The sequence below is a fragment of the Paenibacillus sp. AN1007 genome, assembly GCF_040702995.1.
Classification (GTDB): Bacteria; Bacillota; Bacilli; order Paenibacillales; family Paenibacillaceae; genus Paenibacillus.
In genome coordinates, this window is record NZ_CP159992.1 from 1,745,589 (window position 1) to 1,803,259 (window position 57,671).

Genomic DNA, 57,671 nt, shown 5'->3' on the forward strand with positions numbered 1-57,671 from the left:
TGCGGTTGATGCCGCTTGGGCATGAATTGTTATTTAACCTACTGCGTGGACGCGAAGATCGATATGTACCCATATCGCTTCGAATACGTCAAGAGCCGGAACTTCACCAGCCTGTAATGGCTGCAATGAGCCAGCATAACATATGGACTTCCCGCTTCAGATCAGAAGTTGAAGAGCTGGTGGGTTTTACGTGGTCTGAGGAAATCAGGGAGGATCGATGATGCAGGAAGTAGTTACATTTTTACCCATGAACAAATCTGTCAAAGTGCAGTCAGGAACGACCATTCTGCAAGCTGCACGGCGGGCCGGGATTCGAATACCTACCCGATGTGATGGTAAGGCAGCATGTCTGATGTGCAAAGTGAACGTGGGGCAGGACGAGATGCATGCACTGCTCCCTCCTTCAGAACCTGAAAAGAGAAAGCTGGGACATCTGATTGAAGCGGGAACAAGACTATCGTGTCAGGCTAAAGTGCGTGGAGAGTTAAAGGTACATATTCCGGAAGATCCGCTTAAAGCGGCCATTCGGAAACAGCTTGAGCGTCAGCAGCAGGATGAAGACGACTGGTTTTCATAATGTCCGGGAGCTGACCGGGGCCTCTAATTCATGTTTGTTCATTTCAAGGAGGACGCGAATGATTAACAAGATTAGAAAAAAGGTTGAATTAAAACTCCGAACACGTTTGATGCACCGGGTGCAGTGCGTGATTATAATGCTGCTGTTGAGCATTACAACAAGCGGCTGTCTGTACCCCGATCAGGGCGGTACCAATCCCAAAACGGCCTATCGCGAAAGTGTGAACCGAATACAGAGTGCGATGGAAGCATTCCAAAAGGATGAAGGTATTCTGCCTATTCTGAATGCAGACGCAGATACGCCGAAGTATGAAAAGTTCAGAATTGATCTTCCTAAATTGAAGCAGCGGGGGTATCTCGATGAAATACCGGGAACCGCTTTTGAAAGTGGTGGGAGCGCTTACTTCCTCGTGCAAAATGAAGAAATTAAGCCAACCGTGAAAGTAATGGATCTCCCGACTGTACAGAAGGTAAATGACGTGCAACGCATGGTTAATCAATACAAGTCCGCACATAATCAGAAGCTTCCTGCAGGCGAAGAGCTGTACCCTGGACTATATGCAGTGGATATGAATTTGGCTGCGCAGGCCGGTTCTCCACCGATTACCCTGAACAGTGTCTATTCAGGCCAGGAGCTGCCTTTTATGATGGATGCACAGGGAACCGTTTATGTAGATTATGCTTTTGATATTATGCAGGCACTGGAAAAAACCGATGGCTCATCGGATGCACAGACTGTACAAGATGAACAAGATCGCGGAGATTTACGCAGCCATTTGGCTGCACAGTCGTATTTTGTGCCTGTCAAATCGGTGCCTTATAGGTTGGAGAATAATACACCCACTGCCCAAGCTGTTCAGAACTAAATTATGCAGATGAGACATTCCGTGATCCGCGGGATGTCCTTTTTATGTTGAAGAAGAAAAAGGAGTAAGAGAATGAAGAGGATAAGGAAAGTAGAGAGTGTGTGTCATAAACAGAGGATCGTGCACATAAAGTAGAATGAAATAAAGACGCGCAGTCCGGGATCGGGGGATGCACCTAATGTCACCATCATGAGATAAAAAAACAAAAAAACACGTCATATTGCCGCATACGGATACATAAGATGATACTAGTCCAATTGCATGTACGAGTTAACGCCGCTCTCGCCGGTTTCATCAGAATGCAACGTTCGGCGGCGGACGACTTCCGGGCACTCACAAAGGCGGCTCTACCGTTGCAGGGATTTCAGTCTTCTGATTGAAAAAACGAAGCGGATGCTCTTTAGCATTTTTCCTTCGGAGTAATTTAAGGAGGGGATTTCATTGGAGAAAGTGGACATTTTTAAGGACATAGCTGAGCGGACCGGAGGGGATATCTATCTCGGGGTTGTCGGCGCAGTCCGGACGGGGAAATCAACATTTATTAAACGATTCATGGAAACGATCGTACTTCCGAACATCACCAGCGAAGCAGATCGTGCCCGTGCAGTGGATGAACTTCCACAGAGTGCAGCAGGTAAAACGATCATGACAACCGAGCCCAAATTCGTACCGAACAACGCAGTCCAGATCAAAGTGGCTGAAGGGCTGGATGTTAATGTTCGTTTGGTCGATTGTGTAGGTTACGCGGTGGAAGGTGCCAAGGGATACGAGGATGAAAATGGTCCGCGTATGATCTCCACACCTTGGTTCGAAGAGCCGATTCCTTTTCAGGAAGCGGCCGAGATTGGTACACGCAAAGTGATACAGGAGCATTCCACGCTTGGCGTTGTCGTTACAACAGACGGCACAATCGCCGAGATCGCCCGCAGTTCCTATGTAGAGTCCGAAGAGCGAGTAATTGCAGAGTTGAAAGAAGTGGGCAAACCGTTTGTCCTCGTAATCAACTCTACACGCCCTCGCAGTGAAGAAGCACTGCAGCTTCGGAGTGAACTCGCAGCCAAATACGACATCCCGGTAATGACTCTCAGTGCGGCCACGATGACCGAAGATGATGTCACAGGTGTACTTCGTGAGGTATTGTATGAGTTCCCTGTACATGAAGTGAATGTGAACCTGCCGAGCTGGGTTATGGTGCTGAATGATACGCACTGGCTTCGCAGCAACTATGAAAATTCGGTGCGGGACACGGTAAAAGATATTCGCAGACTGCGCGACGTGGATCGTGTCGTGTCACAATTCATGGAATATGAATTCATAGATCGCGCGGGTCTGAGCGGCATGAATATGGGCCAGGGTGTAGCGGAGATTGATCTCTATGCACCGGATGAGCTGTATGACCAGATTCTCGTGGAAGTTGTCGGCATCGAAATCAGGGGCAAGGATCATCTGCTGCAGCTTATGCAGGAGTTCTCACATGCGAAGAGAGAGTATGACCGCTTTGCCGAGGCGCTGGAGATGGTCAAAACGACGGGATACGGCATAGCTGCACCATCCCTTGCCGAGATGGCACTCGATGAACCGGAACTGATTCGTCAAGGCACGAAATTCGGTGTCCGCCTGAAAGCGACCGCACCGTCCATCCACATGATTCGTGTCGATGTGGAGTCGGAATTTGCGCCGATTATCGGTACGGAGAAGCAGAGCGAGGAACTGGTCAGATATCTGATGCAGGACTTCGAGAACGATCCAATCAAGGTATGGGATTCAGATATGTTTGGCCGCTCGTTACACTCCATTGTGCGTGAAGGTATTCAAGGTAAAATTGCCATGATGCCGGACAATGCCAGGTATAAACTGCAGGAGACGCTGGGACGAATTATCAACGAAGGATCAGGCGGTTTAATCGCCATCATACTTTAATCTTTCAAAAGACCGTGAGACATGATCTCATGGTCTTTTTCTTTGCCGTTATTGCTTGAATATGGATGAAATGGATGGAGAGATGAAATGTTTTTAAGAAATGTAGTGTGTTTCAGCTTTAAATCACTAAAACCTATTTACATACTTGGGATTAGCCGTTATATTAATATTCAACTATTGTGATTGAACTCACAGCGAGGGAAGCAGGGGGAGAATGAGATGAAGAAAACAAGTTCAAAATGGGTGTGGATGAGCGTATTACTGATACTTACACTGGCACTGTCAGCCTGCGGAATTAAAAAAGAACCCGCTCCATCAGCTGCTTCAGGATCTGTAGGTGAAACTCCGAAGACGGAGGCGGTCACAGGGCCTTTGAGTGGTAAACGGGTTGCACTGATTATGGAATTCAATACAGGAACCTTTTCCCAGCAGTATGTACAGGGGGTAAAAGAGGAGATTGCCAAATTCGGCGGTGAACTTACTACCTTTGTTGCGGATAATGATAAAGCGAAAATGGTCTCTCTGCTCGACAGTGCCATTAACCAGAAATTTGATGTGATTCTGACCGACCACGGTGACTCGCTTCTGGAGCCTGGAGTGAAAAAAGCGGTTGAGCAGAAGATTCCAGTGGTTGTATTTGATGCAGCCATCAGTGTGCCCGGAGCTACAGTGCTGTCGCAAGACGACCAGAAAATGGCCGAGCTGACGCTTGAACAAATGAAAAAAGATATTAATGGCAAAGGAAATATTGTGAAAGTGTGGGTCGCGGGATTTGCCCCGATGGAGCGTCGTCAGATTGCATATGGTGCATTCCTGAAAGCCAATCCGGATATTAAGGAAATTGCTTCATTCGGTTCTGCTCAGAATCCAGCGCTGGACACGCAGGCGAAAATGGAGGCGATTCTTAAACAATATCCGAAAGGTGAAATTACTGCGGTCTGGGCTGCATGGGACGAGTTTGCCAAAGGTGCAGCGCGTGCGATTCAGCAAGCCGGGCGTGATGAGATCAAGGTATATGGTATCGATATGAGTGACGAAGATCTGCAAATGATTCAGGACCCGAACAATCCTTGGACAGCTTCCGCGGCTGTTGATCCAACAGATATTGGTCGTGTTCAAGTACGATATGCATACCAGAAACTGAACGGAGATCAAACCGAAGACGCGGTTGTCCTTGAGCCTGTATATGTGCAGCGTGAGGCGCTGCCAGACAAACAAATCTCTACGTCAGAGCTGTCCGAGTATGTCCAGGGGTGGGGAGGCAGTACACAGGGGATTAAAGACTGGATGAGCGCATACGGAATTACGGCAAAGTAAGCAGCGCTGCAGGCACGCCGCAAGGCGTGCTTTTTTATAAGAAAGCAGGCAGTACAGCTGATTGGAGGCAACCCTATGAAGGACCCGATTACACTGGATATGGAGCATATTCATAAACAGTTCTCAGGCATAGCCGCTCTGAAGGACGTACATTTTTCAGTAAAAGGTGGAGAGATCCATGCGCTCCTTGGGGCTAACGGAGCTGGTAAAAGTACATTGATGAAAATCTTATCAGGCGCATATCAGCTGGATAAAGGTACCGTTCAACTCAATGGTTACAAGCTCAACCTTAGTTCTCCCAGAGAAGCAAAGGAAAGCGGTATCCATTGTGTATATCAGGAGGTGGATGCTGCACTTGTACCGCAGCTTACAGCTGCCGAGAATATTATGCTTGATCAGTTAGCATCATCTGACGGCGGGTGGTGGAAAAGTCCAAAAGCGCTGCAGCAGCGTGCGAAGGAAGCCTTAGCACAGCTGGGGGCGGACAGCATTTCAGTTCACCGTAAAGTCGCCGATCTGACACTGGCAGAGAAGCAGATGATTCTGCTTGCACGTATCCTGATTCAGGATGCCAAAGTGATTATATTTGATGAGCCGACGGCACCTTTGAGCCAGGAGGAGACAGACGCGTTCTTTCGAATCGTACATCTTCTTAAGGAGCGCGGAGCTGCCTGTATTTTCATTACCCATCGTCTTGCAGAAGTGACAAGTCACTGTGACAGGGTTACGGTCATGAGAGACGGCCGTCATGTGTTTACAGGTGAAACAAGTGGACTTTCACTGAATGATCTGGTTACACAGATGCTGGGCAAACCGTTTGAAGAAGAGTTTCCGAAGATTGAAGCCTCCGTGGGTGACCTGCTGCTGGAGGCACGAGGCCTTCGACGAGGAGTTAAGGTAAAGGGTATTGATCTTGAAGTTCACCGCGGTGAGGTGCTTGCAGTGGTAGGACTGGTAGGTGCTGGGAAAACGGAATGTTCCCGCCTTCTGATTGGTGCTGACCCTATGGAGGCAGGCGAAATTCGGCTGCACGGCCGTCATATCCGTCTAAACCAGCCTGCCGATGCAGCGGTTTTGGGTATCGTTTCTGTGCCAGAGGAGCGGCGTAAACAAGGGATTTTTATTCATGAAAATGTCGAACGTAATTTGAGTTTGCCCCTGCTCTCGCGTCTTAGTAGATTTGGATTTGTTAACCGTAAGCGTGAGCGGCAGCATGCAGATTCACTCGTAAAGCAGCTGGGCATCAAAACCTCGTCTGTGAAGCAGGAAGTGAAATATTTGAGCGGCGGAAACCAGCAGAAAGTTGCGATTGGCAAATGGCTGGACACTGGAGCGGATGTATTTATTTTTGACGAGCCTACGAAAGGTGTAGATATCGGGGCGAAAAGTGACATTTTCCGCATCATCAATGAGCTGGCACTGGCAGGTAAAGCGGTCATCTATTTCACTTGTGAGCTGGATGAAGGGATGGGGATCGGAGACCGGATTGCGGTCATGTGTGAAGGAGTTATTGCAAAAGAATTCAAGCGAGGCGAGACGAACCAAGAACAGCTGCTTTACTATGCAAGCGGTGGACGAGAGGTGGAAGCATGAAGGATAAATCACTGGATTTTGCGTTCCGCTACGGAGCCATTATTGTCATCATAGGTGTTATAGCTTTTTTCGGTATAAGACTGCCCTATTTTTTCACGTACAGCAATTTGACTGATATTTTAGGTTCAATCTCGATTGTAACATTCGTAGCGATCGGTGTTACGTTATCTCTCATAGTGGATGGGTTTGATCTTTCAGTAGGTGCAACCGTCTCCCTGACAACCGTGGTTACGGCATCGCTTATGATCTGGTATCAGCAGCCTTTGGCCGTCGTGATCATTGTGCCGTTAATTATCGGGGCTGTCATTGGTTTGCTGAATGCCCTTCTCATCGTTAAACTACGTATCCCTGATCTGCTGGCTACGCTTGCAACGATGTACATCATCGGAGGCATTCATAAAACCTATGCTCAGGGCTATACGATATACAACCATATGCAGTTTCCGGACGGGAGCAAGGCTGCTGGTGAGATGGACCCGACTTTTTTGCAGCTGGGACAGGGGAAGTGGCTTGGCATGCCGATCTCGGTAATTCTGCTGCTTGCTGCTGTCATTGGTGTTCATATCTTTTTGACATACACGAAATATGGACGGCAGATGTATATTACAGGGGGAAATGAAGAAGCTGCCCGGCTTTCCGGAATCAAGGTGAAAAAGGTACGTACGCTTGCTTATGTGGCAGCGGGAGTGTTCGCAGCGATCGGAGGAATCATCTATGCTTCCAAAGTTGGATCTGGACAGATCGATGCTGGATCTCCGTTGTTAATGGAGTCAGTAGCCGCAGTATTTGTGGGTTTCTCCGTCTTTGGTGCGGGAAAACCGAATGTCATCGGTACCTTTATTGGTTCTGTGCTGATCGGTGTACTGGTCAATGGTTTGACCATGATGAATGTCCAGTATTTTACACATGATATAGTCAAAGGTGGAGTGCTTGTGCTGGCTTTGGCGGTCACATTTTATGTTTTAAACCGCAACCGCACTTGAAATTGTGTGCTGTCTGTATTAGTATAAAATTTGTTCGGCGTCAGAAACACCCGTGGTTTCTGGCGGTATTTGCCGGAAATGACTGTTAACCGCGGATGGAGATGGATGTTCATCGCTCAAAATGTTCAACGTTTTTTTGTGTATGAACGTATATTTCCTTATAAAACGGAAACACAGTATAACATTCAGGACATTGATTCAGGAGGTGAAAACAAATGAACAAATCAGACTTGATTACTCACGTATCCGAAGCTACTGAATTGTCCAAAAAGGATGTAACGAAAGCGGTTGATGCCGTATTCGAAGCAATCTCTGAGGCTCTTCAAAACGGAGACAAAGTGCAATTGGTTGGTTTTGGGAACTTCGAAGTTCGCGAGCGCTCTGCACGTAAAGGACGCAACCCGCAAACAGGTGAAGAAATCGAAATTCCTGCGAGCAAAATTCCTGCGTTCAAACCAGGTAAAGCGCTCAAAGACGGAATTAAATAAGATTTCTACATATTCCATATGTCAACAAAAAGACCGTGACTTGTTCACGGCCTTTTCTTTTGCATACAAACAGGTAATGCTTCGCTTTAATGCTCAGATTCAGGCTCTCCATTTCTTCCCGATCGTTCCGACTGTTCACTGTAGGCAATCAAGATTAGTTCTTTGCCTGTAACGTCAGACAGATGCTGTTCAATCTTCTGCAACTGGTAAATATGCTCGTCTGTGAGTGCAGCGGGGAGGTATTTCATGCAGGTGCTCCTTTCCTTGGTCTGTCCTGTTCTAGTATGACCTGTGAATCCTCTTTTCTTGCGGTCTGCTGCCTGCTGGACGCTGGTTGACAAATAGGACAATCTTGATCATCATTAATGCTAAGCAATCTAGAAAAGGGGACGTGCGCGATGGATCAATCAACGGGCAGTGACTATATCGTAATTAAAGCAGAAGAAAATGGTGTTCAGGTGATCGGTTTAACCCGAGGACAGGACACTCGCTTTCACCATACCGAAAAGCTCGATAAAGGCGAGGTGATGATTGCCCAGTTTACAACACACACCTCTGCCATTAAAATTCGTGGGAAAGCAACACTGATCACGAAGCATGGAGAGATTGAATCGGACTAGTCCAAGATCGGTGAATCAAGTATTAATGCAGGTAAACGGTAAATGAAAGAGCTTGACTAGGTATAGTCAAGCCTGGGAACGGAGTAAATAAAAATTGCAGGCATAGCCTGCTTTTTTTCATTGTACAATGAGGTATGAGCCTTTACCGGACAGACTACACTAACAGGTAAAGGCAGGGAGGCGCATATGAAACCCGGAATGATTGTGACTGCATCGATGCTGACAACGATTGCGGCAGTGGTCCTGCTTGTGGTTTTTCAGAGCTTGCATACACGTACATGGGGCGGAGATCGTGCAGAGCCGGTCACGGCTTCCCATCAGCCAATTCAGTTGACAAACGATAATCTGGTTGATGTGCTGAGTTCTCTTCATATGTCAACGCCGATCGCCAGAGTAGAATGGAAACAGTCCATCTTGACACTGGACCTCAAAGTAAAAGGAACGAATACCAGCTACACTGAAATATATGAAAATATGGCTGCTGTCGTTGATCTCAGTTTTCGGAGTGTAGACAATGTGGAACAGGTGCTGCTTCGAGTCATGGCTGAAGATGAATGGATGCATAAGCGTCATCTGCTTCTTGCAGCAGATATTCGGCGAGGTGAGTGGCCCATGTATGCTGTCGACATGCTCCGCACCTGGAAAAGCGCTGCTTTTTCAGAGGAATTAAAGGACTGGTTTCATCTGATGCAGACGGAACTGTGGAAGAAGCAGTTCGAAATGACAAGTTAGGGGTAATCAAATAGCAGGATTCAGTGCGTGTCCGGGAAACATATGCTATAATATATAAGATTGTAGTGCAGGAAATGGTTTAACAAAGCAAAGCCTCGGAGGATGAGAATGAATTCATATCGCGTACCCCAACTAGCAAAGAAATATACGGATTACGACATGATTCGACAACATACGGAAATCCCGTCATTTCCGGATAGCCGGGCGCGTCTGTTACAGGTATTTGTGGGCCGTACAGACGAAAAGGGGCATCAGGAGCTGTACGCTTTAGCGACCTCGCTCGTTCAGTTGGCTATGGATACGCATGATCGAATCGATACGATATCCGGTGATCGGGGAGAACAAGAGATGCGCTCACGCCAGTTGAATGTTCTCGCTGGAGATTATCTGAGCAGCCGCTTCTACCAATTGCTCGCTCACGCAGGCAAAATTGAGATGATCGGCAAGCTCAGCGGTGCTGTTTCTGAAGTGAACGCACGCAAGATGACGCTGTATGAACGGATGAAAAAGCTTCTCGTTTCGGCTGATGAATATTTGCGTGAAACGGTACAGCTGAGAATGCAGCTGTTTCTTTCATTTACAGACATGATCCCTGATAAGGATAAGCCGCTGTGGAACAGTTTGTTGACCGAATTCAGCACTTGCGAAACGATCGCAGCAGAGTTGAATCGAATGCGTGACGAGCAGCAGCTCCTTCACAGCTATGCGTTCTGGCATATTTATGAGTACGGCAATGATGAGGAACGCAGTCACCTGCATCAAATGAAGATTGAATTGCGTGCGTGGAATGCTGTGGTGCTGAAGTACAGTGTGAACGAAGTGCTGCTGGACAAGCTGCGCGAGAGTATACACCGCATTCAGCTTATGCTGCATGAGGGAGGTCATCAAGACGTGCAGGAGATGGATGCAATTCTTGAGCCTTACCTGACCTATGTGCAGCCTTCACATGCGGTAGTAAGGGAAGATTGAGGGGGAGACAGACGAATGGGTAGCGGAGAGACCAAACCGAAAGAAGAATTTGTCCATTCGGTTTTTCAGAGTATAGCCGGCAAGTATGACGTCATGAATGATATTCTGAGTTTCCGCAGGCATAAGGCATGGCGCAAATTCACGATGAAAAAGATGAATATGTCCAAGGGTGATACGGGACTGGATTTGTGCTGCGGCACATGTGACTGGACACTCGCTATGGCCGAAGCAAGTGAAACGGGGCACATGCACGGACTGGATTTCAGCAGCAATATGCTGGAAGTAGGTCAGAACAAAATTGATGCGGTGAATCGTTCAAAGCAGATTACTCTTGTTCAAGGCAACGCGATGTCACTGCCTTTCGAAGACAATTCGTTTGATTATGTCACGATTGGATTCGGATTACGCAATGTACCGGATCTCAGACAGGTATTATCTGAAATGAAACGTGTTGTGAAACCCGGCGGTATGGTGGTCTGCCTGGAATTATCGAAACCGACCTGGCAGCCGTTTAAAGGGATTTATTATTTTTATTTTGAGCATATGCTGCCGAATATGGCCAAATTGTTTGCCAAACGTTATGAGCAGTACAAGTGGCTGCCGGACTCTCTGGCACTTTTCCCGGGGAGAAAGGAACTGGCGGACATATTTGTTGAAACCGGATTGCAGCAGGTGCAGGCCTATCCTCTAACCGGAGGCATCGCGGCACTGCATATTGGAACCAAGGAGAATCAGAATGTTTAGGAAAATTCGCATCTTTTTAGAAATGATCAAGATTGAACATACGCTTTTCGCGTTACCTTTTGCATTTATGGGCGCTATTTTGGGGTCCATGGTGGTGAACAATACCTTCCCGAGCTGGATGCAGATTATGTGGGTGCTGCTTGCCATGGTTGGGGCACGAAGTGCAGCTTTTGGTCTGAACCGGATTATCGACCAAGCAATTGATGCTAAAAATCCGCGTACTGCCATGAGAGCTATTCCGGCAGGTTTGTTGAAGAATGGCGAGGTTATTATTTTCATCATCGTTTCGTTTATTTTACTATTCTGGGCATCATCCAATCTTAATGTATTATCGATGCAGCTGCTGCCGATTGCGGTCTTCATGCTGGTGCTTTATTCCTACACCAAACGTTTCACATGGCTCTGTCACGTCGTGCTGGGGATGACGATTGGTCTTGCTCCACTTGGAGGATGGGTAGCCGTAACCGGAACGATGGATTGGACAGCGATCGTGCTGTACGTTACGATTGTATTCTGGACAGCAGGTTTTGATATTATTTATGCTTGTCAGGATCTGGAGTTTGATCAGGGGGAGGGTCTGCACTCCATTCCATCCCGTTTCGGGCTTGTGAAGTCACTGCAGATCGCCAAGTTTTTCCACATCATCACCGCTGTTGGTTTTCTTGCATTGTTGTTAATGACGGATCTGAGCTGGTGGTACGGTGCCGGGATGCTCATTACGTACGGCATTTTGCTTTACGAACACTATATTGTATCTCCTAACGATATGAGCCGTGTACAGACGGCATTCTTTACGATGAACAGCGTTCTGAGTCTGGTCGTATTTACGTTTACACTTATTGATCTGGCGGTGAAATAAAGATGCAGCAGCCGGAAAATAAACGACTTGTTGTCGGAATTACCGGAGCGAGCGGCAGCATATACGGCATCCGATTGATTGAAACGCTGCTTGATCTGGAATACAGCGTTCATTTGGTTATCTCTAATGCAGGCTGGCGTGTGCTTAAAGAGGAAATGGACTGGGATGTGACAAATCGGGAGAGCATACTTCAAGAGAAATTTGGTCACCGCGCCGGCTCTTTAATTTATCATCCCGTTAGTGATATAGGTGCTTCAATTGCAAGCGGATCTTACTTGGCTGAAGGCATGATTATCATGCCGTGCTCCATGGGCACGCTTTCTTCCATTGCTAACGGATCTTCAGACAATCTGATGTCACGTGCGGCGGATGTCATGATGAAAGAGGGCAGGACGTTAATTCTCGTGCCGCGTGAGACGCCACTGCATGCGATTCATCTGGAAAACATGCTGAAGCTCTCGCGACTGGGTGTGCGAATGATTCCGGCCATGCCTGCTTTTTATTACAAACCTCAGAGTATGGAAGATTTAATTTTGTTTTTGGTAGGTAAAGTGCTGGATAGTTTGCGCATCCCGCACCAATTGTTTACAAGATGGGGAGAACCGGATCAACGGGGATAACGCCAAGCGTTATTCCCCGATTACCGGGGTGTCGGTGAGAACTGATGGCAGGCTAAGGCTGTCCACGGTCTTGACCCATGCTCCGGCAGCTTCTGTACTTTTTGATTCAGAACTGGTCGCAGCGTTTAAATCTCGAGTGTCGGCGCTGGCATTCGGAAGAATAATATGATGGACGCTGGAGAAGAACACAAGCAGGAACGGCAGGCCGGGGGCGAACGTTTTTGCCTGCAGGCTCGGGCTTGCTGGAGGGGAAGGTAAGCATGGGATTTAGGACTGACAATACGCTGACACGGGTGAACGAATGAAACTATTGGACATTTTCGGGTTGTTAAAAAAGGACATGGATTACATTGAAAAAGAACTGTATCGCAGTGTTCAAGGCGAACAAAAACTGCTGAGTGAAACTTCACTTCATCTGCTCAAGGCTGGGGGGAAACGACTGCGGCCTGTTTTTGTGCTTTTAGGCGGAAAATTTGGTACATACGATATTGAGCGGCTTAAACTTGTAGCTGTTCCTCTGGAACTTATTCATTCTGCATCGCTCGTTCATGATGATGTTATTGATAATGCCGAGACTCGCCGGGGCAAACCTACCGTCAAGTCAAAATGGGACAATCGGATCGCGATGTATACAGGAGACTACATTTACGGCAAAGCCTTGGAGATGACTTCCGGGTTGTCTGAACCGGCGATTCACCGTATTCTTGCCAAAGCGATGGTGCAGATGTCCATCGGAGAGATGGAGCAGATTCGGGACTTTTTTAATACAGGACAGAGTGTGCGCAATTATTTGCTGCGCATCAGGCGCAAAACTGCGCTTCTGATTGCGGTAAGCTGTCAGTTGGGAGCGCTGGCTACACGTGCGCCTGAGCATATCTCATCTCTGCTCTACACGTATGGATATAACGTTGGAATGGCTTTTCAGATTCAGGATGATGTGCTCGATTTGGTAGGTACCGAGAAACAGCTGGGCAAGCCTCCCGGCAGTGATATGAAACAGGGCAACATTACACTTCCTGTGCTGTACGCGCTTAGAGAAGAACATCTGCGTGAGCCGCTGCTCAAGGAAATTTCCCGTGTGCATCATGAAGAGGGACGGGCGAGTGCATCGGATGCGATTGGAATGATTCGCCAAAGTCAAGGAATTGCTAAAGCGGAAGCCCTGGCTGACCGATATATGAAGAAAGCGCTCGATGCTCTCGATCAGCTGCCAAACATCAAGACAACCAAAAATCTGCGAGACATTGCCCATTTTGTCGTTAAACGTACCCATTAGAGGCGCGGTTTGACGTTCACAACTTAGCTGAACAGTAAAATTTGCTGTCCGACTAAGCTCATGGCTCTATCTCTCTGATGTGAGATACGGATGTGAAAATCCTCATTGGGAGGATTTGGACTTGTATGTTACAATCAAAGGGATTGCGTTTACATAGTGACTAACTTTGAACCGTGAGTGAGGAGTGAACTGGTAATGGATCGTACATTTTTGATGGTGAAACCGGATGGTGTGCAGCGTGGTTTGATCGGCCGTATTATCAGCCGTCTGGAGGACAAAGGATTTAAGCTGGTGGCAGGGAAATTGGTGCAGATGTCACAAGAACAGGCCAAACGCCATTATGCCGAACATGAGGGCAAGCCTTTCTTTGATGAACTCGTTCGTTTTATCACATCTGGACCGGTATTTGCTATGGTGTGGGAAGGTGACGATATTGTAACGCTTGCACGTATGGTCATTGGCAAAACAAATGTGAAGGAAGCAGCTCCGGGAACCATTCGCGGAGACTTCGCCAGCCATACGCCGCATAATCTCATTCACGGGGCGGATTCGCCGGAAAGCGCGGCTCGTGAAGCAGCCAATTTCTTTAGTCCTGACGAACTGGTAAGTTACGAGAAGAGCATCGCAGCCTGGTTGTAATTATTAGCCAAAGGGTGATATACGATGCTGGAGCAAGAACAACTAGACCCGGACTATGCCGGATTCATTCGTAAAATTAAAGAGAGCACAGGCATTGATCTTGCTCAGTACAAGGAAGGCCAGATGAAAAGAAGGCTGACCACGCTTCGTAACAAAAACGGGTTTAATACGTTTTCCATTTTTTTCGATGCTATGCAGAAGGACAAGGCTTTATTTTACGAGTTTCTTGACCGCATGACGATTAACGTATCTGAATTTTGGCGTAATCCGAATCGCTGGGAAGTGCTGCGCGATCAGATTCTGCCTGAATTGGTGGGTTCCAAGCGCCGTGCGAAAGTGTGGAGTGCTGCCTGTTCGACAGGCGAGGAGCCATACACCATTGCGATGATTCTGGATACAATGGGCATTCTGAAAGAAAGTTCCATTACGGCAAGCGACCTGGATGAAGGCGCGCTCGCCAAAGCCAAGGAAGGCCGTTATATGGAACGATCTCTGAAGGATGTACCACCGGAAACGGCAAGCCGATACTTTAAGCAGGATGGCCTGATGTATCGTATCGATGACAAATTAAAAAGTGCAATAAGCTTTAAGAAACAGAACTTGCTGGTAGACCGTTTTGATGACGGGTATGATTTGATCGTCTGCCGCAATGTTATGATTTATTTTACCGAGGATGCGAAGAATCTGTTGTATCACAAATTCGCCGCCAGCCTGCGTCCTGGTGGGATGCTGTTTGTAGGCAGCACAGAGCAGATTTTCTCCCCTGGACAATACGGGCTGGAGACAGCAGAGACATTTTTCTATCGGAAAAAATAAATCAGTATAAGGTCAACCGCCTGAGGCGCATGAAGATGTGCTCAGGCGGTTGTTTGCATAAGAAAAAGCGGATTTCTTGTCAAAGCGGATCAGCTATACTATAATAAGCAAAGAAATTATGGGATTTTAGCAATGTGAAGTTTAACAGTTTAAAGGGGGAACGTATTATGAGTTTACGTTATTTAACTGCAGGGGAAACGCACGGACCCCAATTGACCGCAATTATCGAAGGACTGCCAAGTAATCTGAATATTGATTTTGAAGAATTGAATTTCCAGCTTCATCGCCGCCAGAAAGGATATGGCCGTGGTCGCCGGATGCAGATTGAGAAGGATCAAGCCAATTTTGTTGGCGGAATTCGTCACGGGTATACGACAGGTGCTCCAGTAGCACTGGTTGTTCAAAATAATGACTGGAAGCATTGGCAGAATATTATGAATATTGAGCCGATTGAAGGCAGTGACGAGGAGAAACGCCGGATGCATCGTCCGCGTCCTGGACATGCCGACCTGAACGGCGGTTTGAAATACAATCTCAAAGACCTGCGCAACGTTCTGGAACGGTCCAGTGCTCGTGAGACAACGGTACGTGTAGCTTGCGGTGCGATTGCTCGTCAATTCTTGGCTGAGTTTGGCATTAAGGTGGCTGGGCGTGTTATCCGGATCGGAGAGATTGAAGCCCCGTATCAGGAGCTTCCAATTGACGAACTGATTGCGGTAACCGAAGCTTCATCGGTTCGTGTGACCGATGCTGAAACGGAGAAAAAGATGGAAGCGTACATCGATCAGATCAAGCAGGAAGGTGACTCTATCGGTGGAATCGTGGAATGCATCGTTGAAGGGGTTCCTGTCGGTCTGGGAAGCCACGTTCAGTACGATCGTAAGCTGGATGCGCGCATTGCTCAAGGTGTAATGTCCATCAATGCATTCAAAGGCGTGGAGATCGGCATTGGGTTTGAAGCAGGAACGATTCGCGGCTCACAGGTTCACGATGAGATTCTGTATAACGAAGAGCTCGGTTATCACCGTGCATCGAACCGTCTGGGCGGATTCGAGGGTGGTATGACGAACGGTATGCCGGTTGTTGTACGCGGTGTAATGAAGCCTATTCCAACGCTGTACAAACCGCTGCAAAGCGTAGATATTGATACAAAGGAAGCCTTTACAGCACAGGTTGAACGTTCTGATGCATGTGCAGTTCCGGCAGCCAGCGTGGTGATGGAACATGTCGTTGCATGGGAAATAGCCAAGGCTTTCCTGGAGAAGTTCGGCGGGGATTCCATGGAGGAGATCCGGGCGAACTATGCAAGCTACCAGGCGCAGCTGGAGAACTACTAATATGCGGCAGTTGACAGTGCAGCTCGGGGAACGTTCTTATCCCATCTTGATCGGCAGCGGTCTGCTTGCTCAGGCTCCGCAGTATTTTGAACAGGCGGGTTTGACCAAAAAAAGCCCGCTTCTGATCATTACAGATGATCATGTGGCTCCGAAATACCTGCCAGGACTGGAGCAGACACTGCGTGCGGCTGGATATTCTGTCGTATCTGCAGTGGTGCCTTCAGGTGAGACTTCTAAATCCCTTGCCGTATATCAGGACATGATGACAGCAGCCATTGAAGGCAAATTGGACCGAAGCTCGGCAATCCTCGCTCTCGGGGGAGGAGTTGTCGGCGATCTGGCTGGATTCGTAGCTGCTACCTATATGCGGGGCATCAAGTTTGTACAGATACCGACAACTATTCTTGCTCATGACAGCAGCGTTGGTGGTAAAGTGGCGGTCAACCATCCGCTGGCGAAAAATATGATTGGTGCTTTTCATCAGCCAGAGCTTGTGCTCTATGATGTGGATACGCTGCAGTCCCTGCCGCCGAGAGATGTGTCAGCTGGTCTATCCGAAATGCTGAAGCATGGGCTGATCCGTGATGAAGCATTCGCCCGTTGGTGTGAAGAACATGCTGAGGCGCTGCTTGCTCTTGATCCCGATAAACTCGGACACGGTCTGGAACGCGGGTGCAGTATCAAAGCCGAGATTGTCTCTAACGATGAGCGTGAAAATGGAGAACGTGCACTCCTGAACCTGGGGCATACGATTGGTCATGCCATCGAAGCTATTGCCGGATACGGCGAGTATCTGCATGGAGAAGCGATTTCAATCGGCATGGCGGGTTCAGCACTGCTCGGTGAGAAGCTTGGAGCGCCGGCAGGACTGTACGACGACACGGTGCGTATGCTTCGTTCGCTTCGACTTCCGGTAACGCTGCCTGCACATCTTAGTACGGATGCTTTAATAGAAGCGATGATGCACGACAAGAAATTCCGTGAAGGTCATATGGTCTTTATTGTTCCTGATCGGATTGGAGCTGCCAGAATCGTGAAGGATGTGCCGGTGTCGGCTGTTCGCGAAGTTATCGAGCTGCTCAGGAAGGGAGAATGACAGAAATGGTTACACGGGGAATCCGCGGGGCAACCACAGTCACGCAGAACAATGAAGAAGAGATTTTGAAAGAAACAGCGGTGCTGCTTCAAGAGATTGTTGACCGGAACAAGATTGTCCCGGAGGATATCTGCAGCGTGTGGATTACGATGACTGGGGATCTGGATGCAGCATTTCCTGCGAAGGTTATCCGCCAATTGGATGGCTGGGAGCTTGTGCCCCTGATGTGTGCACTGGAGGTGCCTGTAAAGGGAGCTTTGGCCAACTGCATACGTTTCATGGTGCATGTGAATACAACCAAAGCGCAAGATGAAATCCATCATGTGTACCTTAACGGCGCACAGGCATTACGTCCCGATCTGGCTGGACGTTAAGTTTCTTGAACTGTGATGGTTGTCAAATCAATGATTATCATGTATAGTGAGAAACAGTTGAGTAGAGCTTGAGATTGAGCTGAGAGCAGCTGAGTATAGTCTAGTATATAGCAGAGTCCAGTGTTAGGTAGCCGATGCGTCTGAAATCGGTCAACGCTTTCACGGTACGTCATGCTAAGGAACACTACAGGAAGAGAGAGTAGACATGTCAGAGGACATCGTTTATTCGCATATCACAGAAGGAGCATTTCACATTTTTAACTTGGGAGTTTATTGGATCATTGCCAAGTGACAAGATGCTGCAAACGAGATGTTTCCAAGTATATGATCTCTCTGAATACAACTGATACCATGAGTAATCATGGCACAGGAACCTGTAATTTTCCGACAGCATATGTATAGGGACTTGTTATTTATGAAGCAGCATGCCTGAATACAGCTTATAACCAAACCTCTACCTGATGGTAGAGGTTTTTTGTCGTCATAACCTTCTTCAACCTATATCTGAAAGGACGTGATCTGATGATAACGCCAAATGTTAACCAAGTACTGAAAATGTCAAGTGAGTATAATCTGATTCCGGTTGTCAAACGAATTCTAGCTGACATGGAGACGCCGATTCGTATCTTCCGTCGTTATGCGGATAATGACCGTGCATTCCTGCTCGAAAGTGTAGAGGGCGGCATTCAATGGGCGAGATACTCCTTCATTGGTACCGATCCGTTCTTGATGATTTCAGCGAAGAAAGGCCGCATTGTCGTGGAGGAAGCCGGGAAGACTCGTGAACTGCCCGGTAAACCGATTGAAGAACTTAAAGCACTGCTTCGCAAATACCGAAGCCCGAAGCTGGATGAACTTCCTCCGTTCACGGGTGGGGCGATCGGATTTTTCGGATATGACCTGCTGCAGTATTATGAGAAGCTTCCAGCTCATGCGCTGGATGATCTGAATATGGATGACATTCGGTTTATGTTCTGTGATCAGATCGTCGTGTTTGACCATGTAAAGCAGCATATGCTGCTTGTCGGTAATGTACATGTCAAGGAGGGTGCGACGGACGAAGAGATTCGACAGGCGTATGCAGCCACATCCGAGAAGCTGGAACAAGCGGCTGAGCGTTTGCAGCAGCAGGGACCGGGCGAGAACCTGAACCCGCGTTCGATTCCGGGGGATGTGGATCTGGGAGATGTTCGTTCGAACCTGACGAAAGAACAATTCATTGGCAATGTGGAGCAGGCTAAAGAGTACATTCGTTCAGGGGATATTTTCCAGGTGGTGCTGTCCCAGCGTTTTCATATTAATACGGAAGTTTCACCCCTTCATGTGTACCGCGTACTGCGGACACTGAATCCGTCGCCATATATGTACTATCTGAAAATGGACGATGAAATCATCGTAGGAACCTCGCCTGAAGCACTGGTTAAGGTTGACGGCAATCGCGTAGAAACGCGCCCGATTGCAGGCACACGTCCCAGAGGAGCAACGGAAGCAGAGGATCGCGCACTTGCGGCGGATTTGCTTCAGGACGAGAAGGAGCGCGCTGAACATCTGATGCTGGTGGATCTGGGAAGAAATGATTTGGGCCGTGTATCTACGTTCGGCAGTGTGAAGTGTGACATGTTTATGGAGATCGAACGATACTCCCACGTGATGCATATGGTGTCGAACGTTACGGGCGAGCTGAGAGAGGATAAAGATTTCTTCGATGCTTTCCTTTCATGTTTACCTGCTGGAACGGTATCCGGTGCTCCGAAACTGCGTGCGATGGAGATTATTGCAGAATTGGAAAAGGAAGCGCGAGGTGCCTACGCCGGAGCGATTGGTTATCTCGGATTCTCCGGAAACATGGATGCATGTATTACCATCCGCACGATTATTTTCAAAAAAGGAAAAGCATATGTGCAGGCCGGGGCCGGTATTGTATGGGATTCAGTACCTGAGAAGGAATATGAAGAGACTGTGAACAAAGCGAAGGCATTATTAAAGGCGATTCGAACAGCGGAAGCGATGTTTCCTGTAAAAGCTGAAGATCGCAAATTAAATCTGGCTAACGCGGATTATTTTGTTACACCAACTTCGGCAGCGAACTGAGAGAGGAGAGACTCGTAATGAACTTAAACCCAATCATGGATGACAGCCGGGTGCTGTCAAAAGCAGCCGTTTCACAGGAAGAAGGAGTGAAGCAGGTGCTCGCAAAAATTTTGGATGGCTGCCATCTGGAACAGCACGAGGCTCGTGAGCTGATGAACTGCATCATGAAAGGTGAAGCCACTCCCGCTCAAATCGGCGGACTGCTGATGGCGCTTCGCATGAAGGGGGAAACAGTGGATGAGATCACTGGTTTTGCTCAAGCCATGCGGGGACAGGGTGGACGCATTCTGACAGACGGTAGAGGACTGCTGGACACATGCGGCACAGGCGGATCGGGTATTCATAAATTCAATATTTCTACAGCCTCAGCGATTATCGCTTCTGCAGTATCGGTTCGCGTAGCCAAACACGGCAATCGTTCTGCCTCTGGCAAAGCAGGAAGCGCGGATGTACTAGAGGCACTCGGTGTTAATATTCATCTTAACGGAGAGCAGGCCAGACAGTGCCTGGATGAGATCGGAATCTGCTTCTGTTTTGCACAGGTGTACCATCCATCCATGCGCCATGCAGCGGCCCCGAGGAAAGAGCTGGGTGTGCGGACCATTTTCAACATGCTGGGGCCTTTAACGAATCCTGCTGGAGCTGATCGACAACTGCTCGGTCTGTATGATCGATCCCGAACGCCGATGATTGCTGAAGTTCTTAACCGCCTTGGTTTGAAAAGAGCGCTGGTTGTTGCCAGTCATGATGGACTGGATGAAATTAGTATCTCTGCGCCTACGCAGGTATCAGAACTGCGTAATGGGGAAGTGCACACCTATGACATCGATCCACGTGATATGGGGCTGTCCATGCACCCGCTTGACGCGGTGCTTGGAGGAGATGCGGCACAGAACGCCGAAATTATACATCGGATCTTCCAGGGTGAACGCAGTGCTTACCGGGATGTTGTGCTGCTGAACGCAGGAGCGTGTATTTATGTATCTGGCCTTGCGGACAGTATTGCAGACGGGGTTAAAATCGCTGCAGAGGCAGTGGATTCGGGTAAAGCGGCCAGTAAGCTGGGACAGTTAATTCATACAACGGAGGCGTACAATCATGTATCTTGATCGAATTGTTGCGACAAAACATAAAGAAGTGCAGGCACTTGCACAGACTTTTAACATGGATGAGGCGATGCAGAAGATTGAGCAGCTGCCTGCTGCACGCGGATTTGAACAGGCGCTTTCAAGCAACCGCAACCGCAAGCTGGGACTTATTGCCGAAGTGAAGAAGGCCTCGCCATCCAAAGGTTTGATCCGTCCGGATTTTCATCCGGTAGACATTGCTTCTGCCTATGAACGCGCGGGGGCTGATTGCATCTCTGTGCTGACGGACGTTTCCTATTTCCAAGGCAGTAACGAGTACCTGCAGGCAATCCACCGAGCAGTGAACATTCCGCTGTTACGCAAGGACTTTATTATTGACGAGAAACAGATTGCTGAAGCTAGACTTCTTGGAGCAGATGCCATTTTGCTAATTGCAAGCATCCTCACACCCCAGCAGATTCGTCAATATTTGACGTTTGCGAAAAGTCTCGGACTGGACGCTTTGATTGAAGTTCATGACCGGGCAGAGCTGGAGACGGTGTTAGAGATTCCTGAGGCAACACTTGTCGGCATAAATAACCGGAATCTGAAAACATTCGAAACCAGTTTAAACACTACGCTGGAGTTGATGGAATTAATTCCACCCGGTGTGACGCTGATTAGCGAAAGCGGGATCGACGGTGCGGAATCAACGAAACCCCTGATCGAAGCTGGCGTGCATGGTATACTGGTTGGAGAGCATCTCATGCGCAAAGAGAATGTTGAAGCCGCTGTTTACGATCTGATGGGACCAAAATGATGGATAACTCGACAGATAACCTTAGAGGCAGCAGTTCTCCCGAACAAGGACACTCGCTGTCAACGGCCGTAAAAATATGTGGACTTCAGGACGTTGAAGTGCTAAAATCGATGATAAACTTGCCTGTGGATTATATCGGCGTTGTGTTTGCCAAGTCCCGCCGCCAAATTACTCCTGAACAGGCAGCAGTGTTGAGAACGGTTTTGAATGAGTGGTCCGTAACTGAGCGTCCGCGGCTTGCAGGTGTTTTTGTGAATCCAACGCTTCAAGAACTGGAACATGTGATGCAGACCGTGTCTCTGGATGTGATCCAGCTGCATGGACAGGAAAGTGCTGCATTTTGCAAACAAGTGAAGGAGCACTGGAATGTGCAGGTGTTCAAGGCAATTTCTTTTTCCGAAGATGATACAGGACAGAACGCGGACCACACGGCGATGCAGAAGTTACATGCCTATGTGGAGTATATAGATGCAGTACTGCTTGATACCTTTGACCCTTTATATGGCGGGGGCTCCGGCAAAACATTTGCCTGGGAGCGTATACCTGCATATGCGGATTGGGCTGCTGAACATCGGATCGCCATGTTTGCTGCAGGTGGGCTTCATGCGGACAACGTGCAGCAATTAATTTTAATGTACAGACCTGATGGCGTAGACGTATCAAGCGGTGTGGAGACGGAAGGTCTTAAAGATATAACTAAAATCAAAGCATTTGTAGAAAGGGTGAAGCAGGCATGACGCATCAATTGCCGGATGAGCATGGGCGTTTCGGTCTCTTCGGAGGCCGTTTCGTACCCGAGACACTAATGAACGCACTAATTGAACTTGAGGAAGCATACAGCCGCTTCTCTGAAGATGAAGAGTTTAACAAAGAACTGAACTATCTGCTGAGTGAATACTCCGGGCGGGAGACACCGCTGTATCACGCGGAGCAGTTGTCCCGTCATCTGGGCGGACCAAAAATTTATCTTAAGCGTGAAGACTTGAATCATACAGGTGCACATAAAATCAACAATGCGATTGGACAAGGACTGCTTGCCAAACGTATGGGCAAAAAGAAAGTTATTGCCGAAACCGGCGCGGGCCAGCATGGCGTTGCAACAGCAACTGTCGCTGCACTGCTCGGACTGGAGTGTAAAGTATTCATGGGTGAGGAAGATACGCAGCGCCAGCAGCTTAACGTATTCCGCATGAAACTGCTCGGAGCAGAGGTGATCCCGGTGACATCGGGCACACGCACACTAAAGGATGCAGGGAACGAAGCGCTTCGTTATTGGGTCAGCAATGTGGAAGATACCTTCTATGTATTAGGTTCTGTTGTTGGGCCTCACCCGTATCCGATGATGGTTCGAAATTTCCAACGTGTAATCGGGGATGAGACACGTCGTCAGATTCAGGAGATTGAAGGACGCCTTCCGGACGTTATCGTAGCGGCTGTGGGCGGCGGGAGTAACGCGATTGGCATGTTCTATCCTTTTATCGGAGATCAGGATGTGAAATTGGTCGGTGTTGAAGCAGCAGGTAAAGGTGTGGATACCGAGTACCACGCGGCGACGATGAGTAAAGGTACACATGGTGTATTCCAAGGCTCGATGAGTTATCTGCTGCAGGATGAGTATGGACAGGTACAGCCTGCACACTCCATCTCAGCGGGTCTGGATTATCCGGGTGTTGGACCGGAGCACTCGTACTTAAAGGATATTGAACGGGCACAATATGTTCCGATTACGGATCAGGAAGCCCTGGATGCACTGCAGCTGTTAAGCCGTACAGAAGGTATTATTCCTGCGCTGGAGTCGGCCCACGCGGTTGCTCAGGTTGTAAAGCTGGCGCCTGAACGGACAGCTGATGATATCGTTGTTATCTGTTTGTCTGGTCGCGGAGATAAAGACGTAGAATCCATTATGAAGTATACGGGAGGTAACTTGTAATGAATCTGATGGATCAAACCTTCCAGCAATTAAAAGAACAAAATCGTACAGCACTTATCCCGTTTCTTACCGTTGGTGATCCTGATGTGAACACTACCATTGATATTATCAAAGAGCTGGAACACGCTGGAGCAGACATATTGGAACTTGGTGTGCCGTATTCCGACCCACTCGCAGACGGTCCTGTCATTCAGCGTGCTTCCGAGCGCGCATTGAAAAGCCAAATTACGATTCGTACGGTGATGGAAACTGCAGCCAAAGCTCGTGAAGCAGGCGTGAAGCTGCCATTCGTCCTGTTCACGTATTACAATCCAGTGCTGCAAACGGGGCTGGATGTATTTTTTGACGAGTTAATTAAACACGATATCAGCGGAATGATTATTCCGGACTTACCGATTGAGGAGGCAGAAGATATGCGCCGCCGTGCCGATCAGGCGGGTGTTCATCTGGTTCCACTTGTAGCTCCTACGTCGAATGCCCGAATTGAGCGAATTGTTACCGGGGCACGTGGGTTCATCTATTGTGTATCTTCCCTCGGCGTTACAGGTGAACGTGCATCCTTCTTCAATGGGGTAGAGAGTTTTATTGAAACAGTGAAGAGTTTAACGGACCTTCCTGTTGCCGTGGGCTTCGGAATCTCCAGTCATGAGCAGGTAGCTCACTTCTCTCGTATCTGTGACGGTGTCGTGGTTGGAAGTGCTATTGTGCGCCAGGTGGAAGAGGCGATTCCGCTGCTTGAAAAACCGGATACTCGTGAAGCAGGACTGTTGCAAATTCGCAGCTTTGTGGCACAATTAAAAGGATAACGATATGTGTTGAACGATTTATGTACACGTTACTCTAATTTTTTGAATAACAGGAGGCGGTCAAGTTGAAACCGAAATCCCAGATTGTCAATCTGCCTGTCTATAAGCCGGGCAAACCGATTGAAGAAGTCAAACGTGAGCTGGGGCTGGAGCAAGTCATTAAGCTGGCCTCCAATGAGAATCCGTATGGCAGCTCTCCCGCTGTACTGGATGCCATTACAAGAGAAATGGCTAACGTAAGCATCTATCCTGACGGCAGCTCTGCTGAACTGACCGAGGTGCTTGCCAAGCACCTCGGGGTGGAGCGAGATCATTTGATATTCGGATGTGGATCGGATGAAATCATTGCGCTGATCACGCGGGCGTTTTTTCTCCCTGGAGATGAAACGATTATGGCGGACCAGACCTTCTCCGTATATAAAAGCAATGCGGATATCGAAGGCGCCGTAACGATTGAAGTGCCTTTGAAGGATGGCACTCATGACCTGCCGGCAATGCTCGCCCGGATTAACGAGAAAACCAAAGCCGTGTGGGTGTGCAATCCAAATAATCCAACCGGCACGATTATTTCTGAACAAGAGCTCATCGGCTTTATGGATCAGGTACCGTCAAGTGTAATGGTTGTGCTGGATGAGGCTTATTATGAATTCGTAACCGATGAAGCTTATCCGCAAAGTATTCCGCTGATTGATCGTTATCCGAATCTGGTTGTCCTGCGGACCTTCTCCAAAATCTATGGCTTGGCATCGCTCCGTATAGGCTACGGGGTCGCACGTCCGGAGATCATCGATCTGATTAACCGTGTACGCGAACCGTTCAATACCTCCCGCTTTGGACAGGTCGCAGCAAAGGCTGCACTTCAGGATCAGAATTTTGTCCAAGAATGTGCGAAGCGCAATGCATCAGATCGGGCTTGGCTGCAAAATGAATTTTCTCGCCTTGGACTACCTTACTTCCCATCACAAGGGAATTTTATTTTGGTCGATGTGAACATGCCATCCGTTACAGCGTTTCAGTCTTTGTTAAAACAGGGCATTATCGTTCGTTCGGGCTTTCACGTCTATCCAACGTACATTCGTGTGTCTGTAGGAACAGCGGAGCAGAATCGTGCTTTTGTAACAGCGCTGGAGAACACACTGGCGGAGAACACGGCAGCACGCCCTTAATACTGGCGACGAAAAGAGTGAGGACCGATGACAATAAAAATTGCAATGATTGGTGTCGGGCTCATCGGTGGTTCACTAGCGCTTTGCTTCAAAGGCAAGCCGGGGATTACCGTGATGGGTTACGCACATTTAGAGGAATTAAAAGACAAGTACATAGCGAGCGGAGTAGTGGATGCTGCAACGCTCTCTCTGGAGGAAGCGGTGCAGGATGCCGACTTCATTTTTTTGTGTGTGCCTGTTGGCCTATTGGAAGCTTATTTTGAAGAACTATCCAGACTACCGCTGAAAAAGGGCTGCATCATTACAGATGTTGGCAGCACCAAAGCTTCCATCGCCGCTTGTGCAGAACATGTCCGATTGAAGGATGCGTACTTTATCGGGGGGCACCCGATGGCGGGTTCCGAACGAGCAGGCGTGGATGCGGCCTCAGCCGTATTATTCGAGAACGCCTATTATGTGCTGACTCCTTCCGTGCATGTGCCTGAGGAGGCGTACAGCCGTTTGTCCGAGCTGTTAGCGTATACCCGGGCCCAGATTGTTCGGGTAGAGCCGCTGCTGCATGATGATATTGTTGGGGCCATCAGTCATCTGCCTCATGTTATTGCTGTTGCCTTGGTCAATCAGGTGCGTGAGTACAATGAATCCAATCCATTGTATAAAATGCTGGCTGCAGGCGGTTTTAGGGATATTACACGGATTGCGTCCAGTGACGCCATTGTTTGGAGGGATATCCTGTTAAGCAATCGGGAGGTGCTGCTGGACCTGCTTAAGGATTGGAACAGTCAGATGACGGCTTTTACAACGATGCTGGAACAGCAGAACGGGGAAGGCATTGAAGATGCATTCCGTCAGGCACGTGAATTCCGCAGTGTACTGCCTGAGCGGCGCAAAGGCATGATCTCGCCTTTGTTTGATCTGTATACAGACGTACAGGATGCACCGGGGATGATCGGTAAAATTGCAACAGAGCTCGGGGCAAATGATATCAACTTGAGCAACCTTGAAATTATTGAAAACCGCGTGGATGTGCCGGGGATTATGCGGCTGTCTTTTCGCCAAGAAGAGGACATGGAAAAGGCGAAGGCATTGCTGGATTCTCTGGGATATCAGGTTTGGGTTTAGGCGGCAGAGGGAGGGCGAAAGCCCTCTTTTTTGTAATTGAAAGAGGATTTAGCATTTAAGGACAAAAAAAAGACCGCTTACATAAGCGGCCATTGCTCACGTGGAGCAATACAGTTATTGGATAGGAGTGGAGAGAAACCATACTGTACTTTTATTATATGTATACGTTTTCATTTTGTCAACACTTTGAACAAAAATATTTGTATAAAGTTAGATTTGGCGGAAATTTAGGGAAATGAATCTCTACTACAGCTGAATTCCGGAGATGAAGCAAGCAGCTGACGGCATAAACAATACAGTTAACAGCATCATAAAATTTTTTTGAAAAAAATATTTCATTTTTGTAACCTTTTTAGAACTTAACACGTCTATATTATGCAAGGCTTCCAAGAAGCCTTGAAACGAAGTCATGACGACGAATTAAGCGGCATATGAATGTCAAGTCGGGCTAAAGCGGAATCCAACGGATTTGCCAGGATGATGCAGACCGTTGTACAATGTTACTGTTATGTAGAAACGTTGGGGAAATTGCCATTACATAGGGGAATTTGGCGGAAGGGCCGTGAATGGCGCTTGACGCTTTTTTTATGCGGTTGAAACCGCAACTTTTTTACGCCTGTTCGGTAATACATGGATAGAGTCGAACGGGGAGAAGCACATGGATGGGCGAGGAGGGGTCGCACTCAAATGACGGATTCCCAGTTGATTCGAGAGATCAAGGAAGGTAACGTGGAGTTATATTCCGAGCTGATGAGTCGTTATCAGCGTAAAATACTGGCTTTCGTATATCATATGTTGAAAAGTTCCAATATGGAGCTGCTGGCGGAAGATCTCTGTTCTGAGACATTCTACAAGGCGTTCCGCAGTTTACACTCTTTCCGTGAGGTGGACGCTTCATTCTCCACCTGGCTGTATACCATTGCCAGAAATACGGTATTGAGTGAGCTTCGCAAACAGCGTAGTGGAAACGTTCCGCTCGAAGAGAGCGGTGTAGTTCCTGTTGCTCCGATGGAGAATGCTCCAGAGCATGCTGTGCTGCGCAGCGAGCGGGTTATGCTGGTTAGGGATGCGATTAACAATCTGCCAGAGAAGCAGCGCTCTGCGATTATACTTCGAGAGTATGATCAGCTGGACTACCAGGAAATTGCGGGTATTTTGGGACAGAGCGTCAGTTCTGTGAAATCGCTGCTGTTTAGGGCAAGATCAAGCGTAAAAACACAGTTGGAACCTTATTTCTTCGAGCCGATGTACGAGCCATATGAAGGGATGAAGAACCGATGAATTGCAATGAAGCCCAGGAACTGTTTGCACTGGTCTGGGACTTGCCGAAATCTCATCCACAGCGAATTGCATTTCAAGCACATCTCGCTGGTTGTGAAGAGTGTTCGGAGCAGTTTGAAGTCTGGGAGGAAGCCCAGATGCTCCTGCACAGTATTCCGGCACCCGTAACAGAGCAGCAGGCAGAGAGAGTTAACCGTAATGTTATGGACCGGATTTATGCGGAGTCTCCATGGCTGCTGCCGGAAGAGGCAAAGGTGAATCGTTTCTCTGCGGCGATCCGTAAACATATGTCTTTATGGATTGCAGCGTTCCTGGCTATTTTTTTATGCAGCTTCCCTGTACATGGCGATGTTTAAGCCAGCAGTATCAGAGGCTGAGAAGTCCAATGTTATCACTACAGGTATTCTTGAGACAGGAGTTGCCGGAAGTGCATCTTCATCCTCGGAATTATACCAGTACAGCATTCCGCAAGCGGATAAGGGGAGCATTATTGAACCTTTTGTTGTGAGTATGGGCCCTGCCTATCCACAGTACTGGATGGCGTTATCCCTGCTGGCAATCGGGATGGCTTTGTTTTCACTTGGGCGTATGCATCGATCGACGACTAAACGCAAACAAGGTGTGGGTGTGTAGGTAACCAACCTGGATGTCAACGGGTGAAGAAATGAGGGATGAGTGTGCGGATCGGACTTGTTCGTCATGGTCTCACAGATTGGAATGCAGCTGGCCGTATACAAGGACAGACAGATATTCCGTTGAACGAGGAAGGACGCAGGCAGGCAGAACGTCTCGGTAGACGTCTGCAGTCTGAAAAGTATCACTGGGATTATATTGTAACCAGCGGCTTATCAAGGGCGCAGGAGACAGGCGAAATCCTTTCACAAATGCTTCAGGTACCGATGCTTGAACCGGATGCACGATTGAAGGAAAGAGGTTTTGGCCAAGTGGAGGGCCTTACTTCGGATGAGAGAGTTGCGAGATGGGGAGAATCCTGGGATACACTTGACCTAGGACAAGAGAACATCGCGGATATTCAGGTACGTGCGGTGGCATTTCTAGAGGATTTATGGTCTTCTCACTCGCAGGAAAATGTATTGATTGTAACGCATGGTGCTTTCCTTGCCAACCTGTTAACAGCGTTATTTCAAGATAAATACAAAGAGCGAATTGGTAACTTGTCCCTGACCATTCTTGAAAAAGAACGTGAGGACTGGATTCCGCTTTTATACAATTGCACACAACATCTGTCGATGGACACTGCCGAACAATCTGAGTGATACAGCTCAGGTTGTTTTTTTTATCTATGTAATATTGATTTGAGAGAATGGATGGAAATACCGAGTGTACTCTATTGTTTTTCTTCTGATTGCACAATTTCAGGCATAAGATGGTGAAAAACAAAAAAAGTTTACAAAAAGAGGTTTAGATTATGGAGAATCCGTCAACCATGTTTACAAAACCACACTGTTTCAGGTCTTAATCAGCAGCCGAAAACAGTGAGCGGGCGAGGCGATGGACCCATGAATCTAGCAGATATGCTGACTTTTGCTGATATTGGCCAGCTTAATCGAATAGCAGATTACTATCAATGCGAATGCAAGCCCAATTCCAAACATGAACTCATCCAGAGCATCCTCTCGACATTGGGCAGCAAACCTTTCTTTGAGCAGCAGGTACGTCAATTGAATCAGGCTGACCAACGGTTTTTAAATAACCTGTTATTTGATCCCCGCCAGTATTATGGTATGGAAGAGCTCATCGCCATAGCCCGTCAATCGATGGACAAAAAGGAGAGTGAGGCAGGTTCGAGTCCCCGAGATCTTATCATTCGCTTTACCCAAAGCGGATGGCTCTTCAACGGGACTACGCAGCAGACCAGGTATCTCTATCAAGTGCCTCAAGATTTGAAACTCAGGTTCAGAGATGTGTTAGCTGCACATTTAAGAGCGGGTATCGTCAAGACATCCGAACCGTCTATGTATCGCGAGGAATACCATCTGATGGCAGAAGACCTGAAGCTTTTCCTAAAGTTTGTGAAGCAGCATGAGATCGCTGTTAATGCGGAAGGGATGATGTATCGCCGTTCACAGCAGCAGCTTATGGAGCATCTGCATATCTCTGAAGAACTGGTGGGCAGATCCGGATGGCGCTTCGGATACGGCCGTTCGTTCAAAGATTACCCTGACCGCTTCGCACTGGTGTATGATTACGCCTTTCATAACCGGTTGATCCGTGAAGAACATTGTGCTTTGAAACTGACAGTGGCTGGTGAAGAAAAGCTGGGGGCCGAGAACGCTGCGGAGATGATACAGCTGTTTCGGTTTTGGTTAAGACTTTATAAAGGTGCTGTTCCTAATCTGTCCTCAATTGTGTACTGGACAGGTGAATGTGCAGGTGATTGGTCTACGACGGAATCGCTTTTTAAGCAAATCGGACCCTTCATTCAGCCGTTCTATTACGATACTGCAGAAGACATATATGAAAAGAGAATCATCAGAATGATGCAGCACCTCGGGTTGATTCGCGCAGGTGTGCATGAACAGGGTAGAACAGTGCAGATGACTGCCTGGGGATCAAGACTTGCAGCCTCCTGCCGCTCAATCTCGGCTGATGTTAAGCAGATCGAGTTTGACAAGTGAAGGACAAGTTGCTACAATCACTCCCAAATTAAGGAGTGATACGAATGATAATTCCATACCAAGGTATACAACCACAGCTGCACCCTTCGATATACATGGCTGAAGGTTCGAAATTGATAGGTGATCTGCATATGGGAGAAGAATCTTCTGTGTGGTTTAATGCGGTCCTGCGGGCTGACTTGGCGCCTATCAAGATTGGAAAGCGCTGCAATATTCAAGATAATGCTGTCGGACATGTGAACACCAATCAGCCCCTAATTCTGGGGGATGATGTCTCTGTAGGACATGCTGCAATCATACATGGTTGTACCATTGGAACAGGGACATTGATTGGCATGGGGGCCATTGTGCTTAATGGTGCTGATATCGGTGAGTATTCGTTGATTGGAGCCGGTTCTGTGGTGACTGAGAATAGTAAAATTCCGCCCTATACTCTCGCTTTGGGCACGCCGGCCAGAGTGATTCGTGAATTGACCGAAGCTGATCTGCAGCGGATGTCGAAAACTTCACTGGGTTATGTGATCAAAGGAAGAGAATATAGGAGCTCTTAAATCCGTTTTGGAGGTGCATCCTATTGGATAAAATGAAAGTTACGTATGAAGTCATGTTGGGGCTGGCAGCTGAGATGGTCTGGGACGAGGCGCTTCGCAAACAGCGGAGTGAGAAGCTTTATTTGGAAATCGACAAGGCGTTGGCTGCCGGAGACGAAGTAGCTTTCCGGAATCTGACGGATGAACTGAGAACGATCAATTAACAGATCAACGACGGATCATATAGAATAAGAGTAAACTGACTACAGAGGAATGCGCAGCTGCGCATTCCTTTTTTTGATATATACATCTAAATGAAATGAATATCTGGCTTTATAACATATGCTCATATATAATATGGGAATAAAATGGATAGGAAGGGGATATAGGGAATTGAAATTCAGCGAGATGAATCAAGACAGCTGGGCTGAACTGCAGCTCTATTTGGACACATGCCTTGTTCCGTTCACAGCTATGAACGGTAAACAGTCTCCGGTTCAAGCAACTGAAGCGCTGGAACGGCTTAGAGATTTTATGGACATGGTTGAAATTCCATTTAAAGGTCGAATTATGACGTATCCGGCCTATCATTACACGAGTACGGAAATGTCAATGACATTAAATACCTTGTCCTCGGAACTAAAAGCTTCTGGTTTCAAATATGTGGTTATTATGTCAGCAGATGGATCTTTTTTGAATATGGAAATTCCGCATGCAGACTTGCTTTTAAGTCAAAGGGATCTCGTTCAAGAAATGGGAAGTGAAGCAATAGCAGGGTATGTTGGGGAATGTATTCGAGATTTATGGAAAAAGTGACGTCTTGATGACAAATGTGACAAATTTCCAACAGTTTTTTAATAACGCTTACAAATGAAGCTTAAAAATGTGTGACAAATTCTTGACGGTGTTCTGGGGCTACTATATGATTATGTATGTTCTAGTAAGTCGTGGAATTTATGATAATGAAAACGGTTGAGAGAGTTGGCTGAAAAAGGGGGTTGGAGACAGTATGAGCAGTGAGCATGACCAGCACGAAGCCTCGATTAAACCGCCAAGCAGAATGGAAATGTCGCGCAGGCAGTTTTTGACGTACACGCTTGGTGGAGCTACAGCCTACATGGCCGCCGGTGCAATTCTTCCTATGGTCCGTTTTGCGGTGGACCCGATTTTGCAGCACAAGGGAGAAGGAACCTCTGTCAAAGTGGCTGAGATCAGCAAAATTACAAATGAACCTCAAGAATTTACGTTTGAACTGAAACAGCAGGATGGCTGGTATTTGAGTAATGCCTCGTTGGTGGCATGGATTCGCAAGGATGAACAAGGAAAAATTTACGCACTTTCACCTATCTGCAAACATCTGGGCTGTACAGTAGGCTGGAACAGTGACAAAAATTATCCGAATGAGTACCATTGCCCATGTCACGGTGCGCACTATGACAAGGAAGGGAAGAATCTTGCCGTTGCCCCGAAACCACTGGATGAATACGTGGTTAAGGAGGAACAAGGCTGGGTTTATCTGGGCGAGATTGTTCCGAACACCCGAGTGAAATAGGAGGCGTGAACGCAGATGTTTAAAAATGTCTATGACTGGATTGATGAGCGTCTTGACATCACGCCAATCTGGCGGGACGTTGCGGATCATGAAGTGCCAGAGCATGTAAACCCGGCGCATCACTTTTCCGCATTCGTATACTGTTTTGGCGGATTGACGTTTTTTATTACAGTTATTCAGATTCTGTCAGGCATGTTCCTGACAATGTACTACGTACCGGATATTATTAATGCATACGCAAGTGTAGAGTATTTGCAGACGAAAGTAGCTTTTGGCCAGATTGTACGCGGTATGCACCATTGGGGAGCCAGTTTGGTTATCGTCATGATGTTCTTACATACGATGCGTGTATTCTTCACAGGCTCTTACAAGGCTCCGCGTGAAATGAACTGGGTTGTAGGCATGTTGATATTCTTCGTCATGCTGGGTCTGGGTTTGACCGGATATTTGCTCCCTTGGGACAACAAAGCTTATTTCGCAACAAAAGTAACGCTGGAGATCGCGAACACTGTACCTTGGCTTGGACCGATCATCAAGGAGTTCCTGCAGGGAGGAACGATCGTTGGTGCACAGACACTGACACGGTTCTTCGCACTGCATGTCTTCTTCCTCCCTGCGGTGCTGCTGGTGCTGCTGGTCGGACACTTTATTATGATCCGAAGACAGGGCATTTCGGGACCACTATAAACGAGAGAAGGGAGGAAAGGTAATGGCTCACGGGCACAAGAACAAGGATGAAGAAAAGGTTATCTTTGTCGGTGATTCACGCGTCCGCAAAGGCTCGGGGTTTATTACTCCGCCGGATTACACCGCATACCCTGGCAAATCGGAAGCATTTATTCCTAACTTTTTGCTGAAGGAATGGATGGTAGGGGTTGTTGTCCTGGTTGGTATTCTGGTGCTGACCATCTCGGAACCAGCACCTCTCGGGTATCCGGCTAATCCAAGTGCATCGGTTATTCCGATGCCCGACTGGTACTTTCTTTTTCTGTATCAGTATCTGAAGTATCCTTACGCATCGGGAGACTACGTTCTGCTCGGCGTGCTGGGTGTCAGTGGTGTTGCTTTCGGAGCGCTGCTTCTGGCCCCCTTCCTGGATACAGGGAAAGAACGTCGTTTTTACAAACGTCCAATTGCATCGTCTTTAATGCTGCTGTCTGTTATTTCGGTGTTCTATCTCACGAATGTAGCGTGGACACATTACAAACATGAGCTTGAAGCGACAGGACAGAAACCGGAGCATATTCAGCGGGAGGAAGAGGCCCTGGAGAAACATGAACAGGGACTGCCTACTTCCAACGCGCCAGGTCAGCAGCAGGAAGAGATCGCGATTGTGGACAAAGACGATCCTGCGATGGAAACGTACAAAAAAGCCGGATGTATTGGCTGCCACGCAGCTGATATGAAAGGCCAAGGCAATGCGCCTTCTCTCCGGGGTGTTGGCGACAAACACAGCCAGGAAGAGATTGTAACGATTATTAAAGATGGCTACAATGGTATGCCTCAAATGTATGACAACGCTATAGCCCAAGGGGTTACCGATGAGGAAATCACTCACCTAGCCGAATGGCTTGCGAAACAGAAGGCAGAACAGTAAAATCGAATTAATGAAAAAACCTGATCGTTATTCGATCAGGTTTTTTTGAAGTCTTTTGGAGGAAACACGGTATTCAGCTGCCGGAATGGAGATCAATAAAAGAATAGAGAAAGAAGGTGCAGTGCACGTGGCTTTATCGTTTTTCTGGAGCAGGGAGTTTCTGACCCATCGGTATTTCCTGTGGCTTTTGTTCTGGTGTAATGCGCTCGGCACGGTTTATGGCTATATCTGGTATGGCGAGCAGATGAAGCTGACACTGGCACAGCAGCCGGTGTGGCAGATCGTATTTGTCCCGGACAGCCCGACAGCGAGCTTGTTTTTTACATTAGCCTTGTTGTGGATACTGTATCCGGTGAAGTCGGCAGTTCTGCGGCGCATCGGGCATGTTATTCAGGCTCTGGCAGTCGTCACTTCTGTAAAATATGGTGTGTGGGCTGTATCCATTATTTTCGCAGGTTGGGCTCAAGGAGGTGCACAGCATTGGCAGGATTGGATGCTGATTGCTTCCCACAGTGCGATGGCCATTGAGGCACTGATCTATGTACGTTTCTTTGGCTTCCGCTGGTTGTCGTTGATTGTGGCAGGTCTCTGGACGCTGCTGAACGATACGATGGATTATACATATGACATTTATCCTTGGCTTCCTGCGGCGCTGTATCAGCATGTACAAGCTGTTCGCAATTTTACGTTCACTTTGACCATTGTAAGTATTCTCGCCGCGTGGCTTGCCTTAAGGCAGGCCAAAAGAGCCTGAACGTACTTGCCAGGTTTGTTCTAACCGGACATTCCTCACCATACATTGATGATGGGAGGGATGTCCATGAAGAGAACATTCAGGAGTATGACGGGCTGGTTGTCGGTATCACTCATGGCTCTGCTGCTTTGGACACATGGTTCGTACCTGGTATCCGCGCAAAGTGATGAATCCAATCCAAATGGTAACCAGGAAGTATCCTCTAATTCCTCGATTGCACAATTAAACGAAGAAGCGGCTGTATTATACCGTCAAGCGCTCGAAAATAATATGGAGGAGGTACGCGCGAGTATTGTGCGTATCAGTAATAGTCTGGAGCATGTTTCGTTCGAGGGGAAAACTTCAGTTGAGGGCATTCATGCCTTGTCCGAGACGGTGGTAGAGGTTAAAGAGGCTGCGGCCAAATTCAAAGGCGATAAGCCTTTGCTGCAGCAGGCCTCGGCCAAACTCAGACTTGCAGCGGACAGTCTGGCCAATCCGGCCAAACCGCTCTGGCTTCAATATTACAAGATCGTGAAGAATGATCTGGATGCGCTGTCACTGGCAGCGAATCAGAACGAGACGGCAGCGGTTCTGGCTAATCGTTACAGCGTTCTTGAGGATCACTACGAAACGATCCGTCCCGCAGCGATGATTCGTCTTGAACCGTATCAGATTGCACAGATCGATGCGTGGTTATCCCATCTTAAAGGACTGACACAAGCCAAGCAGTCTGATACTTCGCAGATTCGGAGCATGGCCGCTCATGGAGAAGAATTGGTAAACGGATTGTTTGGACGTGAGAAGGACGAGAGTGCCTTTGTGCCTTTTGTACAGGGTGCCGACCGCCGGGCAGCCGGCCTGGTCATCAGTTCAGCTATCGCTGCGGCACTTTGTTATGCGGGATACCGCAAATATCGTGCACAGCAGCAGGATATCTTTACATATCGCCGTTAGTGAACCTGCTTCCTAATCATTTATCAGAAAATAAAAAAACCTCCTGCCGCAGCAGGCCAATCTCCTGGCTGTTAGAACGGAAGAGGTTTTTTGTATTCCCTAAAGGTTAATGAAGTTAGCTTTCTTTGAAGCCTTCTCCATGCACATCATGCACGTCACTGATAATGACAAAAGCTCTCGGGTCGATGGAACGAACAATCGTCTGCAGTCTGCGGAATTCCTGTCTGGAAATAACACAGTAGGCCATATGTTTGGCTTGTTTTGAGTATGCGCCAATGGCCGGAATAAGTGTTACTCCGCGATCCATGTCTTTGGTAATCTGTTCTGCAATCTGGGGAGCGTGGTCGCTGATAATCATAAACGCGCGAGCGGAATACGCCCCTTCCTGAATGAAGTCAATCACTTTTGAGGCGATAAACACGGCAACTAACGTATACAGAATTTTTTCCTTAGGAATGTAGATGAGTGACAGTCCAATGATGACAAAATCGATGCCCAGCAGCACACGACCCATACTCCATCCATATTTTCGGTTCAGAATCCGGGCGATAATGTCAGATCCGCCGGTTGTCCCGCCCCAGCGAAAAACAATGCCTAGGCCGGCTCCCAAGGTAACTCCTGCATATAAGGCAGCTAAGAGCAGATCGTTCTCGGTATGTAACGGTTCAATCCAGCCCCGATGAATCAACTTCTCGAACAGCCAGAGGAAAGCAGTCAGAGCCCCGATTCCGATTCCGGTATACACCATTTGTCTACTGCCAAGCACCTTAAGACCGATGAGAAACAGCGGAACGTTTAAAATCAGAGTGGTCAGTGATGGGGAAACACCGAAGGCGTAGTTAATCAGCACAGTAACTCCGGTAAGTCCGCCCTCCATCAGCTGATTGGGGATAATAAAATAAAGCAGCCCGAAAGCATACAAGGCTGTACCCAGCAAAATGGGCAGTACAAGCTTTAATTGAACCCACGTTTTGGCAGTACTCATAGGATCCCTCTCTATACTTGAATTAGAATGGGGAAGCAATCATTCCCATCTTAGTATACCTGTTTCTATATCCTTTAAAAACGGATTTGTGCCAGACATTAAAAATGATTTGTGCAGGATTCTGGTGGAAGTGAGCCTCAATAACTGATATTATTAGGAACAAACACGACATCAGAATAGAAGGAGAACCTGCTCTCATGGAGAAAAGTCTGGCAGAAATGCAGCGTGAGGTTGACCTCTATATTTCCCAGTTCAAAGAGGGATACTTCAGTCCTCTGGCCATGCTGGCCCGGATGTCTGAAGAGGTTGGAGAACTTGCCCGTGAAGTGAATCACGAGTTCGGAGAGAAACCGAAGAAAGCTTCCGAAGCTGCCAATTCTATTGAACTTGAACTTGGAGATATTTTATTTATCACCATATGTTTTGCAAACTCGCTTGGTATTGATTTGGCTGAGGCACATGACAAAGTCATGCATAAATTTAATACCCGAGACGCAAATCGGTGGACTCCAAAAAACACCGATTAGGCGTAGATTACATATGCTGTACCATCACCCGCACGGGGAGGGTCAGCTTGATGATGAAACCGGAAGATTATATGCAGCAGGCTTATCGCTGTATATTACAAAATGATTTTGAGCAGGCCATTCGCTGGTTCGAAGCGGCCATCCATGCTCACCCGGAACATGCCGAATTGTACTATCGCTGTTCCATTACACATGCACGAAGCAAACATCTGCTTCCTGCGCTGGAATATGCTCGCAAGGCGGTGGAATTGTCCGAGGGCGCCGAAGAATACGTGCTGCATATGCAGACACTTGAGGCGAAGCAGCTGACGATCAAAGCTAAGATGCTGCTTGAACAGACCGTTCAAACAAACACCAAGCCCGTTGTCGAAGCTTCTCTTCTTCTCAAAGAAGCTGTTAGGCTGGACCCGCTGTCTGTGGAAGCCCATGTCATGCTGGCGCTGGCATACAGTGATCTGAATGAATACGAAAGTGCTCTGCAGACACTACAGGATGCAATCCTGCTTGATCCGCAGAATGGGCAGCTGTATCAGATGTTACAGGAAACGAAGCAGCGTATGAAATCCATGCAGTAAGTAATCATTACAGTTAAACAGTGAACTGAATGAAAAAGCTGGGTTAATACGATTTAGATGATCTAACAAGTGAAGGAGATGCAGCCAAGATGAGTGAAGTGATAAGAGTTGCCGTGATCGGAGCGGCTGGCCGGATGGGCCGTGAAGTGGTGAAGCTGGTACTGCAGGATCCGGATTTGGAGCTTGCCGCCGCTGTCAACCGCTCCGGAGCAGGCACAGATGCTGGAACACTGGTAGGTTTACCTGAGTGTGGTGTGTTGGTAACAGACGATATCGAGATGGCTTTTGCCGAAACCAAGCCGCAGGTCATGGTTGATTTTACAGTGCCGCAGTTTGCCTTTGCTCATACAGAGATTGCAATCCGCCATGGCGTAAGACCTGTCATGGGTGTTACCGGCTTTACGCCGGAGCAGATCGAACAGTTGGACAAGCAGTGCCAGGAGAAAGGCATTGGCGGACTAATTGCACCTAACTTCTCCATAGGAGCAATCCTGATGATGCGTTTTGCAGCACAGGCTGCCAAACATATGCCTAACGTGGAAATTATTGAATATCACGGCGATCAGAAGCTGGATGCACCATCAGGAACGGCGATCAAAACAGCGGAACTGATTGCAGCTAATCGTGAGGAGATTCGTCAAGGCAATCCGAATGAAGAAGAGACAATTGAGGGAGCACGCGGTGGATACTACAATGGCTTCCGCATTCACTCCGTACGTTTGCCAGGTGTATTCGCACAGCAGGAAGTGGTATTCGGTGATTATGGACAATCGCTGAAGATTCGTCATGATTCCTACGAGCGTGCTGGTTATATGCCAGGAGTCAAGATTGGTGTACAAAAGGTAATGGAATATACAGGACTCGTATACGGCTTTGACCACTTTATCGACTAAAGGAGATTGAAGATTGTCATGTTGAAAATCGCATTTATTGCCCATGATCGTAAAAAAGAAGAAATGGTAAACTTTGTTACCGCTTATGAGCCTGTGTTTACAGATCATCAATTGTATTCGACAGGTACAACAGGTCTTCGTATTATGGAAGGCACATCCCTGCAGATTCATCGTTTCGAATCGGGGCCGCTTGGAGGCGACCAGCAGATCGGTGCTTTGGTAGCGCAAAACGAGATGGACCTGATCATTTTCCTGCGTGACCCGCTGATGGCACAGCCGCATGAGCCTGACATCAATGCGCTGCTTCGTCTATGTGACGTTCAGGGGATTCCGCTTGCGACTAATATTGCAACCGCCGAGATTTTAGTTAAAGCGCTGGATCGCGGTGACTTTGCTTGGAGAGAACTGGTACATAAGTACAAGCCGGAGGCAGGAATGAATACGGGTGACTCACAATGAGCCTGGATATTCTCATCTTCGGTGCACATGCAGATGACGCCGAGATTGGAATGGCTGGAACGATTGCAAAACATACAGCTGCCGGATTCAAGGTAGGCGTATGTGACCTGACTCGTGCGGAGATGTCTTCCAACGGCACCGTGGAGCGCAGAACCGAGGAAGCGGAGCAAGCCTCACGCGTCCTCGGTCTTTCGTGTCGGACCAATCTCGGGCTGCCTGACCGTGGACTCCATATTACACCGGAACAAGTACAAGCAGTTACAGCGGAAATACGCAGGCATGCACCGCACATCGTTTTTGCACCTTATTGGGAGGATCGGCATCCCGATCATATCATGTGCAGTAAACTTGTGCAGGAGGCTGTATTTAATGCGAAGCTTCGGAATTATATGCCGGACATGCCTGCTGTGCAGGTGAAGCAGATGTATTTTTATTTTATTAACGATATCGGTCCTACGGATTTGATTGTGGATATTACGGAACACTACGAACAGAAAGAAGCGTCGCTGCGCTGCTACCGATCCCAATTTGAACAGGGCGAAGGGATCGTTTCAACTCCGCTGAATCAGGGTTACATTGAGCGGGTGAGGGCACGTGATTCCCTGCTAGGACAGCGCAGTCTTATTCCATATGCGGAAGGCTTTGCGACGGTAACACCTTATGTGGTGAAGCAGTTTGGCGTCTAAACTAAATAAGTATCGGTATATATAGATGGAACAATGACTTTACACTTCAACGAATCATGCCAACTATCAATTTCCGCTGCATGATATCAACCTGCACATTGCGGGAGATCAAAGGAGCGTCCAACCGGATGGATCGTAAGCTAAAAATCGGAATTACCTGTTATCCGTCCCTCGGAGGATCTGGGGTTGTTGCAACGGAACTCGGCAAATTGCTGGCCGAACAGGGGCATCAGGTTCATTTTATTGCGAACAGTATTCCTTTCAGATTAGGAAAATTTCAGAAAAATATTTTTTATCATGAAGTCGAGGTTAATGATTACTACGTGTTCCGTTATCCTCCGTATGACTTGTCTTTGGCGACCAAGATGGCACAGGTGGCGAAAGCACAGCAGCTTGACCTGCTTCATGTACATTACGCGGTACCCCATGCAGTGTGTGCTTTTCTAGCCAAACAGATGGTCGGGGACAACCTTAAAGTGGTGACAACGCTCCACGGAACAGATATTACGGTACTGGCTCAGGATGAATCTTTGAAAGACTTGATTCGGCTCGCAATCAATGAAAGCGATGCGGTTACCGCTGTGTCCCAGGATTTGATTCGTGAAACGGTCGAACTGCTGGACATCCAGCGTCCGATCGATCTGACCTACAACTTTATAGATAAACGTGTGTATTATCCAAGAGATGCGGTAAGTCTGCGTCGGGATATAGCTGCTCCTCATGAAAAGATACTTATGCATATTTCCAACTTTCGACCGGTCAAACGGACGCAGGATGTAGTGGAAGTATTTCGTCAGGTTCAGGAAAAAGTGCCTGCGAAGCTGCTGTTTGTGGGTGAGGGCCCTGATCTGCCCAAGATTCAATGTAAAATCAAAGAGCTGGGCTTGGATGACAAGGTTCATTTCCTCGGCAGACAGGATGATATCGCGCAGGTAATATCGATGGCCGACATCCTGATGCTGCCGTCAGAGAAAGAAAGCTTTGGTCTTGTTGCACTTGAGGCGATGGCTTGTGGTGTACCGACGATCGGTTCTGAGGCTGGCGGAATTCCCGAGCTTGTTATACATGGGAAAACAGGGTTCCTCTCGCCAATCGGCGATACCGCGTCCATGGCTGAGAACGCGATTCGTCTGCTGACCGACGAAAAATTGACTGCGGATATTCGGGAAGCTTGTCTTCAGCGTGCACATCATGATTTCTGTAATGACTCCATCCGCCTGAAATACGAACAGATATATTATCGTGTCCTTGGAAGAGAAATCCCTAGTCTGAATCCGGTGTGCGGTTAAAGTTGGGGGACCACAACAGGCAGGAAAAGAGGTGAGATGTGGTGGTTCAATGGACTCAAGCAGATGCCGAAATGGCAAAACAAAGTGAGCGCGTACTCACTCAATTGAATACACACGGTTTCGAGGCTTATTGGGTTGGCGGCTGTGTCCGTGATGAATTACTGGGGTGGGCTGTCGATGATATGGATATTACAACCTCTGCTTCACCCGAGCAGGTCATGGCACTATTTGAAGATTGTATTCCTACGGGACTGCAGCATGGAACGGTAACAGTTCGTGCAGGCGGTTATTATTTTGAAGTGACTACCTTTCGGACGGAATCGGATTACCGGGATAATCGCAGGCCGGCAGCAGTGCAGTTTGTACAGGACATCAAAGAGGATCTGCAGCGGCGTGATTTCACAATGAATGCGCTGGCGATGGATGTTAACGGAACGTTGGTTGACCCATTCGGGGGGCAAACCGATATCAAGCAGGAGCTTGTACGTTGTGTGGGCCTTGCGGTTGAACGCTTTGGTGAAGATGCGCTGCGTATGCTGCGCTGTGTAAGGTTCGCTTCTGTGTTCAATTTCAGAATTGCATACAATACCTGGAAAGGGTTTGTTCATCAGCGTGAACTGCTTCAGCATATCGCTATGGAACGGGTTCGAACCGAGATGGTGAAAATGATGGCGGGCCCTCACCCACTGAAGGGCTTGGAATTGTTATTTCGCAGTCGTGCCCTGGAGTATGTCAAAGCCCCGGTGGATTCCTCCAGATTCAACAAAGACTTGTTAGCTGGTCTGGAGCATTTGTCCGGGGATCATGTGCTGCTGCGTTGGACATGCCTATTACTGGCAGGTGGTTATAACCGCGAAGAAGCCGACAAGCTGCTGCGGAACTGGACCTTTTCTAATGAACAGCGCAGTCGTATTACAGGTGTGCTTCAGGTGGAACAGCTGGTGACCGCTTTTGTTGAGCAGGATGAGGAGGACAACAAGCTTCGGGAGAGCTGGATTGAAAGTGAGCTTGCTTGTGGTGCTCAGGCCGCTGACGACTGGCTTATGCTGCAGGAGGAGCTTCCAAAACGGTGGCGTGACCTTTCCGAACAGGTAGAAGCACGGCTGGCAAAAGTTCAGGCTTTCGCTGCAGGCTGGAGTCGATCCATACCCGTTCACGAAATAAAGGAGCTTGAAATCACTGGTGAACAGGTACTGCAGCTGGTGGACCGCAAGGGCGGACCTTGGCTTGGACAGCTGATGAAACATCTGCTCAGGGAAACGGCAGTTGGCAATATAACGAATCAGCATGAGGCATTAAGAGCTGAAGTGAGACGGGTGGCTGCAGATGACCAAGCATGAGGATCTGTTACATATGCTGCTTCAAGCTGACGGACAATTTGTGTCGGGCGAGGAGATCAGCCGGCATCTGTCGATCAGCCGAACCGCGGTGTGGAAGCATGTGAATAAATTGCGAGATATGGGCTACGAATTCGAAGCTGTCTCACGCAAAGGGTACCGTCTAGTCACGAAACCTCAAACGATCGATGCGGCTGCGCTCCAGTTGGCACTCAAAACGGCTGTATTTGGCCGTAAAGCCGTTATGCTCCCCTCAACCTTGTCAACTCAAGGCGATGTCTTGAAGCTGGCTGAAGAGGGAGAGGGTGAAGGAGCGGTAGTCTTTTCCGAAGAACAGACCGGAGGCCGAGGGCGGTTCGGCAGAAAGTGGTTCTCTCCTCCTGGAAAAGGGATCTGGATGAGTGTGCTGCTGCGGCCGGAAGTTCCGCTGCACCATACACCCCAGCTTACACTTTTGACCGGAGTGGCTGTATGCCGGGCCGTTCGCGCCTGTACAGGCGCGGAGGCTGGGATCAAATGGCCGAATGACCTGCTGATTAATGGCCGCAAGATGTGCGGCATACTGCTGGAATCTGCGGTGGAGGATCATCAGGTCCGTTACTGTATTGCAGGCATTGGTGTTGATGCGAATTTTGGCCGCGAGGATTATCCTGAAGACTTGAAGCAGATTGCAACTTCTATCCAGATTGAAACAGGACAGAGGGTTGACCGGACAGAGCTGGCAGCCGCTATCTTGACGGAACTGGAGAGTCTCTATTTTTTATACCAAAAAGAAGGGTTCGGCGTAATCGCCTCATTATGGGAGGCGCTGTCTGTATCGTTGAACCGTAAGATTATAGTCACGAATCCCCACGGCGTAGTGGAAGGAAAGGCTGTTGGGCTGGATCCTTCTGGGGCGCTGATCGTGGAAACACCGAATGGAGAACGGGAACTTATCGTATCCGGTGAAGTGACTTGGAAAAGCTGATATTTGCCGAATATGTCGAATATGACTAGGGCGTGTCTTGAAACCGACTGAAGTGTATTTTTTACCCCTTTTCGCCCCCAGCTGCGTCAATTTCCCTTGACGTGCCCCGGCACGCCTGCGGTAAACTTCCTGGCTGGGAACGAAAATTTGGCAAAATCTACTTCCTTCAACAATTTCAGACACACCCTGACAAATTGAACATAAGACGTGAAGTTTGAGCAGAACTTTGGTATACTGATTTCGTGAGGCGGTATCGGGTATGTACAGACCGAGCTGCACTCCGGAGCAGTAAACCTTTGTTCTGCTTGATGCGTTTTATGCAGGCGGCAAGGGCAAGAAACAATGGAATATTGGTACAAATGTGTTGTTGGATTCTGCTCTGAGCCGAAGAGGACCGAGACAGAAGGGACGATCGCAAGTGACTCTTTTTTGACTTTTCGGGACTTTTTAGTGGAAAAACTAAAAGGTTTTTTTTGTTGTGTTTATTTGAAAAGGGAAAGGGGTACAAACGAATGGCTAGGAAACAAGCTTTGAATATCGTGAAAATGAAAAAATACAAACAGGACGGCACTCCGCTCAGCATGATTACGGCTTATGACTATCCAACGGCTCTGCTCGCTGAAGAAGCTGGCATTGACATTATTCTGGTAGGCGACTCTTTGGGTAATGTTGTCCTCGGTTACAATTCAACTCTGCCAGTTACGATTGACGATATGGTGTACCACACTCGTTCGGTTGTGAGAGGTGCGGAACATACGTTTATCGTTGCAGACATGCCTTTTATGACCTATCACGGAAGTATTGATGAGACACTCAAAGGTGTGCGTCGTCTTATGCAGGAAGGTCATGCCCATGCCGTGAAAATGGAGGGTGGCGTTGAAATTGCAGATACAGTCAAAGCGGTTGTTCAGGCGGGTGTACCTGTGCTGGGACATATTGGGCTGACTCCGCAATCCGTGAATCAGATTGGAGGCTACCGAATTCAAGGCAAGGATGCAGCGGATGCAAAACGTCTGATGGATGAAGCCAAAGCACTTGAAGCCGCAGGGGCTTTTGGCATCGTGCTCGAACTCGTGACGGAAGAAGTGGCCGAAGCAATCTCAAAGGAATTGTCGATCCCGACCATTGGCATTGGAGCAGGGCGGGGATGTGACGGTCAAGTACTCGTTTTTCATGATGTGGTTCAATATGCTTCACCATACACGCCTAAACGATTTGTCAAAACTTATGGTGATGTAGGAAGTGTGATTCGCAGCAGTATTGAAACGTATGTAAAAGAGGTGAAGGATCGCTCCTTCCCGGCTGAAGAGCATGTCTTCAGTGCAGCAGATGGTGTGCTGGATGGATTGTACGGACAACGCAAAGAAAAGGTGGAAACGCGCTGATGAAAGTCATACGCACGATCGCAGAGTTAAGACAGGAACTGAGCTTGATGCGTAAAAATCAAGCCATCCGTTCTGGAGAAGCCGTGGTAGGACTTGTGCCGACCATGGGATATCTTCACCAAGGCCATGCCAGTCTGATGCAGGCGGCCAGACAGCAAAGCGATATCGTAGTATTGAGCATTTTTGTCAATCCGATTCAATTTGGACCGAATGAAGACTTCGACAGTTATCCGCGAGATGAGGAACGGGATGTTGAAACAGCTCGTACAGAAGGTGTGGATATCGTATTTATTCCCTCGGTGCAGGAGATGTATCCGCAGCCGACGCAAACTACGATTGCAGTATCCGGCATTACAGAACGCTTGTGCGGTGCATCCCGTCCGGGACATTTTAACGGAGTAACTACCGTGGTCTCCAAGCTGTTCAACATTGTACAGCCGCAGAAAGCCTTTTTTGGCATGAAGGATGCGCAGCAGGTGGCAGTCATTCAACAAATGGTACATGATTTGAACATGCCGATTGACATTGTGCCTTGTCCCATCGTTCGTGAAGAGGACGGTTTGGCACTCAGCTCACGTAATGTCTATCTGAGTACAGAACTGCGTGAGGAGGCATTAGTGCTGTCTCAGGCACTGCGTGCGGCACAAGAAGCTGTAGATTCCGGGGCAGCTGTTACAGCGGATGACATTCGTCGTTTGCTCCGTGAACACATTGGTACCGCTGCGCATGCTGTCATTGATTATGCGGAGATTCAGGCATTTCCAAGTCTTGAACCTCTTGCGGGTGACGAACCGTTACAGGCATATGAAGATCTGCTGATTGCACTGGCTGTGAAATTCGGGAAAACAAGATTAATAGATAACATGCGTATCCAAAAAATGGAGGTGCTGTCCCTTGTTTAGAACATTAATGAAATCGAAGATTCACCGTGCTACCGTAACGGAAGCCAATTTGAACTATGTGGGAAGCATTACCATTGATGAAGACCTGATGGAAACATCTGACTTGATGGAAAATGAAAAAGTGCAAATTGTAAACAATAACAACGGTGCACGGCTTGAAACTTATGTAATCCCGGGTCCGCGCGGCAGTGGCGTGATTTGTCTGAACGGAGCCGCAGCGCGTCTTGTGCAGCCTGGAGATACTGTCATTATCATTTCCTATGCGATGATGTCCCAGGAAGAAGCGAATGCGCATCAACCAACCGTGGTGTTCGTGGACGGTCAGAACAAGCCGGTGCAGACGATGAAAAAGGAAGTTCACGCCACGATTCTGTAATCCGCTGGGAAGGAGAATGAAATCGGCCCATCCAGCAAAAAATGAGTACAGGTCACACTGCACTAATCCATTTTTCCAAGGGTGGGGATGCATCGATGTTCCAGCATGTTTTCGCCGAAATGAACGACATGTTAGATGAAATTATCAAGGGCTATCCTTCCGCTGAGGGTCTGGACAAACAGGAGCTGCAGCACAAATGGAATCTGCTCAAACGCATGAGTGACGGGATGCTGGATGAATGGCTGATGTTTGAAGAGAAAATGAGCCAGCTTCGGGAGCAGGAGCTTGAAAAGCCGGCTTCACTTGAGCCGGAGCAGCAGGCCGTCACGTCGCTGCCTGAGCTTCATCTGGAATGTTTCAGCCGTGGACAGGGGTATTTCAAGCTGCAGATGTATCCGCAGGCGATCGACCAATTTTCACAGGTCGTGGATGATTATCCGGATAGTGCCCTAGCCCGGTTTTATCTCGCGCTCGCTTACTTAAGTCTGGAGCAGATGTCCGAATCTGAAGCTCATTTAGAGCAGATTATGCTGCTGAACGGATCAGCAAGGCTAAAGGGTCTTGTCTGTAATGTCCTCGGCTGTATTCAAGCCAAGCGGTACAATCTGGACGCAGCATGGTCGCTGTTTGCTCAAGCCCTTCAGTATGACCCGACGTTGACCGAACCTCTGTACAACATGGAAGTATGCAGGCTGAACAGAGGTAAACTGCAATATGCAAATCAGCTGACTGCCCTCAATTAAGAGTGTGGCATTTGGCGGCAAAAGAACGGTGTTTCCTCCTTTGGCATAGCGGCGGAAACACCGCTTTTTTGTCAGTTAATTTTCAAATGCCCTTTTTTTTGCTATGCTGTAACATAGACTGGAATGGAAGGGACCGTATATTGCAATGAAATTTGCCGTTTTGGATTTCGAAACAACCGGCACGCAGTCCGACGGTGAGATTATACAGGCCGGACTTGCCATCATAGATCATGACTACAGCATAACTCAAATATATAGTTCTTATGTAAATCCGGGTGTGCCTATTCCGCCGTTCATTACAGGGCTGACCGGAATTACAGAAGAAGATGTAGCGGATGCTCCATCCCTCGAAGAGATGATGATGGAGATGGTACCGCTTCTTGACGATGTGGTTTTGGTAGGCCATAACGTTGCATTTGATTTTCATTTTTTGCAGAATGCGCTGGACCGCTGCGGGTATTTACCGTTTACGGGTCGTATTCTGGATACCATTGATTTCTTGAAAATAACATTTCCTTCGCTGGGTTCCTATCAGCTCGGGTATGTATCAGCCGAATTCGGATTTGAGCATGACCGTCCTCATCAGGCGGATAGTGATGCCTTGGCAACCGCTCATGTGCTTCTCAAATGTCTGGATGAGCTGCGGGAGCTTCCGCTGATTACCATTCAGCGGCTTAGCGATCTGTTTGCGCCGGAAGACAGCGACCTTGGCTGGTTTTTTGACGGGCTTCGTGCCGAGAAGGAAGCAGACCCGATACAGGACCTCGATGGACATACGTATTATCGTCAACTCGCGCTTAATGTTAGCGACTGGACGGAGATCGGAGCGCCACGTGATGAGAGAGAAGCGAATCCGCTGGAAGGTGTCAGCTTTGATCAGTTTATGGATCAGGTAAGAGACAACCTCAAAGAGACGCTGGATCATTACGAAGAACGTGAAGCTCAGACACAGATGTTCAGCAGCGTACGACAGGCGCTGGACGAAGAGAAACATTTATTGCTGGAAGCCGGAACAGGAACCGGAAAATCACTGGGATACCTTTTGCCTGCCATTTATGAAAGTGTCAAACAGGAGCAGAAGGTGATGGTAAGCACCCACACCATTAACCTGCAGGAGCAGCTGCGCGAACGGGATATTCCGATGCTGACGCAGGTGGTTCCGTTTCCGTTTAAAGCATCGGTGTTCAAGGGCAGAGGTCATTACCTGTGTCTGCGTAAATTCGAGCACAAGATTAATAAACGGGAATTTGCCACGCCTAAAGAGGACTACTTCACCGCAGCCCAAATGATTGTATGGCTCACACAGACCGAGACGGGTGATGATGAAGAATTAAACCTCAGTGCACGCGGAGGCGATTTCTGGGAGACGGTACAGAGTGAATCCGAGTCCTGTCTCGGCAGATCCTGTCCGTGGTTCCGCAAGTGCTTCTATCATCGTGCCAAACATGAAGCAGGACTTTCTGACATCGTGATTACCAATCACTCGAAGCTGTTTACTGACGTGAAGGCTGCCCATCAGCTGCTGCCCGCGTATGAAAGTCTGGTTATTGATGAGGCGCATCATCTGGAAGATGTAGCAGGTAAACATCTGGGTCTTCATATGAAGTACTTCACCCTTGTTCACACGCTGACCCGCTTGTTCAAAGACAGCCGCAACGGTCAGCTGCCGATGCTGCGTTCTCAGCTGTCCGGACATGAAAATGCGGTGCAGTGGGGTTCTATGGTGGATCAAATGTTCCCGCTTGCCGTTGAGGTTAAGGAGATGTGGGACCGTCTGAGCGACGCTTTGTTTGGCCTGCTGCCGGAACGCAGTGATGCTTCACCAGGTGAAACCGGGCAGTTCTCCCTTCGTTTGAAGGCTTCGCAGAAACCTGCGAAATGGCAGGAGCTGCAGGAACTGGAGAACCAAATCTATGTGACCCTTGGTGACTTGGTGCGCAAAGGGGATAAGCTGCTGCTTGAAGTGAAAGAGGATCAGGACGATTATCAGTCTGACAGTTTAATTACGGATATCACCGGGCTGTTAAAGGATCTGACGACATTAAAGGAGAATTTAAGATTCTTCATGCGTATGGACGATGCCAAGACGGTGTATTGGATGGAGGCCAGCGGCCAGTTCCGCAGCAAATCACTGCAGCTGTATGCTGTTCCTGTAGATGTAAGTGCACAGCTGAAAGAGATGTTTTTTGATAAAAAGAAAAGCGTTGTGCTTACGTCGGCTACGCTGTCCGTGGATAAGTCATTCCAATTCATGATTGAACAGCTTGGCCTGCAGGAAGCTTCCGACAATAACCGCCTTCTTACATCCATGCTGCCTTCACCGTTCAATTATAGGGAACAGGCCTTGTTAGTCATTCCGCGTGATTTTCCAAGTCTGAAAGGCAGTGTAGGAGATGCTCACTTTGTACAGATGCTGGTACAGTCCCTTGCCGAGACGGCGATTGCGACACAGGGACGTATGATGGTGCTGTTCACCTCATACAAAATGCTGAGACAAGTGTATGAGCCGTTGAAGGAGGCTTTATCCGGGAATGATATCTCCCTATTGGGCCAAGGCGTTGACAGCGGTAACCGTTCCAAGCTCACACGAAGATTCCAGGATGCCAAAGCGGCAGTTCTGCTGGGTACGAGCAGCTTCTGGGAAGGGGTAGATATTCCAGGTGAAGCCCTCACTTGTCTCGCAATCGTAAGGCTGCCGTTTCAGCCGCCTAACCATCCGCTTCTGGAAGCAAAGAGTGAACTGCTGCAGGAGCAGAAAAAAAATCCGTTTATGAAAATGTCTGTCCCTCAGGCCGTCATCCGGTTCAAACAGGGATTTGGCCGGTTGGTTCGGACAGGCAAGGATCGGGGGATCGTTATCGTGTATGATACGCGAGTAATTGAAGCTTATTATGGCAAGTACTTCCTGTATTCCTTACCTGGACCCAAAATGGAGCATATGCTGACAGAACAGATGGTTCCGCGTATCGCCGAATGGCTGGATCGTCCCATCGTGAATGAAAATGATTCGATTTTGTAAGCTATAGCATTGCATTGTACTTCTGCATAGCGTTAAACTCGAAAGAGACTTCGAAAAGCAGCACATCATGAACTTATAATCCCAACAATACGGGCATTCTGTATGAGGAATGATGCATATTTTGCATGTATACAGAATGCTCCATTTTTCAATATTTATTATTTTATCGTGGCAATGGTAAGGGGGAGCAGGAATGAAATCGGATAAAATTTCGGAAGCGGTAGTACGGCGTCTGCCCGTATATTTGCGTTATCTTAACGAGTTGGTTCAGCGTGAGGTGACCACAGTTTCTTCACAGGAGCTTGGACAGCGATTGGATCTGAATCCGGCCCAGATTCGCAAGGACCTGGCTTATTTTGGTGATTTTGGCCGTAAAGGAATCGGGTATGACGTTTCTTATCTGATCGAGAAGATTCGTCACATTTTGAAGATTGACCAGCAGATTAATGTGGCTCTGGTTGGAGCGGGTAATCTAGGACAAGCGTTGTCCAACTACAATGCTTACTTGAAAGACAATATGAAGATTGTTGCTATTTTTGATGCGTTCGGACCGAAGATTGGCAGTAAGATTAACAGTCTGACTGTCCAGCCGATGGAAGAGCTTGCAGCAGCGGTACAAAAAGATAACATTCGCATCGGGATTATTACGGTTCCGGATACGGAAGCTCAGAACGTCGCGGATCAGCTGATTGAATCGGGAATCGAGGCAATTCTGAATTTTGCACCAACGATTCTAAAAACACCATCACATGTTCGTATCCATCACGCTGACTTTACAACAGATCTGCTCAGTTTGGCTTATTATTTAGAAAACGGGAAGGAAGAAGAGTCTGATGACAACAACGAATAGATGGGTAATTCAAAACGGTAAATTTGCCGTAAACGAAGGCGCAAACTGGACAATAGTTCAAGGGTATATGGTCATTCAGGATGACAAGATTGTGCATATTGGTGAGACGCTGCCGGATGGAGACGAGCAACTGGCGAAAGTGGATGGAAAAGGACTTCTCTTCCTGCCGGGTCTGATCAATACGCATGGTCATGCGGCCATGTCACTGCTTCGGGGTCATGGGGACGATCTGGCACTTCAGGTATGGCTCCAGGAAAAAATGTGGCCGATGGAAGCAAAAATGACTTCGGAAGACGTTTACTGGGGCGCATCGCTTTCGGTGCTTGAAATGCTAAAAGGCGGAACAACAGCGTTCCTGGACATGTATGATCATATGGATCAGGTGGCAAGAGTGGTTGAACAGTCCGGGGCAAGAGCTGCACTGGCTCGCGGTGTGATTGGACTTTGTTCCGAAGAAGAGCAGATGCGCAAGCTGGAAGAGTCCGCAGCATTTGCGCGTGAATGGAACGGACAGGCGGATGGACGGATCACAACGGTTATCTCCCCGCACGCACCTTACACATGCCCTCCAGATTACATAGAGAAGCTTGTACAGGCCGCGCATGACCTTAACCTGCCGCTGCACACGCATATGTCAGAGACATTACGTGAAGTAGAGCAGAACGTGACAGATTACGGCCTGCGCCCTGTAGCTCACCTAGAGAAGCATGGCTTTTTCTCACGTCCATCGCTTGTAGCCCATGCGGTTCATCTGAACGATGAAGAAATTGAGATTCTGGCCCGACATGATGTGGCAGTATCGCATAATCCGGGCAGCAATCTAAAGCTTGCTTCCGGAGTAGCCCGTGTGCCTGCTATGTTGAAAGCAGGGGTTACCGTGTCTCTGGGTACAGACGGACCCGCAAGCAACAACAACCTGGATATGTTTGAGGAAATGAGACTTGCCGCACTGATTCATAAAGGTGTATCTGGCGATCCAACTGCGGTTCCTGCGGGTGAAGCACTGCTGCTTGGAACAGGTTTCGGCGCGAAGTCTATTTTCCTGAACGACACGGGTGCGCTGCGAATGGGGATGAAGGCAGATTTTATTGCGCTGAATATTGAACAGGCTCATTTTTATCCGCATACGGATCTGATCTCTCATGCGATCTATTCTGCCTCGGCTAAAGATGTGGAACATGTATGGGTAGACGGAAAACAAGTGGTGAAACATGGCGAGTGTTTGACAATGGATGAGGAGCGCATTTTGCGGGAATCTCAATTGGCCTTTGATCAGCTTCTTGCCCGTTAAAAGACAAGCTGGCCATCAACGCGCAGTATTCAGAGAAAGGAAGTTCAGCTCTTGAAGAAGAAAAAGAAGTGGATCTGGATATCGCTGCTCATTCTGGTTCTGATCTTGTTTGGACTTCAAAGGTATTACGTCTATGTAACACAAGATCAGCGTAAAGAAGAGGCATTGGCTGTACAAGCCGCACAAGACCAGTTGGGGATTACATCGCCTGATGAGCTTCGAAAGTACGTCTGGGGCGAGAAGAATGGCTCTGACAACATCTATTGGACGATGACCGCCAAAAATAAAGATAATCAAAACGTAATGGTGTGGGTTAAATTTGATAACAACAACCAGCCAGTCCAGGGCGCTGCGGGAGTACACAGTGAATTGATCCAGAACGGGATGTCCGAAACGCAGATTCGCAGCCGATTTAGTTCCGAGGTGCCGGGTGGTGAGATCAAACGGATCATGCCAGGTGTCGTGAATAATATCTACGTATGGCAAGTGTACTACAAAGATGGTACGCATAATTATTATCGTTTTTATCGGTTTAGCAATGGAGAGCAGGTAGATTTGGTCTATACCGTACCGAACAGCTAGAATCGAAAAAGAGCAGGAAACCGGCAGTCAGCACATCGACTGAACCGGTTTTTTGGCTTTTCTATCAAATGATTGTGAATTAAATAGTTAAAATTAATAATTTATTCATATTTTCACCTTCGATATTGTATATACGATGTGATATACTCATTTATGTACTGAAGTTACAATAAAACGCAAAAAAATCTGCAGTTAACGATGCAGACATCAAGTTCACTCTTTGATTAATAATTATAAATATAAGCCTGTAGATCGAGAATAGGCTCATTTTGGGAGGGGTAATTCATTTGAAGCTGAAAGTATTGCCTATTGTTCTTACTGCTGTTATATCTGCCGTCCTGTTATTTGGAGGTTGGTTCGCATATCGTCAAGTAGCCGTACAAAGCCCGATTGAAAAAATGGTTACTCAATACGAGGGAGTCAATAGTGTTCAATTATCTATTAACCGCAATGATGTACAAATGAAACTTGATTTGAAACCAAATGTGGATTTGGGAAAACTGGTCCAGTATATTCACAAAGAAGGACAGAACCTGATTGGCTCACGTGCGCTTAAACTGGACGTTGTAGATCATTCCAATGAGGCGCTGGAGAACTGGTGGGGCGATGCGATGTTTACTGTAGCCCAAGCGATGGAAAACAAACAATACGCCGAGATTACACCGACTTTGTCGAAGATGGCAGTAGGAGGAATTCAAGTCAATACAGCGATGGATGACAACAATGTTTATGTAAGTCTGAGAGACGGAGATGCCAGCAAGTTCATTATACTGCCGCGTATACCCGGTCAGATAGGAGTGTGGCCTAATGCCTAAATGGACAAAAGAAGCAGCCGTTGGATTTGTTCCTGTTTTGATTATTTTTCTAGCCTTTATCGGTGTTAATATCGTGCCGATCTTGATTGCTCTGCTGCTCGTTGGAGGTTTACTGTTCATGATGCAGATGCGGGGCGGAATTACTGTAGGTGCCGCACAAGAACGCAAACGCAAGAAAAAAGGACCTTCCAAATTGACCTTTGAAGAAATTGGCGGCCAAGACAGTGCCAAGCAGGAGTTAAGAGAAGCGCTTGACTTTCTCATCCGACATGAAGAGATACAGAAGTTCGGGATTCGCCCGCTCAAAGGTATATTACTAACGGGGCCTCCGGGAACGGGAAAAACATTGATGGCCAAAGCGGCAGCACACTATACAGATTCTGTGTTTGTAGCTGCGTCAGGCAGTGAATTTGTCGAAATGTATGTCGGTGTAGGGGCCAGCCGTATCCGCGATTTATTTAAGGATGCCAGAGCGCGGGCTGCGAAGGAAAACAAAGAAAATGCAATCATTTTTATTGATGAGATAGATGTTATTGGTGGTAAACGTGAAGGCGGGCAGCAGCGCGAGTATGATCAGACATTGAACCAGCTGCTGACGGAGATGGATGGGATATATACTTCTGAAACACCTAGGATACTGTTGATCGCGGCGACGAACCGCAAGGAAATGCTGGATAGTGCCCTTACTCGTCCAGGGCGCTTTGACCGTCATATTCAGGTCGATTTGCCTGATAAAAAGGGAAGAAAACATATTCTGGAGCTTCATGCTGTAAACAAACCTCTGACGCAGGATGTTAGTTTGGAGAAAACGGCTGAAGAGTCCTACGGATTCTCGGGTGCCCAGCTGGAAAGTGTGATGAACGAAGCTGCGATTTATGCGATGCGCGAGGGCTTGCTGCATATAGAACAGCGTCATCTGTCTCTTGCGATCGATAAAGTGATGATGGGTGAGAAGACGGATCGTGAATCAAGCGTGGAAGAGAAGAAAAGAGTTGCTATTCACGAATTGGGCCATGCCATTATGGCAGAGCTTGTGCGCCCGGGAAGTGTAAGCCAGGTTGCCCTTAGTCCGCGTGGACAGGCTCTCGGTTATGTACGGCATAATCCGCAGCAGGAGCAGTTTCTGTACACCAAACGATTCCTGGAGGAGCAGATCATGATTGCGCTGGGCGGTGCGGCCGCTGAAGAGATGTACTATGGCGGACGCTCGACAGGTTCGCGTAATGACTTTGAGCAGGCGACAAACGTAGTCCAGACGATGATGGCATCGGGTCTGACCTCATTAGGAATTGTTAATATGGATATGGTGACTACTGAAGAGCTGATGCGGGAGAATAAAATGATTCTGCAGGAACTGATGGAGCAGACCAAACACCGGCTTGAGGAACAGCGGACAATATTCGACAATTCCCTCGACATTCTGATGCGTGAGGAAGTTTTGTCAGGGGAACAATTTCGTTGTCAATTTCGTGACAGTGCACGTTTACCAGCATAATTTCTTTATGCTGGTTATTTTTTTTTACATTTCACTCGTGCTAAGATATTATTAGTTGTTGGGTCGAAATTTGTAATTTTCGGCGAACAGGGTACAATAGAGAAATAGAGAACCGAAAGGATGGAGCAGAACCATGTTTTTCAAAAAAATAGGAGTTGTCGGCGGCGGCACGATGGGGCAAGGAATTTCCCAAATGCTCGCAGCCAAAGGACTTGATGTGCTTCTCGTGGAGCATACCACACAAAAGCTGGATCATGCGTATAACATGATTGAAACAAATCTCGATAAGCAGCTTGAGAAATGGGCAATTACCAAAGCGGAGAAAAAATTGATCCTTTCCCGGATTACCAAAGTAGGACACCTCGCTGAACTGGGCTCTTGTGATATGGTCATTGAGACAATCTCGGAGGATCTCGAAGCGAAAAAGGCGGTCTTTAACCAATTGGATCAAGTATGTCCAAGCAATGTTATTCTGGCAAGTAATACGTCCACGCTGAGTTTGACCGAGCTTGCAAGCTCGACCAAGTATCCAGAGCGTGTTATTGGTATGCACTTTATTCACCCGGTATCCCGGGTTGATCTTGTAGAGATTATTCGCGGATTGAAAACGTCGGATACTACATTCGAAGAAACTCGCCGCTTTGTTGAAGAAGTGGTAGACAAAAAAGGCGTTATGATCTATGAATCCCCTGGATTTGTGACTTCACGTCTGATCTGCCTGCTGATCAACGAGGCGCTTCACGTACTGCAAGAAGGTGTAGCTTCAGCTGAAGACATTGATGATGCAATGCGTATCGGATACAACTTCCAGCACGGGCCGCTTGAGATGGCTGATCGCTTCGGACTGGATTCCGTTGAAGCAGCTCTTGAAAGAATGTTCCGTGAATTCGGAGAATTGAAATATCGTCCTTCCATTGTCCTGAAGAAAATGGTGCGCGCAGGTCATCTGGGCGTGAAATCAGGAGAAGGATTCTTCAAGTACGACAAGGATGGTGACCGGCTGTGAAAGTACTCGTAATTAACGCGGGAAGTTCCTCGCTCAAATATCAATTGTATAATATGGAAGATGAATCTGTACTTGCAAAAGGTTTGGTTGAACGAATCGGGATGGATTCTTCCATTCTGACACATAAACCGACTGGCCGCGAAGAAGTCACGGAAGTTAGTGAAATTTTGGAGCATACGACTGCGATCCGCAAAGTCATCGATATTCTGACGCATAAAGAGAATGGTGTACTGGATTCCGTTAGCGAAATTCAAGCTGTCGGACACCGTGTGGTACATGGTGGTGAAGCATTTAAAGAGTCAGCGCTGGTGGATGACGCTGCCAAAGCTGAAATCCGTCGTTTGTTCGACCTGGCTCCGCTTCACAACCCCGCAGCGATGATGGGGATCCGTGCGGCCGAATTGAATATGCCGGGTGTGCCTCAGGTTATGGTATTTGATACTGCATTCCACCAAACGATGCCTGAGCATGCGTACCTGTATGCTATTCCACGCGTACTTTACAAAAAATATAAAGTCCGTCGTTATGGCGCGCATGGTACGTCCCATGACTACGTAAGCAAAACAGCTGCCGAGTACCTTGGTCGTCCGGTAGAAGACTTGAAAATCATCACTTGTCACGTCGGTAACGGCGGTAGTGTGACTGCAGTTAAAGGCGGCGTATCTGTGGATACATCGATGGGGATGACTCCGCTCGAAGGCCTGATGATGGGAACACGCAGCGGTGACCTTGATCCTGCTATCGTACCTTATGTGATGAACAAGGAAGAACTGAGCGTAAGCGAAGTGAATTCCATGCTGAACAAACACAGCGGGCTTCTGGCGATCTCCGGGATCAGCAGTGATATGCGAGAGATTACGGAAGGCATGGAAAAAGGCGAGCCGAACTCTACGCTTGCATTCGAAATGTATGAATACCGCCTGCGTAAATACATCGGTTCTTATGCTGCCGCAATGAACGGTGTAGACGTGATCGTATTCACAGCAGGTGTGGGTGAAAACTCCGTCGTTCTTCGCCAAAAAGTATGTGAGCAGCTGACATACCTTGGTGTAGAACTGGATGAGGCACTGAATGCCATTCGTTCCGGTGAACCGCGCCGCATTACAACTGAAAATTCAAAAGTGGACGTACTCGTAGTACCAACGAACGAAGAATTGGTCATTGCACGTGATACCCACCGAATCGTATTGAATTCTAAGTAATCTAACTGTAAAGTAAATACAGGATGACAAGGAAGTGCAGAGGACAGGGTCGAACCTGTCCGCTGCATTTTCAAATTTATGGAACCAAGGGGAGATATGGGCATGGATACGAATTGTGTAATTCGTAATGTGAATGAGCATGTGGGTGAAACCGTAACGATCGGCGCCTGG

Annotated in this window: 64 protein-coding genes (2 of these 64 cut by a window edge); 62 read left to right on the plus strand and 2 right to left on the minus strand. The window is 48.0% G+C overall.

The annotated features are described in order from the left end of the window. The 8 genes from ABXS70_RS07965 to ABXS70_RS08000 all read left to right on the plus strand — a co-directional run. Positions 1-221: the 3' end of a hypothetical protein gene (locus ABXS70_RS07965; RefSeq protein WP_366295154.1), read on the plus strand. It extends 241 nt beyond the left edge of the window; 221 of the gene's 462 nt are visible here — the last part of the coding sequence; the start codon falls outside the window, past its left edge; the stop codon is at positions 219-221. After that, positions 221-577 carry a 2Fe-2S iron-sulfur cluster-binding protein gene (locus ABXS70_RS07970; RefSeq protein WP_342556379.1) on the plus strand — a complete coding sequence of 119 codons (357 nt, stop codon included), beginning with the start codon at positions 221-223 and terminating at the stop codon, positions 575-577. The genes ABXS70_RS07965 and ABXS70_RS07970 overlap by 1 nt, the downstream gene beginning before the upstream one ends. Positions 578-635: 58 nt before the next feature. After that, positions 636-1,442, plus strand: a complete 807-nt coding sequence (locus tag ABXS70_RS07975) for a hypothetical protein (RefSeq protein WP_342551713.1) — start codon at positions 636-638, stop codon at positions 1,440-1,442. A 441-nt stretch (positions 1,443-1,883) separates the two neighbouring features. Then, complete coding sequence (spoIVA, locus tag ABXS70_RS07980; RefSeq protein WP_342551712.1) at positions 1,884-3,362, plus strand: stage IV sporulation protein A; 1,479 nt, start codon at positions 1,884-1,886, stop codon at positions 3,360-3,362. A 219-nt stretch (positions 3,363-3,581) separates the two neighbouring features. Continuing rightward, positions 3,582-4,679, plus strand: coding sequence for a sugar ABC transporter substrate-binding protein (locus ABXS70_RS07985; protein ID WP_366295159.1), 1,098 nt, complete (start codon positions 3,582-3,584; stop codon positions 4,677-4,679). A gap of 75 nt (positions 4,680-4,754) precedes the next feature. Next, positions 4,755-6,272 (plus strand): sugar ABC transporter ATP-binding protein, encoded by a 1,518-nt coding sequence (locus ABXS70_RS07990; protein ID WP_366295162.1) that lies wholly within the window; start codon positions 4,755-4,757, stop codon positions 6,270-6,272. Then, on the plus strand, positions 6,269-7,255 hold the full coding sequence (locus ABXS70_RS07995) for an ABC transporter permease (protein ID WP_342551709.1): 987 nt from the start codon (positions 6,269-6,271) through the stop codon (positions 7,253-7,255). The genes ABXS70_RS07990 and ABXS70_RS07995 overlap by 4 nt, the downstream gene beginning before the upstream one ends. Positions 7,256-7,470: 215 nt before the next feature. Beyond that, positions 7,471-7,743, plus strand: coding sequence for an HU family DNA-binding protein (locus ABXS70_RS08000; RefSeq protein WP_090917341.1), 273 nt, complete (start codon positions 7,471-7,473; stop codon positions 7,741-7,743). 86 nt (positions 7,744-7,829) lie between these two features. On the opposite strand, the gene ABXS70_RS08005 is transcribed toward ABXS70_RS08000, so the two are convergent. Next, complete coding sequence (locus ABXS70_RS08005; protein WP_342551708.1) at positions 7,830-7,991, minus strand: hypothetical protein; 162 nt, start codon at positions 7,989-7,991, stop codon at positions 7,830-7,832. Between the two features lie 150 nt (positions 7,992-8,141). On the opposite strand from ABXS70_RS08005, the gene mtrB reads away from it, so the two are divergent. The 33 genes from mtrB to ABXS70_RS08170 all read left to right on the plus strand — a co-directional run bounded on the left by mtrB (position 8,142) and on the right by ABXS70_RS08170 (position 36,116). Beyond that, the gene (gene mtrB / locus ABXS70_RS08010) at positions 8,142-8,363 is read left to right on the plus strand and encodes a trp RNA-binding attenuation protein MtrB (protein ID WP_342551707.1); all 222 of its coding nucleotides are present in this window, start codon (positions 8,142-8,144) and stop codon (positions 8,361-8,363) included. A 186-nt stretch (positions 8,364-8,549) separates the two neighbouring features. Beyond that, positions 8,550-9,095, plus strand: coding sequence for a hypothetical protein (locus ABXS70_RS08015; RefSeq protein ID WP_366295167.1), 546 nt, complete (start codon positions 8,550-8,552; stop codon positions 9,093-9,095). Between the two features lie 108 nt (positions 9,096-9,203). Continuing rightward, entirely contained in the window at positions 9,204-10,064 is an 861-nt protein-coding gene (locus ABXS70_RS08020; RefSeq protein ID WP_366295170.1) for a heptaprenyl diphosphate synthase component 1, read from the plus strand. A 15-nt stretch (positions 10,065-10,079) separates the two neighbouring features. Next, positions 10,080-10,808, plus strand: a complete 729-nt coding sequence (locus ABXS70_RS08025; RefSeq protein WP_342551704.1) for a demethylmenaquinone methyltransferase — start codon at positions 10,080-10,082, stop codon at positions 10,806-10,808. Beyond that, on the plus strand, positions 10,801-11,667 hold the full coding sequence (locus ABXS70_RS08030) for a UbiA-like polyprenyltransferase (RefSeq protein WP_342551703.1): 867 nt from the start codon (positions 10,801-10,803) through the stop codon (positions 11,665-11,667). The genes ABXS70_RS08025 and ABXS70_RS08030 overlap by 8 nt, the downstream gene beginning before the upstream one ends. A gap of 2 nt (positions 11,668-11,669) precedes the next feature. After that, the gene (locus ABXS70_RS08035; protein WP_366295174.1) at positions 11,670-12,287 is read left to right on the plus strand and encodes a UbiX family flavin prenyltransferase; all 618 of its coding nucleotides are present in this window, start codon (positions 11,670-11,672) and stop codon (positions 12,285-12,287) included. A gap of 301 nt (positions 12,288-12,588) precedes the next feature. Then, entirely contained in the window at positions 12,589-13,563 is a 975-nt protein-coding gene (locus tag ABXS70_RS08040; RefSeq protein WP_342551701.1) for a polyprenyl synthetase family protein, read from the plus strand. Between the two features lie 195 nt (positions 13,564-13,758). After that, the gene (gene ndk, locus ABXS70_RS08045; RefSeq protein WP_342551700.1) at positions 13,759-14,202 is read left to right on the plus strand and encodes a nucleoside-diphosphate kinase; all 444 of its coding nucleotides are present in this window, start codon (positions 13,759-13,761) and stop codon (positions 14,200-14,202) included. Positions 14,203-14,226: 24 nt separating this feature from the next. Then, positions 14,227-15,018: a protein-glutamate O-methyltransferase CheR gene (locus tag ABXS70_RS08050; RefSeq protein WP_342551699.1), complete on the plus strand. Its 792-nt coding sequence runs from the start codon at positions 14,227-14,229 to the stop codon at positions 15,016-15,018. Between the two features lie 167 nt (positions 15,019-15,185). Beyond that, positions 15,186-16,355: a chorismate synthase gene (aroC, locus tag ABXS70_RS08055; RefSeq protein WP_342551698.1), complete on the plus strand. Its 1,170-nt coding sequence runs from the start codon at positions 15,186-15,188 to the stop codon at positions 16,353-16,355. A 1-nt stretch (position 16,356) separates the two neighbouring features. Next, positions 16,357-17,451: a 3-dehydroquinate synthase gene (gene aroB / locus ABXS70_RS08060; protein WP_342551697.1), complete on the plus strand. Its 1,095-nt coding sequence runs from the start codon at positions 16,357-16,359 to the stop codon at positions 17,449-17,451. Positions 17,452-17,456: 5 nt separating this feature from the next. Beyond that, positions 17,457-17,825 carry a chorismate mutase gene (gene aroH / locus ABXS70_RS08065; protein ID WP_342556378.1) on the plus strand — a complete coding sequence of 123 codons (369 nt, stop codon included), beginning with the start codon at positions 17,457-17,459 and terminating at the stop codon, positions 17,823-17,825. A 522-nt stretch (positions 17,826-18,347) separates the two neighbouring features. Continuing rightward, a complete protein-coding gene (gene trpE / locus ABXS70_RS08070) occupies positions 18,348-19,916 on the plus strand; it encodes an anthranilate synthase component I (protein WP_366295181.1) in 1,569 nt (522 codons plus the stop codon). A 17-nt stretch (positions 19,917-19,933) separates the two neighbouring features. After that, positions 19,934-21,025 (plus strand): anthranilate phosphoribosyltransferase, encoded by a 1,092-nt coding sequence (trpD, locus tag ABXS70_RS08075; protein ID WP_366295184.1) that lies wholly within the window; start codon positions 19,934-19,936, stop codon positions 21,023-21,025. Further along, positions 21,015-21,803 (plus strand): indole-3-glycerol phosphate synthase TrpC, encoded by a 789-nt coding sequence (trpC, locus tag ABXS70_RS08080; RefSeq protein ID WP_366295187.1) that lies wholly within the window; start codon positions 21,015-21,017, stop codon positions 21,801-21,803. Before trpD ends, trpC begins: the two co-directional genes overlap by 11 nt. Continuing rightward, positions 21,800-22,540, plus strand: coding sequence for a phosphoribosylanthranilate isomerase (locus ABXS70_RS08085; protein WP_342551694.1), 741 nt, complete (start codon positions 21,800-21,802; stop codon positions 22,538-22,540). Before trpC ends, ABXS70_RS08085 begins: the two co-directional genes overlap by 4 nt. Beyond that, positions 22,537-23,733: a tryptophan synthase subunit beta gene (gene trpB / locus ABXS70_RS08090; RefSeq protein WP_342551693.1), complete on the plus strand. Its 1,197-nt coding sequence runs from the start codon at positions 22,537-22,539 to the stop codon at positions 23,731-23,733. The genes ABXS70_RS08085 and trpB overlap by 4 nt, the downstream gene beginning before the upstream one ends. Beyond that, the gene (gene trpA / locus ABXS70_RS08095) at positions 23,733-24,539 is read left to right on the plus strand and encodes a tryptophan synthase subunit alpha (protein WP_342551692.1); all 807 of its coding nucleotides are present in this window, start codon (positions 23,733-23,735) and stop codon (positions 24,537-24,539) included. The genes trpB and trpA overlap by 1 nt, the downstream gene beginning before the upstream one ends. Positions 24,540-24,604: 65 nt before the next feature. Further along, positions 24,605-25,705 carry a histidinol-phosphate transaminase gene (gene hisC / locus ABXS70_RS08100; protein ID WP_342551691.1) on the plus strand — a complete coding sequence of 367 codons (1,101 nt, stop codon included), beginning with the start codon at positions 24,605-24,607 and terminating at the stop codon, positions 25,703-25,705. A 27-nt stretch (positions 25,706-25,732) separates the two neighbouring features. Continuing rightward, entirely contained in the window at positions 25,733-26,827 is a 1,095-nt protein-coding gene (locus tag ABXS70_RS08105; protein ID WP_342551690.1) for a prephenate dehydrogenase, read from the plus strand. 687 nt (positions 26,828-27,514) lie between these two features. Continuing rightward, on the plus strand, positions 27,515-28,108 hold the full coding sequence (locus tag ABXS70_RS08110; protein WP_090917194.1) for a sigma-70 family RNA polymerase sigma factor: 594 nt from the start codon (positions 27,515-27,517) through the stop codon (positions 28,106-28,108). Further along, a complete protein-coding gene (locus ABXS70_RS08115) occupies positions 28,105-28,464 on the plus strand; it encodes a hypothetical protein (protein WP_366295193.1) in 360 nt (119 codons plus the stop codon). The genes ABXS70_RS08110 and ABXS70_RS08115 overlap by 4 nt, the downstream gene beginning before the upstream one ends. After that, positions 28,451-28,741 (plus strand): hypothetical protein, encoded by a 291-nt coding sequence (locus ABXS70_RS08120; protein ID WP_366295196.1) that lies wholly within the window; start codon positions 28,451-28,453, stop codon positions 28,739-28,741. The genes ABXS70_RS08115 and ABXS70_RS08120 overlap by 14 nt, the downstream gene beginning before the upstream one ends. Positions 28,742-28,785: 44 nt before the next feature. Continuing rightward, positions 28,786-29,385, plus strand: coding sequence for a histidine phosphatase family protein (locus ABXS70_RS08125; protein WP_366296570.1), 600 nt, complete (start codon positions 28,786-28,788; stop codon positions 29,383-29,385). A gap of 243 nt (positions 29,386-29,628) precedes the next feature. After that, positions 29,629-30,747 (plus strand): hypothetical protein, encoded by a 1,119-nt coding sequence (locus ABXS70_RS08130; RefSeq protein WP_342551688.1) that lies wholly within the window; start codon positions 29,629-29,631, stop codon positions 30,745-30,747. Positions 30,748-30,791: 44 nt separating this feature from the next. Next, complete coding sequence (locus tag ABXS70_RS08135) at positions 30,792-31,298, plus strand: gamma carbonic anhydrase family protein (protein WP_366295199.1); 507 nt, start codon at positions 30,792-30,794, stop codon at positions 31,296-31,298. A 23-nt stretch (positions 31,299-31,321) separates the two neighbouring features. After that, positions 31,322-31,501 (plus strand): IDEAL domain-containing protein, encoded by a 180-nt coding sequence (locus ABXS70_RS08140; RefSeq protein ID WP_366295201.1) that lies wholly within the window; start codon positions 31,322-31,324, stop codon positions 31,499-31,501. A gap of 169 nt (positions 31,502-31,670) precedes the next feature. After that, on the plus strand, positions 31,671-32,093 hold the full coding sequence (locus ABXS70_RS08145) for a DUF2487 family protein (protein WP_366295204.1): 423 nt from the start codon (positions 31,671-31,673) through the stop codon (positions 32,091-32,093). Between the two features lie 193 nt (positions 32,094-32,286). Continuing rightward, complete coding sequence (locus ABXS70_RS08150) at positions 32,287-32,829, plus strand: ubiquinol-cytochrome c reductase iron-sulfur subunit (protein ID WP_342551684.1); 543 nt, start codon at positions 32,287-32,289, stop codon at positions 32,827-32,829. A gap of 15 nt (positions 32,830-32,844) precedes the next feature. Continuing rightward, positions 32,845-33,516: a menaquinol-cytochrome c reductase cytochrome b subunit gene (qcrB, locus tag ABXS70_RS08155; protein ID WP_017687726.1), complete on the plus strand. Its 672-nt coding sequence runs from the start codon at positions 32,845-32,847 to the stop codon at positions 33,514-33,516. Positions 33,517-33,538: 22 nt separating this feature from the next. Then, on the plus strand, positions 33,539-34,426 hold the full coding sequence (locus tag ABXS70_RS08160; RefSeq protein ID WP_342551683.1) for a c-type cytochrome: 888 nt from the start codon (positions 33,539-33,541) through the stop codon (positions 34,424-34,426). Positions 34,427-34,553: 127 nt separating this feature from the next. Continuing rightward, complete coding sequence (locus ABXS70_RS08165; RefSeq protein WP_342551682.1) at positions 34,554-35,180, plus strand: DUF1405 domain-containing protein; 627 nt, start codon at positions 34,554-34,556, stop codon at positions 35,178-35,180. Positions 35,181-35,246: 66 nt separating this feature from the next. Next, a complete protein-coding gene (locus ABXS70_RS08170) occupies positions 35,247-36,116 on the plus strand; it encodes a sporulation protein YpjB (protein ID WP_342551681.1) in 870 nt (289 codons plus the stop codon). A 115-nt stretch (positions 36,117-36,231) separates the two neighbouring features. On the opposite strand, the gene ABXS70_RS08175 is transcribed toward ABXS70_RS08170, so the two are convergent. Beyond that, positions 36,232-37,101 carry a YitT family protein gene (locus ABXS70_RS08175; protein WP_366295208.1) on the minus strand — a complete coding sequence of 290 codons (870 nt, stop codon included), beginning with the start codon at positions 37,099-37,101 and terminating at the stop codon, positions 36,232-36,234. Positions 37,102-37,298: 197 nt separating this feature from the next. On the opposite strand from ABXS70_RS08175, the gene ABXS70_RS08180 reads away from it, so the two are divergent. The 21 genes from ABXS70_RS08180 to asnS all read left to right on the plus strand — a co-directional run. Next, entirely contained in the window at positions 37,299-37,628 is a 330-nt protein-coding gene (locus tag ABXS70_RS08180; protein ID WP_111271388.1) for a nucleotide pyrophosphohydrolase, read from the plus strand. Positions 37,629-37,678: 50 nt separating this feature from the next. After that, positions 37,679-38,203, plus strand: coding sequence for a tetratricopeptide repeat protein (locus ABXS70_RS08185; RefSeq protein ID WP_342551679.1), 525 nt, complete (start codon positions 37,679-37,681; stop codon positions 38,201-38,203). An 89-nt stretch (positions 38,204-38,292) separates the two neighbouring features. Next, on the plus strand, positions 38,293-39,096 hold the full coding sequence (gene dapB, locus ABXS70_RS08190; protein WP_090917170.1) for a 4-hydroxy-tetrahydrodipicolinate reductase: 804 nt from the start codon (positions 38,293-38,295) through the stop codon (positions 39,094-39,096). A gap of 18 nt (positions 39,097-39,114) precedes the next feature. Then, complete coding sequence (gene mgsA / locus ABXS70_RS08195) at positions 39,115-39,555, plus strand: methylglyoxal synthase (protein WP_342551678.1); 441 nt, start codon at positions 39,115-39,117, stop codon at positions 39,553-39,555. Further along, complete coding sequence (gene bshB1 / locus ABXS70_RS08200) at positions 39,552-40,241, plus strand: bacillithiol biosynthesis deacetylase BshB1 (protein WP_342551677.1); 690 nt, start codon at positions 39,552-39,554, stop codon at positions 40,239-40,241. The genes mgsA and bshB1 overlap by 4 nt, the downstream gene beginning before the upstream one ends. Before the next feature lie 128 nt (positions 40,242-40,369). Beyond that, positions 40,370-41,530, plus strand: a complete 1,161-nt coding sequence (bshA, locus tag ABXS70_RS08205; protein ID WP_342551676.1) for an N-acetyl-alpha-D-glucosaminyl L-malate synthase BshA — start codon at positions 40,370-40,372, stop codon at positions 41,528-41,530. A gap of 38 nt (positions 41,531-41,568) precedes the next feature. Then, entirely contained in the window at positions 41,569-42,870 is a 1,302-nt protein-coding gene (locus tag ABXS70_RS08210; RefSeq protein ID WP_366295212.1) for a CCA tRNA nucleotidyltransferase, read from the plus strand. Beyond that, positions 42,857-43,834: a biotin--[acetyl-CoA-carboxylase] ligase gene (locus ABXS70_RS08215; RefSeq protein ID WP_342551674.1), complete on the plus strand. Its 978-nt coding sequence runs from the start codon at positions 42,857-42,859 to the stop codon at positions 43,832-43,834. Before ABXS70_RS08210 ends, ABXS70_RS08215 begins: the two co-directional genes overlap by 14 nt. Before the next feature lie 512 nt (positions 43,835-44,346). Further along, a complete protein-coding gene (gene panB, locus ABXS70_RS08220) occupies positions 44,347-45,219 on the plus strand; it encodes a 3-methyl-2-oxobutanoate hydroxymethyltransferase (RefSeq protein ID WP_366295215.1) in 873 nt (290 codons plus the stop codon). Beyond that, complete coding sequence (gene panC / locus ABXS70_RS08225; RefSeq protein WP_366295217.1) at positions 45,219-46,121, plus strand: pantoate--beta-alanine ligase; 903 nt, start codon at positions 45,219-45,221, stop codon at positions 46,119-46,121. The genes panB and panC overlap by 1 nt, the downstream gene beginning before the upstream one ends. Further along, positions 46,114-46,497 carry an aspartate 1-decarboxylase gene (gene panD / locus ABXS70_RS08230; protein ID WP_111271379.1) on the plus strand — a complete coding sequence of 128 codons (384 nt, stop codon included), beginning with the start codon at positions 46,114-46,116 and terminating at the stop codon, positions 46,495-46,497. The genes panC and panD overlap by 8 nt, the downstream gene beginning before the upstream one ends. A gap of 95 nt (positions 46,498-46,592) precedes the next feature. Next, positions 46,593-47,240, plus strand: coding sequence for a tetratricopeptide repeat protein (locus ABXS70_RS08235; protein ID WP_342551671.1), 648 nt, complete (start codon positions 46,593-46,595; stop codon positions 47,238-47,240). Between the two features lie 145 nt (positions 47,241-47,385). Beyond that, a complete protein-coding gene (dinG, locus tag ABXS70_RS08240) occupies positions 47,386-50,259 on the plus strand; it encodes an ATP-dependent DNA helicase DinG (RefSeq protein WP_366295218.1) in 2,874 nt (957 codons plus the stop codon). Between the two features lie 193 nt (positions 50,260-50,452). Next, entirely contained in the window at positions 50,453-51,109 is a 657-nt protein-coding gene (locus tag ABXS70_RS08245; RefSeq protein WP_342551669.1) for a redox-sensing transcriptional repressor Rex, read from the plus strand. Then, positions 51,093-52,400 (plus strand): amidohydrolase, encoded by a 1,308-nt coding sequence (locus ABXS70_RS08250; protein ID WP_366295220.1) that lies wholly within the window; start codon positions 51,093-51,095, stop codon positions 52,398-52,400. The genes ABXS70_RS08245 and ABXS70_RS08250 overlap by 17 nt, the downstream gene beginning before the upstream one ends. A gap of 51 nt (positions 52,401-52,451) precedes the next feature. After that, a complete protein-coding gene (locus ABXS70_RS08255; protein WP_342551667.1) occupies positions 52,452-52,982 on the plus strand; it encodes a DUF5590 domain-containing protein in 531 nt (176 codons plus the stop codon). 287 nt (positions 52,983-53,269) lie between these two features. Beyond that, on the plus strand, positions 53,270-53,797 hold the full coding sequence (locus ABXS70_RS08260) for a hypothetical protein (RefSeq protein WP_342551666.1): 528 nt from the start codon (positions 53,270-53,272) through the stop codon (positions 53,795-53,797). Continuing rightward, entirely contained in the window at positions 53,790-55,292 is a 1,503-nt protein-coding gene (locus ABXS70_RS08265; protein WP_342551665.1) for an AAA family ATPase, read from the plus strand. The genes ABXS70_RS08260 and ABXS70_RS08265 overlap by 8 nt, the downstream gene beginning before the upstream one ends. 133 nt (positions 55,293-55,425) lie before the next feature. Further along, positions 55,426-56,298 carry a 3-hydroxyacyl-CoA dehydrogenase NAD-binding domain-containing protein gene (locus ABXS70_RS08270; RefSeq protein ID WP_342551664.1) on the plus strand — a complete coding sequence of 291 codons (873 nt, stop codon included), beginning with the start codon at positions 55,426-55,428 and terminating at the stop codon, positions 56,296-56,298. Beyond that, positions 56,295-57,500, plus strand: a complete 1,206-nt coding sequence (locus ABXS70_RS08275) for an acetate kinase (protein WP_342551663.1) — start codon at positions 56,295-56,297, stop codon at positions 57,498-57,500. Before ABXS70_RS08270 ends, ABXS70_RS08275 begins: the two co-directional genes overlap by 4 nt. Positions 57,501-57,602: 102 nt before the next feature. Beyond that, on the plus strand, positions 57,603-57,671 hold the 5' end (the start) of the coding sequence (asnS, locus tag ABXS70_RS08280; protein WP_145331706.1) for an asparagine--tRNA ligase. It continues 1,227 nt past the right edge of the window; only the first 69 of its 1,296 coding nucleotides appear in the window; the start codon lies at positions 57,603-57,605; its stop codon lies beyond the right edge, outside the window.

Bases quoted from the DNA above. Each gene is read 5' to 3' on its own strand.
- ABXS70_RS08035 (WP_366295174.1), top strand. From the start codon at position 11,670: ATGCAGCAGCCGGAAAATAAACGACTTGTTGTCGGAATTACCGGAGCG.
- ABXS70_RS08175 (WP_366295208.1), bottom strand. From the start codon at position 37,101: ATGAGTACTGCCAAAACGTGGGTTCAATTAAAGCTTGTACTGCCCATT.
- trpB (WP_342551693.1), top strand. From the start codon at position 22,537: ATGACGCATCAATTGCCGGATGAGCATGGGCGTTTCGGTCTCTTCGGA.
- ABXS70_RS08265 (WP_342551665.1), top strand. From the start codon at position 53,790: ATGCCTAAATGGACAAAAGAAGCAGCCGTTGGATTTGTTCCTGTTTTG.
- aroB (WP_342551697.1), top strand. From the start codon at position 16,357: ATGCGGCAGTTGACAGTGCAGCTCGGGGAACGTTCTTATCCCATCTTG.
- ABXS70_RS08115 (WP_366295193.1), top strand. From the start codon at position 28,105: ATGAATTGCAATGAAGCCCAGGAACTGTTTGCACTGGTCTGGGACTTG.
- ABXS70_RS08250 (WP_366295220.1), top strand. From the start codon at position 51,093: ATGACAACAACGAATAGATGGGTAATTCAAAACGGTAAATTTGCCGTA.
- ABXS70_RS08040 (WP_342551701.1), top strand. From the start codon at position 12,589: ATGAAACTATTGGACATTTTCGGGTTGTTAAAAAAGGACATGGATTAC.
- qcrB (WP_017687726.1), top strand. From the start codon at position 32,845: ATGTTTAAAAATGTCTATGACTGGATTGATGAGCGTCTTGACATCACG.
- trpE (WP_366295181.1), top strand. From the start codon at position 18,348: ATGATAACGCCAAATGTTAACCAAGTACTGAAAATGTCAAGTGAGTAT.
- panB (WP_366295215.1), top strand. From the start codon at position 44,347: ATGGCTAGGAAACAAGCTTTGAATATCGTGAAAATGAAAAAATACAAA.
- ABXS70_RS07990 (WP_366295162.1), top strand. From the start codon at position 4,755: ATGAAGGACCCGATTACACTGGATATGGAGCATATTCATAAACAGTTC.
- trpC (WP_366295187.1), top strand. From the start codon at position 21,015: ATGTATCTTGATCGAATTGTTGCGACAAAACATAAAGAAGTGCAGGCA.
- panC (WP_366295217.1), top strand. From the start codon at position 45,219: ATGAAAGTCATACGCACGATCGCAGAGTTAAGACAGGAACTGAGCTTG.
- aroH (WP_342556378.1), top strand. From the start codon at position 17,457: ATGGTTACACGGGGAATCCGCGGGGCAACCACAGTCACGCAGAACAAT.
- mtrB (WP_342551707.1), top strand. From the start codon at position 8,142: ATGGATCAATCAACGGGCAGTGACTATATCGTAATTAAAGCAGAAGAA.
- ABXS70_RS08185 (WP_342551679.1), top strand. From the start codon at position 37,679: ATGATGAAACCGGAAGATTATATGCAGCAGGCTTATCGCTGTATATTA.
- ABXS70_RS08160 (WP_342551683.1), top strand. From the start codon at position 33,539: ATGGCTCACGGGCACAAGAACAAGGATGAAGAAAAGGTTATCTTTGTC.
- ABXS70_RS08270 (WP_342551664.1), top strand. From the start codon at position 55,426: ATGTTTTTCAAAAAAATAGGAGTTGTCGGCGGCGGCACGATGGGGCAA.
- ABXS70_RS08020 (WP_366295170.1), top strand. From the start codon at position 9,204: ATGAATTCATATCGCGTACCCCAACTAGCAAAGAAATATACGGATTAC.
- ABXS70_RS08085 (WP_342551694.1), top strand. From the start codon at position 21,800: ATGATGGATAACTCGACAGATAACCTTAGAGGCAGCAGTTCTCCCGAA.
- dapB (WP_090917170.1), top strand. From the start codon at position 38,293: ATGAGTGAAGTGATAAGAGTTGCCGTGATCGGAGCGGCTGGCCGGATG.
- trpD (WP_366295184.1), top strand. From the start codon at position 19,934: ATGAACTTAAACCCAATCATGGATGACAGCCGGGTGCTGTCAAAAGCA.
- trpA (WP_342551692.1), top strand. From the start codon at position 23,733: ATGAATCTGATGGATCAAACCTTCCAGCAATTAAAAGAACAAAATCGT.
- aroC (WP_342551698.1), top strand. From the start codon at position 15,186: ATGAGTTTACGTTATTTAACTGCAGGGGAAACGCACGGACCCCAATTG.
- ABXS70_RS08170 (WP_342551681.1), top strand. From the start codon at position 35,247: ATGAAGAGAACATTCAGGAGTATGACGGGCTGGTTGTCGGTATCACTC.
- ABXS70_RS08105 (WP_342551690.1), top strand. From the start codon at position 25,733: ATGACAATAAAAATTGCAATGATTGGTGTCGGGCTCATCGGTGGTTCA.
- ABXS70_RS08150 (WP_342551684.1), top strand. From the start codon at position 32,287: ATGAGCAGTGAGCATGACCAGCACGAAGCCTCGATTAAACCGCCAAGC.
- ABXS70_RS08235 (WP_342551671.1), top strand. From the start codon at position 46,593: ATGTTCCAGCATGTTTTCGCCGAAATGAACGACATGTTAGATGAAATT.
- bshB1 (WP_342551677.1), top strand. From the start codon at position 39,552: ATGAGCCTGGATATTCTCATCTTCGGTGCACATGCAGATGACGCCGAG.
- ABXS70_RS07975 (WP_342551713.1), top strand. From the start codon at position 636: ATGATTAACAAGATTAGAAAAAAGGTTGAATTAAAACTCCGAACACGT.
- ABXS70_RS08000 (WP_090917341.1), top strand. From the start codon at position 7,471: ATGAACAAATCAGACTTGATTACTCACGTATCCGAAGCTACTGAATTG.
- ABXS70_RS08110 (WP_090917194.1), top strand. From the start codon at position 27,515: ATGACGGATTCCCAGTTGATTCGAGAGATCAAGGAAGGTAACGTGGAG.
- dinG (WP_366295218.1), top strand. From the start codon at position 47,386: ATGAAATTTGCCGTTTTGGATTTCGAAACAACCGGCACGCAGTCCGAC.
- ABXS70_RS08215 (WP_342551674.1), top strand. From the start codon at position 42,857: ATGACCAAGCATGAGGATCTGTTACATATGCTGCTTCAAGCTGACGGA.
- ABXS70_RS07970 (WP_342556379.1), top strand. From the start codon at position 221: ATGCAGGAAGTAGTTACATTTTTACCCATGAACAAATCTGTCAAAGTG.
- ABXS70_RS08005 (WP_342551708.1), bottom strand. From the start codon at position 7,991: ATGAAATACCTCCCCGCTGCACTCACAGACGAGCATATTTACCAGTTG.
- mgsA (WP_342551678.1), top strand. From the start codon at position 39,115: ATGTTGAAAATCGCATTTATTGCCCATGATCGTAAAAAAGAAGAAATG.
- ABXS70_RS07995 (WP_342551709.1), top strand. From the start codon at position 6,269: ATGAAGGATAAATCACTGGATTTTGCGTTCCGCTACGGAGCCATTATT.
- ABXS70_RS08015 (WP_366295167.1), top strand. From the start codon at position 8,550: ATGAAACCCGGAATGATTGTGACTGCATCGATGCTGACAACGATTGCG.
- ABXS70_RS08180 (WP_111271388.1), top strand. From the start codon at position 37,299: ATGGAGAAAAGTCTGGCAGAAATGCAGCGTGAGGTTGACCTCTATATT.
- ABXS70_RS08245 (WP_342551669.1), top strand. From the start codon at position 50,453: ATGAAATCGGATAAAATTTCGGAAGCGGTAGTACGGCGTCTGCCCGTA.
- ABXS70_RS08025 (WP_342551704.1), top strand. From the start codon at position 10,080: ATGGGTAGCGGAGAGACCAAACCGAAAGAAGAATTTGTCCATTCGGTT.
- ABXS70_RS08120 (WP_366295196.1), top strand. From the start codon at position 28,451: ATGGCGATGTTTAAGCCAGCAGTATCAGAGGCTGAGAAGTCCAATGTT.
- ABXS70_RS08030 (WP_342551703.1), top strand. From the start codon at position 10,801: ATGTTTAGGAAAATTCGCATCTTTTTAGAAATGATCAAGATTGAACAT.
- bshA (WP_342551676.1), top strand. From the start codon at position 40,370: ATGGATCGTAAGCTAAAAATCGGAATTACCTGTTATCCGTCCCTCGGA.
- ABXS70_RS08135 (WP_366295199.1), top strand. From the start codon at position 30,792: ATGATAATTCCATACCAAGGTATACAACCACAGCTGCACCCTTCGATA.
- ABXS70_RS07985 (WP_366295159.1), top strand. From the start codon at position 3,582: ATGAAGAAAACAAGTTCAAAATGGGTGTGGATGAGCGTATTACTGATA.
- ndk (WP_342551700.1), top strand. From the start codon at position 13,759: ATGGATCGTACATTTTTGATGGTGAAACCGGATGGTGTGCAGCGTGGT.
- ABXS70_RS08130 (WP_342551688.1), top strand. From the start codon at position 29,629: ATGAATCTAGCAGATATGCTGACTTTTGCTGATATTGGCCAGCTTAAT.
- ABXS70_RS08050 (WP_342551699.1), top strand. From the start codon at position 14,227: ATGCTGGAGCAAGAACAACTAGACCCGGACTATGCCGGATTCATTCGT.